This is a genomic window from Phycisphaeraceae bacterium (genome assembly GCA_019636555.1).
Classification (GTDB): Bacteria; Planctomycetota; Phycisphaerae; order Phycisphaerales; family UBA1924; genus JAFEBO01.
The window spans coordinates 749,729-807,399 of record JAHBXH010000001.1 but is presented as its reverse complement, the minus strand read 5'-3'; the positions used below and the strand labels follow the sequence as shown (position 1 = coordinate 807,399).

General features: G+C 62.3%; 50 protein-coding genes and 1 tRNA gene (2 of these 51 running past the window's edge). 16 read left to right on the top strand and 35 right to left on the bottom strand.

Translation table 11 applies throughout. The features are described from left to right. On the top strand, positions 1 to 343 hold the 3' end of the coding sequence (locus KF691_03355; protein MBX3388475.1) for a hypothetical protein. 836 nt of this gene lie to the left of the window's left edge; 343 of the gene's 1,179 nt are visible here — the last part of the coding sequence; its start codon lies beyond the left edge, outside the window; the stop codon is at positions 341 to 343. Positions 344 to 359: 16 nt separating this feature from the next. Here KF691_03355 and KF691_03350 read toward each other — a convergent pair whose 3' ends face one another. Next, on the bottom strand, positions 360 to 926 hold the full coding sequence (locus KF691_03350) for a bifunctional (p)ppGpp synthetase/guanosine-3',5'-bis(diphosphate) 3'-pyrophosphohydrolase (protein ID MBX3388474.1): 567 nt from the start codon (positions 924 to 926) through the stop codon (positions 360 to 362). Further along, a complete protein-coding gene (locus KF691_03345; GenBank protein ID MBX3388473.1) occupies positions 923 to 3,892 on the bottom strand; it encodes a beta-galactosidase in 2,970 nt (989 codons plus the stop codon). The genes KF691_03350 and KF691_03345 overlap by 4 nt, the downstream gene beginning before the upstream one ends. A gap of 457 nt (positions 3,893 to 4,349) precedes the next feature. Between KF691_03345 and KF691_03340 the strand changes: the two genes are divergently transcribed. Then, positions 4,350 to 6,161, top strand: a complete 1,812-nt coding sequence (locus KF691_03340) for a TolC family protein (GenBank protein MBX3388472.1) — start codon at positions 4,350 to 4,352, stop codon at positions 6,159 to 6,161. 4 nt (positions 6,162 to 6,165) lie between these two features. On the opposite strand, the gene KF691_03335 is transcribed toward KF691_03340, so the two are convergent. The 3 genes from KF691_03335 to KF691_03325 form a co-directional block, all read right to left on the bottom strand. Further along, the gene (locus tag KF691_03335; protein ID MBX3388471.1) at positions 6,166 to 7,008 is read right to left on the bottom strand and encodes a methyltransferase domain-containing protein; all 843 of its coding nucleotides are present in this window, start codon (positions 7,006 to 7,008) and stop codon (positions 6,166 to 6,168) included. A gap of 47 nt (positions 7,009 to 7,055) precedes the next feature. Beyond that, complete coding sequence (locus KF691_03330) at positions 7,056 to 7,607, bottom strand: polymer-forming cytoskeletal protein (protein MBX3388470.1); 552 nt, start codon at positions 7,605 to 7,607, stop codon at positions 7,056 to 7,058. 136 nt (positions 7,608 to 7,743) lie between these two features. After that, positions 7,744 to 8,205, bottom strand: coding sequence for a polymer-forming cytoskeletal protein (locus KF691_03325; protein ID MBX3388469.1), 462 nt, complete (start codon positions 8,203 to 8,205; stop codon positions 7,744 to 7,746). A 262-nt stretch (positions 8,206 to 8,467) separates the two neighbouring features. Here KF691_03325 and KF691_03320 point away from each other — a divergent pair, with 262 nt between their 5' ends. Continuing rightward, positions 8,468 to 9,421 (top strand): hypothetical protein, encoded by a 954-nt coding sequence (locus KF691_03320; protein ID MBX3388468.1) that lies wholly within the window; start codon positions 8,468 to 8,470, stop codon positions 9,419 to 9,421. On the opposite strand, the gene KF691_03315 is transcribed toward KF691_03320, so the two are convergent. The 8 genes from KF691_03315 to rnc all read right to left on the bottom strand — a co-directional run bounded on the left by KF691_03315 (position 9,393) and on the right by rnc (position 18,697). Next, positions 9,393 to 10,550, bottom strand: a complete 1,158-nt coding sequence (locus KF691_03315; protein ID MBX3388467.1) for a DUF2029 domain-containing protein — start codon at positions 10,548 to 10,550, stop codon at positions 9,393 to 9,395. The two genes, KF691_03320 and KF691_03315, sit on opposite strands and share 29 nt — an antisense overlap. A 532-nt stretch (positions 10,551 to 11,082) precedes the next feature. Beyond that, positions 11,083 to 11,886 (bottom strand): polysaccharide deacetylase family protein, encoded by an 804-nt coding sequence (locus KF691_03310; GenBank protein ID MBX3388466.1) that lies wholly within the window; start codon positions 11,884 to 11,886, stop codon positions 11,083 to 11,085. After that, positions 11,883 to 12,875, bottom strand: a complete 993-nt coding sequence (locus KF691_03305; protein MBX3388465.1) for a glycosyltransferase — start codon at positions 12,873 to 12,875, stop codon at positions 11,883 to 11,885. The genes KF691_03310 and KF691_03305 overlap by 4 nt, the downstream gene beginning before the upstream one ends. A 68-nt stretch (positions 12,876 to 12,943) precedes the next feature. Further along, a complete protein-coding gene (locus KF691_03300) occupies positions 12,944 to 13,423 on the bottom strand; it encodes a DUF3568 family protein (GenBank protein MBX3388464.1) in 480 nt (159 codons plus the stop codon). 2 nt (positions 13,424 to 13,425) lie between these two features. Then, positions 13,426 to 15,546 carry an acetate--CoA ligase gene (gene acs / locus KF691_03295; GenBank protein MBX3388463.1) on the bottom strand — a complete coding sequence of 707 codons (2,121 nt, stop codon included), beginning with the start codon at positions 15,544 to 15,546 and terminating at the stop codon, positions 13,426 to 13,428. 191 nt (positions 15,547 to 15,737) lie between these two features. Then, the gene (gene rsmG, locus KF691_03290) at positions 15,738 to 16,568 is read right to left on the bottom strand and encodes a 16S rRNA (guanine(527)-N(7))-methyltransferase RsmG (GenBank protein ID MBX3388462.1); all 831 of its coding nucleotides are present in this window, start codon (positions 16,566 to 16,568) and stop codon (positions 15,738 to 15,740) included. Continuing rightward, positions 16,565 to 17,806, bottom strand: a complete 1,242-nt coding sequence (locus KF691_03285; protein MBX3388461.1) for an FtsW/RodA/SpoVE family cell cycle protein — start codon at positions 17,804 to 17,806, stop codon at positions 16,565 to 16,567. The genes rsmG and KF691_03285 overlap by 4 nt, the downstream gene beginning before the upstream one ends. A gap of 126 nt (positions 17,807 to 17,932) precedes the next feature. After that, entirely contained in the window at positions 17,933 to 18,697 is a 765-nt protein-coding gene (gene rnc, locus KF691_03280) for a ribonuclease III (GenBank protein ID MBX3388460.1), read from the bottom strand. 399 nt (positions 18,698 to 19,096) lie between these two features. Between rnc and rpmH the strand changes: the two genes are divergently transcribed. After that, on the top strand, positions 19,097 to 19,237 hold the full coding sequence (gene rpmH / locus KF691_03275; GenBank protein MBX3388459.1) for a 50S ribosomal protein L34: 141 nt from the start codon (positions 19,097 to 19,099) through the stop codon (positions 19,235 to 19,237). Between the two features lie 21 nt (positions 19,238 to 19,258). Here rpmH and KF691_03270 read toward each other — a convergent pair whose 3' ends face one another. From KF691_03270 to KF691_03250, 5 genes are all read right to left on the bottom strand, one after another. After that, positions 19,259 to 21,160 (bottom strand): hypothetical protein, encoded by a 1,902-nt coding sequence (locus KF691_03270; GenBank protein ID MBX3388458.1) that lies wholly within the window; start codon positions 21,158 to 21,160, stop codon positions 19,259 to 19,261. Between the two features lie 69 nt (positions 21,161 to 21,229). Then, positions 21,230 to 21,796 carry an NADH-quinone oxidoreductase subunit B gene (locus KF691_03265; protein MBX3388457.1) on the bottom strand — a complete coding sequence of 189 codons (567 nt, stop codon included), beginning with the start codon at positions 21,794 to 21,796 and terminating at the stop codon, positions 21,230 to 21,232. A 57-nt stretch (positions 21,797 to 21,853) separates the two neighbouring features. Further along, positions 21,854 to 22,084, bottom strand: coding sequence for a hypothetical protein (locus KF691_03260; GenBank protein ID MBX3388456.1), 231 nt, complete (start codon positions 22,082 to 22,084; stop codon positions 21,854 to 21,856). After that, on the bottom strand, positions 22,081 to 23,814 hold the full coding sequence (locus KF691_03255; GenBank protein ID MBX3388455.1) for a YihY family inner membrane protein: 1,734 nt from the start codon (positions 23,812 to 23,814) through the stop codon (positions 22,081 to 22,083). Before KF691_03255 ends, KF691_03260 begins: the two co-directional genes overlap by 4 nt. A gap of 29 nt (positions 23,815 to 23,843) precedes the next feature. Further along, entirely contained in the window at positions 23,844 to 24,974 is a 1,131-nt protein-coding gene (locus KF691_03250; GenBank protein MBX3388454.1) for an rRNA pseudouridine synthase, read from the bottom strand. 117 nt (positions 24,975 to 25,091) lie between these two features. Here KF691_03250 and KF691_03245 point away from each other — a divergent pair, with 117 nt between their 5' ends. Next, positions 25,092 to 26,591, top strand: coding sequence for a hypothetical protein (locus tag KF691_03245; GenBank protein MBX3388453.1), 1,500 nt, complete (start codon positions 25,092 to 25,094; stop codon positions 26,589 to 26,591). Positions 26,592 to 26,593: 2 nt separating this feature from the next. On the opposite strand, the gene KF691_03240 is transcribed toward KF691_03245, so the two are convergent. Next, on the bottom strand, positions 26,594 to 27,487 hold the full coding sequence (locus tag KF691_03240) for a hypothetical protein (GenBank protein ID MBX3388452.1): 894 nt from the start codon (positions 27,485 to 27,487) through the stop codon (positions 26,594 to 26,596). 39 nt (positions 27,488 to 27,526) lie between these two features. On the opposite strand from KF691_03240, the gene KF691_03235 reads away from it, so the two are divergent. Continuing rightward, positions 27,527 to 28,714: a hypothetical protein gene (locus KF691_03235; protein MBX3388451.1), complete on the top strand. Its 1,188-nt coding sequence runs from the start codon at positions 27,527 to 27,529 to the stop codon at positions 28,712 to 28,714. A 27-nt stretch (positions 28,715 to 28,741) separates the two neighbouring features. Here the strand turns inward: KF691_03235 and pheA are convergent, their stop codons facing one another. After that, complete coding sequence (pheA, locus tag KF691_03230) at positions 28,742 to 29,965, bottom strand: prephenate dehydratase (protein ID MBX3388450.1); 1,224 nt, start codon at positions 29,963 to 29,965, stop codon at positions 28,742 to 28,744. Between the two features lie 214 nt (positions 29,966 to 30,179). Between pheA and KF691_03225 the strand changes: the two genes are divergently transcribed. Continuing rightward, the gene (locus KF691_03225; GenBank protein ID MBX3388449.1) at positions 30,180 to 31,091 is read left to right on the top strand and encodes a hypothetical protein; all 912 of its coding nucleotides are present in this window, start codon (positions 30,180 to 30,182) and stop codon (positions 31,089 to 31,091) included. A 34-nt stretch (positions 31,092 to 31,125) separates the two neighbouring features. On the opposite strand, the gene KF691_03220 is transcribed toward KF691_03225, so the two are convergent. The 3 genes from KF691_03220 to KF691_03210 form a co-directional block, all read right to left on the bottom strand. Beyond that, positions 31,126 to 31,392 carry a ferredoxin family protein gene (locus tag KF691_03220; protein MBX3388448.1) on the bottom strand — a complete coding sequence of 89 codons (267 nt, stop codon included), beginning with the start codon at positions 31,390 to 31,392 and terminating at the stop codon, positions 31,126 to 31,128. Positions 31,393 to 31,444: 52 nt separating this feature from the next. Next, positions 31,445 to 32,515 (bottom strand): hypothetical protein, encoded by a 1,071-nt coding sequence (locus KF691_03215; protein MBX3388447.1) that lies wholly within the window; start codon positions 32,513 to 32,515, stop codon positions 31,445 to 31,447. A gap of 103 nt (positions 32,516 to 32,618) precedes the next feature. Further along, on the bottom strand, positions 32,619 to 33,464 hold the full coding sequence (locus KF691_03210; protein ID MBX3388446.1) for a DoxX family membrane protein: 846 nt from the start codon (positions 33,462 to 33,464) through the stop codon (positions 32,619 to 32,621). Between the two features lie 130 nt (positions 33,465 to 33,594). On the opposite strand from KF691_03210, the gene KF691_03205 reads away from it, so the two are divergent. Then, a tRNA-Leu gene (locus KF691_03205) sits at positions 33,595 to 33,678 on the top strand. Between the two features lie 60 nt (positions 33,679 to 33,738). Here the strand turns inward: KF691_03205 and KF691_03200 are convergent. Together KF691_03200 and KF691_03195 are read right to left on the bottom strand one after the other, a co-directional pair. Beyond that, positions 33,739 to 36,066 (bottom strand): S8 family serine peptidase, encoded by a 2,328-nt coding sequence (locus KF691_03200; GenBank protein MBX3388445.1) that lies wholly within the window; start codon positions 36,064 to 36,066, stop codon positions 33,739 to 33,741. Positions 36,067 to 36,232: 166 nt separating this feature from the next. Continuing rightward, complete coding sequence (locus KF691_03195; GenBank protein ID MBX3388444.1) at positions 36,233 to 37,174, bottom strand: hypothetical protein; 942 nt, start codon at positions 37,172 to 37,174, stop codon at positions 36,233 to 36,235. 171 nt (positions 37,175 to 37,345) lie between these two features. Here KF691_03195 and KF691_03190 point away from each other — a divergent pair, with 171 nt between their 5' ends. Beyond that, a complete protein-coding gene (locus tag KF691_03190; protein ID MBX3388443.1) occupies positions 37,346 to 38,689 on the top strand; it encodes a serine hydroxymethyltransferase in 1,344 nt (447 codons plus the stop codon). Positions 38,690 to 38,761: 72 nt separating this feature from the next. Then, positions 38,762 to 38,935, top strand: a complete 174-nt coding sequence (locus KF691_03185) for a PLDc N-terminal domain-containing protein (protein MBX3388442.1) — start codon at positions 38,762 to 38,764, stop codon at positions 38,933 to 38,935. A 1-nt stretch (position 38,936) separates the two neighbouring features. On the opposite strand, the gene KF691_03180 is transcribed toward KF691_03185, so the two are convergent. The 7 genes from KF691_03180 to KF691_03150 form a co-directional block, all read right to left on the bottom strand. Further along, the gene (locus KF691_03180) at positions 38,937 to 39,866 is read right to left on the bottom strand and encodes a hypothetical protein (protein ID MBX3388441.1); all 930 of its coding nucleotides are present in this window, start codon (positions 39,864 to 39,866) and stop codon (positions 38,937 to 38,939) included. 91 nt (positions 39,867 to 39,957) lie between these two features. Then, on the bottom strand, positions 39,958 to 40,608 hold the full coding sequence (locus tag KF691_03175) for a hypothetical protein (GenBank protein ID MBX3388440.1): 651 nt from the start codon (positions 40,606 to 40,608) through the stop codon (positions 39,958 to 39,960). 91 nt (positions 40,609 to 40,699) lie between these two features. Next, a complete protein-coding gene (locus tag KF691_03170; protein MBX3388439.1) occupies positions 40,700 to 41,344 on the bottom strand; it encodes a hypothetical protein in 645 nt (214 codons plus the stop codon). Positions 41,345 to 41,684: 340 nt separating this feature from the next. After that, entirely contained in the window at positions 41,685 to 42,326 is a 642-nt protein-coding gene (locus KF691_03165; GenBank protein ID MBX3388438.1) for a hypothetical protein, read from the bottom strand. Between the two features lie 315 nt (positions 42,327 to 42,641). Then, positions 42,642 to 43,310 carry a transcription termination/antitermination factor NusG gene (gene nusG, locus KF691_03160; GenBank protein ID MBX3388437.1) on the bottom strand — a complete coding sequence of 223 codons (669 nt, stop codon included), beginning with the start codon at positions 43,308 to 43,310 and terminating at the stop codon, positions 42,642 to 42,644. Positions 43,311 to 43,466: 156 nt separating this feature from the next. Next, complete coding sequence (locus KF691_03155; protein ID MBX3388436.1) at positions 43,467 to 43,940, bottom strand: nucleoside deaminase; 474 nt, start codon at positions 43,938 to 43,940, stop codon at positions 43,467 to 43,469. A 31-nt stretch (positions 43,941 to 43,971) separates the two neighbouring features. Next, on the bottom strand, positions 43,972 to 44,958 hold the full coding sequence (locus KF691_03150; protein MBX3388435.1) for a hypothetical protein: 987 nt from the start codon (positions 44,956 to 44,958) through the stop codon (positions 43,972 to 43,974). Between the two features lie 517 nt (positions 44,959 to 45,475). Here KF691_03150 and KF691_03145 point away from each other — a divergent pair. The 4 genes from KF691_03145 (at position 45,476) to KF691_03130 (ending at position 51,578) form a co-directional block, all read left to right on the top strand. Beyond that, positions 45,476 to 46,732 (top strand): glycosyltransferase family 2 protein, encoded by a 1,257-nt coding sequence (locus KF691_03145; GenBank protein ID MBX3388434.1) that lies wholly within the window; start codon positions 45,476 to 45,478, stop codon positions 46,730 to 46,732. Positions 46,733 to 46,794: 62 nt separating this feature from the next. After that, positions 46,795 to 47,175: a hypothetical protein gene (locus tag KF691_03140; GenBank protein ID MBX3388433.1), complete on the top strand. Its 381-nt coding sequence runs from the start codon at positions 46,795 to 46,797 to the stop codon at positions 47,173 to 47,175. A 359-nt stretch (positions 47,176 to 47,534) separates the two neighbouring features. After that, on the top strand, positions 47,535 to 48,632 hold the full coding sequence (locus KF691_03135) for a type II secretion system protein (protein MBX3388432.1): 1,098 nt from the start codon (positions 47,535 to 47,537) through the stop codon (positions 48,630 to 48,632). 156 nt (positions 48,633 to 48,788) lie between these two features. Continuing rightward, complete coding sequence (locus KF691_03130) at positions 48,789 to 51,578, top strand: hypothetical protein (protein ID MBX3388431.1); 2,790 nt, start codon at positions 48,789 to 48,791, stop codon at positions 51,576 to 51,578. A 94-nt stretch (positions 51,579 to 51,672) separates the two neighbouring features. Here the strand turns inward: KF691_03130 and KF691_03125 are convergent, their stop codons facing one another. Continuing rightward, on the bottom strand, positions 51,673 to 52,539 hold the full coding sequence (locus KF691_03125; protein ID MBX3388430.1) for a methyltransferase domain-containing protein: 867 nt from the start codon (positions 52,537 to 52,539) through the stop codon (positions 51,673 to 51,675). A 127-nt stretch (positions 52,540 to 52,666) separates the two neighbouring features. Between KF691_03125 and KF691_03120 the strand changes: the two genes are divergently transcribed. Beyond that, entirely contained in the window at positions 52,667 to 54,034 is a 1,368-nt protein-coding gene (locus KF691_03120; protein ID MBX3388429.1) for an MFS transporter, read from the top strand. A gap of 78 nt (positions 54,035 to 54,112) precedes the next feature. Here the strand turns inward: KF691_03120 and KF691_03115 are convergent, their stop codons facing one another. Continuing rightward, on the bottom strand, positions 54,113 to 54,580 hold the full coding sequence (locus tag KF691_03115) for an Hsp20/alpha crystallin family protein (protein MBX3388428.1): 468 nt from the start codon (positions 54,578 to 54,580) through the stop codon (positions 54,113 to 54,115). 216 nt (positions 54,581 to 54,796) lie between these two features. Between KF691_03115 and KF691_03110 the strand changes: the two genes are divergently transcribed. Then, the gene (locus tag KF691_03110; GenBank protein MBX3388427.1) at positions 54,797 to 55,870 is read left to right on the top strand and encodes an aminotransferase class I/II-fold pyridoxal phosphate-dependent enzyme; all 1,074 of its coding nucleotides are present in this window, start codon (positions 54,797 to 54,799) and stop codon (positions 55,868 to 55,870) included. Between the two features lie 78 nt (positions 55,871 to 55,948). Here the strand turns inward: KF691_03110 and KF691_03105 are convergent, their stop codons facing one another. Then, a protein-coding gene (locus KF691_03105) for a hypothetical protein (GenBank protein ID MBX3388426.1) crosses the window boundary here: on the bottom strand, positions 55,949 to 57,671 show its 3' portion. The gene runs 176 nt beyond the window's last position; only the last 1,723 of its 1,899 coding nucleotides appear in the window; the start codon falls outside the window, past its right edge; the stop codon is at positions 55,949 to 55,951.

Genomic DNA, 57,671 nt, shown 5'->3' with positions numbered 1-57,671 from the left:
TGAAGGAACGCCCACAGCCGATCTCGTCGCCTCGGGCAATCCTCGCGAAAAAGTTTCTTCGGGTACGCCGCAGTCGAGCATGATCTCCATGCGTCCGCAGCAGTTCGTCAACGCCGTTGGCGGCGAGAATCGCAACGCGCTCCTGAAGCGCCAGCAGCGCCTGCTGGAAGAACGCACCCTTATCCGGGGCAGGATCGATACCGCGAACAGACTGGCGAACGATCCCAATCTTCCGCGTGAGCAGCGTCAGATCATGAAGCAGACCACGGACGAATTGGAAGCGGATCTTGCGATCGTCCAGGCCCAGATGGATCAGATCCGTCAGATCCTTCGCGATCGCTGAGAACCCACCGGCACGCTCACTTTTTCCGACGCGAATGGCTCCGGAGGAGTTCTTTCGTCTTCGCGATCGCATTGCGGCAAATCGGCCGCACCTTCGCATCGGGCTGCGCGAGGGCGATTGCGCGCCGGCACGCGTCAATCCGCTTTGAGATATCCCTGTCACCGCGCGGGTCGTTGACACTATCGAGCAGATTGTCGTAGGTATCCGCGAGCTTGACAAGGCGCACGCGCCAGTCGGCCTTGGCGATCCGCGCGTCGTATTCCCTTTCCCGCGCCGCTTCAGGGAGCATCATGTTCTTGGTGAGCGCCGCCACTATATCCGCGACCTTTTTTCCGAAGCGCTCGAGGATGTCCTCGTAGTCGGTCGTCGTGTCCTCGATGACATCGTGCAAGAGCGCCGCCGCGAGCGCCTCCTCGTCGTGGCAACCGAAGACTTCCGCAACCGTCATCGCGACCCGGACGACGTGCGCAAAGTAAGGTGTGCGCCCGTCGCGACGCAACTGATTTGCGTGCTTGCGCGCCGCAAACGAGGCCGCATTGCGCCAGAGTTCGCCGGCTTCCCGCTTCGGCACCCCGCGCTTCACGCGGGCTCCTGGCTGACCCCTGTCGTGATCGGCATGACGGTGTCGTCGAATACCACCTTGAGCTTCGTCGGCTTCGCGCCGTGCTCGTCGAAGATCATGATCTCGTTCATCGCCGGGTGCTTCGGGTCGTTGTCCTTCTTGAGCCAGCACGCGGGAAGCCAGTATCGGGTTTGCGTCGGCACTTCCTTGCCGGCCTTCGTTGCGACGAAATAGCGCCCGACGTGACGGCCGTTCAGGTAAATCTGCCCTTTGGTCAATCCATCGAGTTCGATGAACATCGGCACCGAAGTGTGCGGAGCCTGAAACGATGTCTTCCACCACACCGGCCCTTCTTCGTGCTTGTTGCCCGCCTTGAACATCGCGGCGGTCGGCAGATCGAACTTCGCGAACGCCCATTCCGCCTTGGCGGATATGTTGTTCTCGACCGAGTAGAACTCGAGCGTCGATGCCGCGGCATCGACAAGCCCGCTCACGCTGTCCTCGCCGTCGCCGCCACCGTCGCCGCCGCCTTCGATCGGGAAGAGCGCGAGCTGGATGGTGACGTTTCCGCGTCCCAAGCGATCTTGCTCGATCAGAAAAGTCGCGGGCCCGGCTTCATCGATCACGGTCACCGGCTTGTCGTTCACGATCAAGAGCGCCGCGCACGGAAGCCCCTTGTTCACGACAAGAATCGGAGAGGATGACTTCTTCCCGAGATTCCAGCTGATGCGTTCCGGCAGCGTCGAGTCGGACGACCGAACGTCGTAGATCGGGCTGCTGAAGCGAAGGATGTCGAGAGGTTCCCCGATCTCGACTTTGGGCGCCGCCGACTTGATCGGCTCGACTTCCAAGAGGTGTGAGACGAGGCCCTTGGGCTCTCCCATGTGGCGCCCGTCGCTGTAGCGACCGAGCGCTTCCCCGAGAACCACGAGAGTCTGTTCCGGCTTATGCAGCGGCAAGCCGAGCGTGGAATGAGCGCCGGACCCGACGCCCAGCACCCCCACCTCGCGCGAACGATCGAAGAAGTGCAGCCGATCACCCGACGAAGGCGATGCGATCGTTACGCGCTCCGCCTTCGACGGCTTCAGCTTGATCCGGTACCAGCCGTAGCTGGTCGTCGAACCGAGCGTTGAGAGGTCCGCAGGCCCGTCCACCGCGGCAAACCGCGCGCTCTCGCCCGAGATGTAATCGTCCAGCGGCGCGCAGGTCCAGTTGTGGAGCGCGATCTTTTCCGGCGCCTTTTCGGCCTTCTTGCTGAGCGACAGCTTCGCGGTATCGACCGTTCGAACATCCCCCTCGCCGTCGATCCGCGTGATCTGGCGCTGGCCCTCGATCGGCATCGGACGACCGTCGGTGGTAAGTCCAGACGCATTGACGTAAACCGCGTCTTCCGCGAAATAGGTCGCGTCCGCGAGTTCCTCGCTGACGACGACGATGTACACGTTTTCGTGCTCGATCACTTCGGGATTACGAGCGCCCGCGCCGGGAACTTCGACCTCGAGCGGCGAGCCGTTGATCGAAATCGTGCCGCGCGTTCCGACCGGACCGAACACGACGAGCGTGCGTCCCACGGCGCCGAGCGCGCACAGCGTGCAGTAATCGACATTGGCACGACCGCCCACGCTCGCGTTGATCAGGCACCATGCAACCGACTGGTTGGTCAGATGCACCGGCAACGGCGTGCCGTCGTGCATCATCAGTTCGACCGTGCGCACTTCTCCCTTGTCCGCGGGTCCGGGCGTGAAGACAAACGCGACGCCGCCCTGGCTGCCGGAAGCGTGCACCACGGTCGCCGGTGGCTCGTGCGGGTCGTGCTTGCCCTTCTTGGTGTGCGCGAGCGCGAGGCGCGGCGCAACCATCACAGGGTGGAACGTCGGGTCGAATCCGCTCAGGACGCGCCCGAAGCGCGAGGCGAACGTGTTCAGCCTTCGGAGGAAGGCATGAGTTTCGCCCGCTGCACCGGTTTGCGTCAGCGGCGCTCGGCTCGAAACGTTGGTGGCACTGAACACATCGGGCCCGTCGGAAAGCCGGCCGCCCGAGATGCCCCAGTTCGTTCCCGCGTGGAAAGGTGAGAGGTTGTATTGGCCGGCGCCCGCGAGAATCTCCGCGAGTTGGCGCTGAAGGAGCCACGCCGGACGTGCCTGCGCCGGCTCCGCGCCCCATACATCGCGCGGCGCCGTGTCGAAGTCCACCACGAAGCGCGGCTGCAGCGAACGGACCATCGCGAACTGGCGCATCGCGCTGAGCATCTCATCGCCACCGGTCCACCCGTCGATTTCGCCTTCGACTCCGGCCCACAGGTTGTTGCTGTTCGCGATCGGCACGTCGAAGCCCGACTCGCGGATGTAACGGAGCAATTCGCCAAGGTAGTGATCGGCGATCACTTGATCGCCGCAGGTCCATCCCGCCTCGTTGTGGATCATCACCAGCGGGCCGCCCTTGGCGGTCGCTGTGACCTGCAGCATCCGGATCTGGTTCGACACCGCGTTGATGAAGCGCGAAGCCGCTTCCAGGAAAGGCTGGCTCGGCGCGCGCAGCCGCATGACTTTGGCCTTGATCGCGCGGGTTTCGGCGTTATCGTCGCCATCGGGCTTGGTCGGGAGTTTTCCCTCGGCGACTTTCGCCTCGGCCGCCTTCGCTTCGGCGCTCTTGTTCGAAACAAGCCAGACCGGCATTCCGCCCATGTCGAATCCGTTGCCAACGTGGGGTCCGAGCCGGACCGTGCAATACATGCCGGCCTTTCCGACCAAATCGACAAAGTGCTTGAGATCGTTGTCGCCTTTGAAGTCAAAGTGGCCGGGGCGCGGCTCGTGCCTCGCCCAGACAATGCTGGTGTCGATCGTGTTCAGGCCCGCCAATTTCGCGGCGTGGATTCGGTCAGCCCAATATTCGCGAGGCACGCGCGTGTACTGAACCGTTCCGGATACCAGCCAGATGCGCTTGCCGTCAATAAGCAGACTGCGCCCGTCGTAGGTGATCGAAGCCATCGAGGCCCTTCCCCGGTTTCTCCGGAGCGAAGACCAACCGCGAAGCACACAGCACAGCGCACAACGCTGCGCGGCCCGCGGAACCAATTTGAGCGTCCAAGCTCACAGGCCTCGACGGCTGGCAGGTCGCCATTGCGCTGCCCGCCACGTTTCCTCGATCTTGGCTGCAAACCCAGCGACCGCAAGACCTTGGAAACGCTGACGACCCGGAGGCCACGGAGAGGTCCACCCTCACATCCGTCCAAATCCCTAACGAGATGGGTCGTCCGATCGACGATGGCGAACTGTATGCGCGCTGGTCGGTATTCGCAACAACCACAGACCCGGCGAGGTACACTTCGGCTTCGGCCAAGGCCGCGTGATCTTAACAAAGTCCGAATAACAGCGCGTGAAATGCCACTCGATTCAATCTCCGGACCACGCGCCAATGTCCGCCAAGGCGCAAATCGTACGAACTATGTTGGGCATCGCCGGAGTCGCCGGTGCGCTTGCGGGCGGCTGTAACTCCGGCATGGATTCGATCGATCGGCGGATCGACGCCATGCTTCAGAATCGTTCTGCGGAGCTTCGATCCAACGCCGTACCCGCAAACGACTATCGGAAAGAAGCGGCCCAGACGAGCGACCAGAAGATCCGCGACCATTCGCTGGCGACCGATCCAAAGACCAACAACCCCACTGCGGGCGATCTGACGTACCCGCCTGAGCAGGAAGCCCGCGACGTCACGGCGCGTCTGACCAAGTACGCGGACGAGGCGTACGGGACAAACACGGAAGGCGCCGGGCTGCGCGACGCACGGGACCTCGACCTTGCCTCGTCGTGGCGCATCGCGCAGAGGAGCTCGCGCGAGTACCTCACCGCCGAAGAGGATTACCTGCTCGCCGTCATCTCTCTGCTCGCCGAGCAGCATCGCTGGGAACCACGCCTCTTCAACGACACGACCTTCGCGGGCAGCAACACGTGGAACGACGGCACGCCCCAGAGCGCGCTGAGCGTGATCAACACGCTGCGAGTGCAGAAGAAACTGCCGTACGGCGGCCAGGTCGAAGCCGCGTGGGTCGCCAACGCCGGTCAGCAGCTGGTTGGAACTGTCTCGAGCTCGTACGTTCAGGCGTCGTCGGTGCGGCTCGCCGCGAGCGTTCCTCTGCTCAGAGGCGCCGGCATGGTGGCCCGGGAACCGCTGATCCAGGCCGAGCGCGATGTCATCTACCGCGCCAGAACATTCGAGCGATTCCGGCGTCAGTTGCTGGTAAGCGTGGCCGGCGATTACTTCCAGCTTGTCCAGGTTCAATCGCAAATCGCCAACCAGATGCGCTCACTCGAGAGTCTGCGGACGTTCCAGCAGGCGACGCAGGCGCGCGTGGACGCCGGGCGCATCCGCGCGTTCGAGGTCAACATTGCCGCGAACGACGTGCTCAACGCCGAAGCGGCGCTCGCGAACCTGCGAGAGCAGTACATCCTTCAGCTCGATCGATTCAAAGTCCGACTCGGGCTCGAGGTTTCCGAGCGCGTGATCATCCGGCCGCTGGCGCTCGAAATCCCGATGCCGGACTCTACCCTCGACACCGCGACCCGCGCTGCGCTCGAATACCGCTTGGACCTTCAGAATACGCGCGACCGCGTCGACGATGCGCGGCGTGCCGTCGCCAATGCGCAGAATGAAACCCTTCCGTCGCTGAATGTCGGCGCCACCGCGCTCATCATCACCGATCCCAACAAGGACATCGGCGGAATCAACTTCAGCCCGGAGGACTCGACGATCACCGGAAGTGCGACGCTCTCGCTGCCACTGGATAACGAGATCGAGCGATTGAACGTGCGATCCGCCACCATCGCCCTCCAGCAGCGAGAGCGCGGCCTGGACCAGGCTCGTGACAACGTCGTGGTGAGCGTACGAAGCGCGCTGCGCAACATCGATCTCGCCGCGTTCCAGCTCAAGCTCGCGGAACAACAGGTGCAGATCAACAAGCGCCGGCTCGAGGAGCAGCTTCTCAAGATCGACGAAGTCGATGCGAAGCAAGTCGTTGATTCCCAGAACGCGCTGCTCCTCGCGGAGAACCGGCGCGACCAGGCCAAGACCGATCTGCGCAACTCGATCCTGAACTACCTCCTCGAATCCGATCAACTGCGCGTCGCGCCCGACGGAACGTTTCAGCCCTTGCCGGGGATGAACCTCACGTCGGCGACGCAGACCGCCCCCGGAGCGGGCGATCCGCCCGTCATGGGAGACTCGCAGGAAGCAGCAAACGCCGCCAAACAGGCCCCCTGATTGCTCACTCCGGACGCGTGCCTTCAGCCAGCGACATCGCGAACCACACCGCGGAATCCGGCTGCGCGGCGAATTCTCGTAATTCCACGTCGCAGCAGCCACGCACAACATCCGGGCCGATGAGCCCCTCCGCGACCATGCGAGGTTCCGCGCCGCGCAGTACTCCGATCAGATTTGTCACGGTCGCATCAAAGATCGGATCGCCGCTGCACGCGCCGAACCAGACCCACGAATTTCTGCGGGGGGATGCGCCCGCCTGATGAAGCAGTTGTACGAGCCGCCGTCCGACGATCGGATCGTTCCTCAGTTTCGTGTAGAGCTGCATGTAACCGCTCCAAACCGCGCGCAGGCTCGGCGGCTCGGGATGCAATCGAAGGATCTCGTGATCGTCATCGGCGAGAACAATCCGTCCGCCCGGGCGCACCGCGCTCACCATCTGCCGCACCACCGCGAGCGGATCCGGAACGTGTTCGAGCAGGAATCGGGTAAGCGCGAGATCGAATTGCCCTCTTTCGCCATCGCCGAGCGCGAGCTTCAGCGCATCGCCCTGACGAAACTCGACTCGCGCCGGCGACAGTCCCGCGGCGTTCCTGCTCTCAATCGCCTTTGCAATCTGCTCGTCGCTCCGCTCGATTCCGAGCACGCGCGAGCCGGCCCCGCCTGCCTCCGCCATCGCGATCGACATCTGCCCCAGGCCCGAACCGACATCGAGAATCCGATCGCCCGGTTGTACTCGAACTTCCGCGAGCGTTCGCGCGTTGAGAATCCGGTTCATCAGCGCGAGCCGATCCTGCTCGGATCGGTGCGTGCCGTGAACATACTCGCCTTCGGAATCGAGCTTCGCCATGACTCAGCCTACGTCGTCGTCCGTAGCGAGTTCTTGAAGCCGATTGATCAGATCGCGGCGCCCGCCCACGTGGGCGGATCGCCGAGCGGGGGAATAGATTCCTCCGATTTTGGCTCGATTGCGCTCTTCACTTCTTCTTCGACGGGCCGCGATTCCGCTTCGGGCTCATGATCCTGCAATTCGCCGAGCGGGTCGATACAGAAAAAGCCGCCATCGATGCGCGCGCCGTCTTCAACGATCAGAATCTTCGCCTTGCAGTCTCCACGCCAGCGCGCTGTCTCGCCGATCACGACGTGCCCGTGTGTGACAACGTCGGCTTTCAGTTCGCCGAGCACTTCGACGGCATCTCCCGCGCGAACGCCCGGCGCCCACACCCGGCCTTTGCGCTTGATGAAAAGAATCCCCGTAGTCTCGACGCGTCCGCCCGTGCGATCACTCTCAACGACAACATCGCGCACAGTCTGGCGCTTGTAGCATGCCGGGCACGTCGCCGTTTCGGCCTTCTGCGGCACGTGCATCTGCACGCGGCAGTGGATGCACTGAACAGCACGCGTCGGTCCGGTCGCGATCGCTCCAGCATCTCCTCGATTGCCGATCATGCTGCACGACACCTCTCACGCCGATCTCGCTCCGCGAGAACGCCGCATGGTGGGCCGACGCACGGTCTCCGCCGCGCCCGCCGCTGGTTGTCGTGCGACCCGAAGATTCCATCTCCGGGTGCGTTACCGTCCGGTGCTACTCCGCACGCGTCCCGGCAAGCCACGACGCGCCGTTATTCGCATTTGCCGTGCCATTCGCGGCAGCGGCGCGAGCGGCCCGCGCGGACTTGATCTCGAGTTCGGTGCTCGGCTCTTCGGAAAGGCGGACCGCATCGGGGCCGACTTTGCAATGACCGACAAAGCTGGCGCCCTCTCCCACGCTCAGGCTTGCGGCGATGATGTCGCCCTTTACCTTGGCCTTCGGGGTCAGTTGAATGCGGTCACGCGCGATGATGTCGCCCTCGATCGGGCCATCGACCACCACCGTGCCCGCTTCCACCGTCGCGCGGCAGTTGGCGGATTCGCCGATGATCACTTCGCCCTTCGCCGAAATCTTGCCCTCAAATCCGCCCAGGATTTTGGCCGAGTTCTCGAACGAGAGCTCGCCCTTGATCTTGGCGTCCTTGCCGATAATCGTGATTTGACCTTCGTCTGCCATGGGTCGTGCTCCGCCGTCCCGGTTTCCGAGTCATGCCGGCCCGCCTTTCCCCGAACCGTCGGGGCATTTGGGCCGTCTGGATTCTGCCGGCCTGTTCGGCCGCGTCGGAGAGGTATCGGCCCCATTGACCCAACTTCAGCAAAAATGCGCGATCCTTGCGCAGGTTCCGCCCGCTCAAATAGTTCCAGCGCCCTTTTTGACCCGCCTTCGGCCCATACAAATTCACTCCAGCCGAGATAGAAAGAAACCCGGAGCGATTGCAATGCCTTACTGGATTCCTCTGCTTGTCGCGCTTGTTGCGGCCGAACCGACCGAATTACCCGAGAGCGCACCGGAGCCGGTGACCGAGAAATCTTCCGCGCCGTCCACGAACACTTCCCCCGCGACCGATGCCGCGCCATCCAAGGAATCGGTCGATTTGCGACCCGTGTACAAGGCGGGTGACACGATGAAGATCCGCTGGACGACCGACAACGTCGACGTCCGCGAGGGCGAGCGGATCGGCAAGAATCAGAAGCGCAGCACAAGCCATTGCGAGTTGACGTTCACGCTCAAAATCGAAGAGGTCTTCCCTGATCGTGTCTATCGCTGCTCGGCAAAAATGGATCGGGTGGTGATCGAAGCGCCGACGATGGGCGGCGTCGAGCGGTATGACAGCGCCGACCCAAAAACGGCCGAGTCGGTTTTCTCCAGTCCGGCGCGCATCCTGCTGATGAAGCCGCTCGAGTTTGCGATCTCGGGAGAGACCATGTCGTTCTACCGCAAAGAGCACCCGCGTCTGCGAGCGTGGTATGCGGACGGCGCCAATCTGCTCGACAACACCTTCGGTGACAACGCTTTCCCGGCCCGGTTCGGAGTTCTCTTTGGCTGGCGGGCCGACTCGGCGACGGTCGGCCAGAAGTGGAAGGACACCGTACCGGTTCAGATCAATTCCGGATATCCGATCATCACCGAGCGCGAGTTCACCTTGCTGGACAACGACGGGATCACGATGAACATCGGCATCGATGGAAAAGGTCTTGCGGCTCCCGACTCGGGGCAACGCTCGCAGATCTTCAAAGAAAGCACGTACGAAGGCAAGTACAAGGTCAATACTGCATCTGCCAAAATTCGTGAAGGCGAGATCACGCACACGTACAGCGCCGACTACAACTGGCAGGGCTCGCCCGCGACGGTGACGAGCACGGTCAAGGAAAAGATCGAGCGGCTGGAGTGAGCTCGCGCGCCGGTGCGAGAGATGGTCCGCGGGCATCGAAGAGCGCGAGCCACGCCAGCCACGCGTAGAGAATCATCGAAATAATCGGTCGGACCAGGAGGTCCTTGCTGCCCTGCGCGACCTCTGCGTAGGCTCCGGAGCGCGGCATCAATTCGTGCACGAAGATCATGAGCACGCCCATAGCGAGCAGCGCAAGGCCTACGCAGCGCCGCCACTTGAGCGCGCGATCTGCAAAACACTCGATCGCGCCGAAGAGTGCGATCGCCGGCGCGATCACGACGTAGGTCAAGCCTTCGGTGCGGGGATTGAAAACAACGATGTACGAAGCGCCGAGCGCCCAGAGAATCAGTCCACCCTTCACTGGGCCACGGCGGCGCAGCGCGGCAAAGCCGAGCGCGAGCGTCGCGATCGCGGCGATCACGCGACAAACCTGGCGTTGAAAGTCGGAAAGATCGAGCCAGAACCACCAGAACACTGTCGAGAATTCCGCGAACCGACGCGGCAGCGGCTGCGCCGCGCGGACAACCTTGGTCCAGAACATCTCGTATTCCCCCCATGCGTATGCGGGACCGTGCGCGGTCGCGACAAACGGCAACGCGAACGCGACGAGCGCGACGATGGGGAATCGCCACCAGAGCGCGGGATAGAGGGCAAGTGCCAGGAGCGCCGGCGCGAGCGCCAGCGGCTTCAGCATGATGGAGATCACAAGCCAGATCGCCCCCCACCACCAGCGCTTTTCGATCAGGGCACACGCCGCGAGAATGATCGACGCCGCCATCGGAAGGTTGTATTGCCCGTTGATCGCATTGCCGGCACCCACGCCGATCGTGATCGCGCTTGCGGCGAAGAAGTACTCGTTCCAAGGCCGACCGCTGGCGAGTCGGGTGATTCGCCATATCGCCCACGCCATCATCGAAACAATGACCAGACGATAGAGCGTTTCCCCAAACCAGAGTGGGAGCGCTTCGAACGGCGAGTAGAGAATCGCCGCGTGGGGAAGATAAACAAAGCCGTTAAAAAGATCGTTGAATTTGTCTTCGTAGACGTTTTCGTACATGTCGCGACCGCTCCACCAGCATTCGCACGCGACGCGGTAGCAGGCGGAAACGGAGTTCTTCTCTGGGTGCATTCCTGTGCGGATTGAGGCCACAATCGCCAAGACACCCCACAATGCCCAAGCCGCGTTCGCGAGGAACCGGCCCAATGAGAACGATCCGGTGGGCGCATCGGCCGGATCGACGAGAGTCTCCGGGGTTGGATTTGAGGTCATCGGCATCGACGAAAACCCGGCGAGCTGGGGCTACGTTGAAACAATCTCCTGCTCGCTCGCGAGGCTTTCGGGAGAATCACTTCACGAGAGCCAATACACACAGGAATAGGAGGTAGGTGAGCGACGGGCGGATGATCAGGTCCTCTCTTCCCACCGCCCACAATTCATAGGCGCTGCCGCGCGGCACAATCGCGTGCGGGGAGCTCAAGGCAATCGCACCGACAATTCGCAGCCAACGCAGCAGGCTGCGCCTGATGGAACGATGCCATCGGTTGCTGCAAAAGCGTCGCAGAAGCCGAAGCCAACACAGGCGATGCCATACGGAACTGATTCGATCTCCCGTTTGACAATCATGAGAGTTGGGGCGCCCAGCAACCGGACCCGCAGACTTCTAGATTCGGCCGAATTGGCGAGCAAAGTCGCAGTATCGCACAAAGTCAGCGTGGCGCCCGATCCAGCCCAGAAATTCGCGGAGGGCGTCCGTCATTGCGACGCCGCTGCACCGGCGAATCACGCCTGGTAAACCGAATCCGGCATTGTCCATCAGCTCCCACGGATGGAAGTAGAGCGCGGCGTACCCGTCAGACTTCAACACGATCCGTGTGGACAGCCGAGTCAGCCATCGCGGCTGATTCTTGAACGCGAGCCAGAAGAGGGGCCAACGGACCAGCGGGGTGGCGCTCAAAGGGATGCGAACCAGCCCATTCACATTGTGTACTCGGCGTTTCTCAAAGAAGCGGTTGTACCTTCCCGGAAGCCAGATGGGATTCATCGAAGAGTCGTACACATAACCCGCATCGCGGACAAGCGACTGCGACACCGGAGACATGCGCGGCATGCGGAAACCCACCACCTCGCTGCCGCTCACGGATTCCAGGACTTCACGACTCTCCCGCAAGTGCCTTTCCTCGAAGCGCGAGTGAAAGAACGAATGACTGGCGATTTCATGGCCTTGGGCGACGGCCCAGCGGACCAAATCCGGGCGCCGGATCGCCAATGCCGCGGTCGTGAAAAACGTGGCCCGAACGCCGATTTCCGAGAGCAGCAGCAACGTGCGCTCGAATCCGTCGGCGCCGATGCGGAACTGCTCAGTCTCCGAAATGGAATGCCCGTATTCGAGCGGGATGTCAAACTCCTCGGCATCGAAACTGAGAAGCACGACGGGGCGGCGCGACTCCTCGGCTCGCATGCTCACGCGCCGCGCCTGTGCAGACCGCCTCGCGCTCCGGCTTTGCGCACCGTCGAATCCGCTCGCGAGCCGACATCGCCCATGTCTCGCTCGTGCAGGCGATAGAGGCCCATTATTTTGTTGAGCCGGATGCGACAGAGGCTCCAGAACATGCGGATCGGATCACGCAGGAGATTCACCGTCGACGACGTTCGCTTGTGTTCGGCGTCGACACGCGCCGGGATCTCGGCGATCGTGTATCCCAGCTTGCGCGCAACGTACAGTACTTCGACATCGAACGAAAAATCGGGGATCCGGATCCGCGAAAAAATATCGTGCGCCGGACGCGAGCGAAAGCCCTTTAGCCCGGCTTGCGTATCGCGGTAGCGGATGCTCAGCACCAGTCCCGCGAGATAATTGAAGACCCGGCCCATGATGTTGCGGAGCGGGCGGGCGCCGTACCCCTCGTCGTGCTCGAGGCGCGATCCGATCACAACATCGGCCGATTGGAGGCGTTCGAACAATCGGAGCAGATGGTCGGGCGAATAGGCCAGGTCTCCGTCGGTGAACAGAAAATACTCGGCGTCGTTCTCGAGTGCCGCGACCCGGACGGCGTGGCCTTTGCCCGCGTTGGGCGCATAGCTCAGGACGCCGAATCGGCGAGCGACCTCCGGTTCGACGATGTCGATCGCCGCGAGACGCTTGCGCAGGAGCGAGGCTGTTCCGTCCGTCGATCCATCATCGACAAACAGAAACTCCCAGGTTTGGACCTTGTGGGCGAACTCGATGAGTTCGTCGAGGACGCGAACGGCGTCCGGCGCGGCGTTGTACAGCGGCAGCGCGACGCAGACGCGAGGGGCATGAAAGAGCCCGGGAAGCGGCGCGTTCGAACCCTCCACCGACCCCGGCGCAACGCCCGAAACATCCCCATCACCGCGGATCGCCTCGATGAGTTCCGAACGCACTTCGCTCACGGCGTCGGTGGGATCAGAGTGTTTGTGGGGGAACGCCGACAAAAAGTGGGTCCTTTCGTTGGCTGCGCGGTTTCCGGCGAGCCGACCCCCATTGTAGGAATCGGCGCTCCTCACCCAGCAGGCGGCGTCGATGGCGCTGCTTCACCATGGGGTTTTTCTTCCGGCGAGATCGAGGCAAGTTCCTTCTCGATCTCCTCGAGGATCAACCGGCTCACGGCGTTGTCGCCCCACAAGCCAACCCGGATCGAGAGCCCGGTAACCGTTTCGCTGCTCTTTCGTAGCTTGACGATGATGGAACTTCCGTCCGACTGCGAACCTTGTAACTGGGCGTAGTGCGTTCCGACGTCTTCTCGAGTGATTTCGTAGCCCAGGCGGTGATACGCGCGACGCGACGCCTCGAACACCTTTTCCATTGGCTTGTCAAATGCCGCCTGGAGCGTTCCTTGGATGAAACTGCTGGTGCCGGCCTGCGCCACACCGAGCCCGGCGTTGGCGGCGAAATCGAAGGGCGTCACGCAGCCTACGAGCAGACAGATCGCCGAGGCAAGCAGCGTGAGCCCGACGAGGAATGGCCGTTTGCTTGAGCGCACCGTCACTCTTCGTCGGCCCGAAGCTTCGCGACGACTGAGAAATCTTCCAGAGTGGTTGTGTCCTGCGTGATCTTCTCGACCCCGGCGGCAACATCGCGCAGCAGGCGGCGCATGATCTTGCCGCTGCGGGTCTTGGGCAACCCCTCGGCAAAGCGGATCTGATCCGGCTTGGCGAGCGACCCCACTTCTTTCGCGACATGACTCGTGAGTTCGGCCCGGAGACCGTCGTCCGGCGTCTTCCCCGGATTGCCTTTCGACCATGAGGACTTCAGCGTGACGAAGGCGACGATGCCATTGCCCTTGATCTCGTGCGGCACGCCCACCACCGCGGCCTCGGCGACCGCCGGATGGCTGACGAGAGCGCTTTCGACTTCCATCGTTCCGAGCAGGTGCCCGCTGACCTTGATCACGTCGTCCACTCGGCCCTGCACCCAGAAGTAACCGTCTTCGTCGCGGCGCGCTCCATCGGCGCTGAAGTAATAGGGTGTGCCGGTTTTCGGATCCTTGATGCGCCCCCAGTAATTGCTGATGAAGCGTTCGCGATTGCCGTAGACGCCCCTGAGCATCCCGGGCCACGGACGGCGGATGACGAACAAGCCGCCCTTGTTCGCGCCGAGTTCTTCGCCGGCTTCGTTCACAATTGCCGCATCAATCCCGACCATCGGCAGCGTGCAGGAGCCGGGCTTGGTTGGCGTCGCGCCCGGAAGCGGAGTGACGACATGACCGCCGGTCTCCGTTTGCCAATACGTGTCCACGATCGGGCAGCGCTTTTTCCCGATAGTTTCGTGATACCAGATCCACGCTTCGGGATTGATCGGTTCGCCGACCGTCCCGAGGATGCGCAGGGACGACATGTCGTACTTGTCGGGCCACTCGGTTCCCCACTTCATGAACGTACGGATGGCGGTGGGCGCGGTGTAGAACTGGGTGACCTTGTGGCGCTGGATGATGTCCCAGAAGCGGCCGTTGTCGGGAAAATTGGGCGCGCCCTCGTAGAGCAGCGTGGGGATGCGGTTGGTCAAGAGGCCGTAGAGAACGTAGGAGTGGCCGGTGATCCATCCGATATCGGCGCTGCACCAGAAGAGTTGCCCCGCATCCGGTACGAGATTGAATGTCAAGCGCGCCGTCGTATTCACGTACGTGAGATACCCGCCCGTCGTGTGCAGGATTCCCTTGGGTTTCCCCGTGCTCCCGCTCGTGTAGAGCAGGAAGAGCATGTCCTCGCTGTCCATCGCTTCACACGGGCAGGCGCTCGAAACGCGTTCGACGATCTCGTGCCACCAATGAAATTTCGTGCGCGCCTTTGGAAACGCCGACTTGAGCGAGGCGGGAACAGTGCCCGAATCGAACCGGTGGCTGGGCGGCTCGTGCCCGGTGCGCTTGAGCACCAGCACGTGCTCGACATGATGCTCCTTTTCGAGCAGTTGCTTGACCGCTTCTTCGACATTTTTCTGAAGCGGGACGATGTCGCCCCGCCGGTAGCCGCCGTCGGCGGTGATGATGACGCGCGAATTCGCGTCGATCGCGCGCTCGCTGATCGCGTGCGGCGCGAATCCTCCGAAGATAACCGAATGTGCCGCACCGATGCGGGCGCACGCGAGCACGGCGACGGCCAGTTCGGGGACCATCGGCATGTAGATCGTGACCACATCGCCCTTTTTGATGCCGAGTTCTTTCAGCGCGTTCCCGACCCTGCTGGTCTGCTCTTCGAGATCGCGATAAGTGATGCGCCGGATCTCGGGCTCGTGCGCGTACTTGGTCCCGGGCGCCACATGGCTGGTCCGCGGTGCGGTCGGTTCGCCCTCCCAGACGATCGCGACTTCATCGCCGTGACCCGACTGCACGTGCCGGTCGGCGCAGTTGAAGCACGCGTTCAACTTGCCGCCGACAAACCACTTCGCATCGGGCGGCGCCCAGTCGAGAACGTGGTCCCAGTGCTTGAACCAGGCGAGCCGCTGCGCTTCCTCCGCCCAAAATGCGTCGGGCTGCGCGAGCGAGCGCCGGTGCATCGCGAGGTAATCGTTGTGCGACTCGGCGTGCCACTTGTGAAATCCGAGACTCTCCGCCGACGGAGGTGGAAACTTGCGTGTCTCTTTCAGCAATGTTTGAACTGTGTCGCTCATGTGAATGAAAGGTTGAGTGTCTTGCGCGGCCGGGAAAACACATGCTTCCGAAGAACGGACCCAAAAGAGAATAACCGCTCGGACATCCGAATCGAACGCGGGCGGTTTCTGACAGATTACGAACACGAGAGGAAGCACCGGAAACTGCCGCCAAGCCGCGTTGCGGGCGAGCTTGTTTCGTCCGCAGCGGACTACGGACTATCCCGCCGAAGCCCGAGCGGCGAACGGGCCGGCTCGCCGTCGGCACGCGGATAATCGCGCGGAGTGGCGCTGCGCTTCTCGAGAATGATGACTCGACCGGTGGGAGTCTCGATGGTGCCGATGTGCACGGCTTTCAGAGTGTGGAGCGCCTTCTCCGCTTCCTTCACTTCTTCATCCGCCCTTTCGCCCTTGATCAGCAGCACACGCCCGCCGATTTTGCACAGAGGGACGGTGAGTTCGGCCAGCGAAGCGAGCCTTCCGACCGCGCGCGCCACGACCACGTCGTAGGCCTCACGGTGGCCGCCCTTGTGAGAAACCGTGCCCTTCGAATCCGCGCGAATGCCGCGGTCGTGCGCCACCCGCTCGGATCTTCCCTGGAGTACGACGGAGTTTCTTAGCTCCAGTCGCGCGATAACCTGATTGAGGAAATCACATTTCTTTCCGGTCGCTTCGAGCAGCGTGAAACGGAGCGCGGGCAAGACAATCGCCAGCGGAATTCCCGGCAGGCCTCCGCCGCTGCCGACGTCGATCACGCCCGCGCTCTCCGGGAACTCGGCGAGCAGCGGGAGCAACGTCAGCGAGTCGAGAATGTGGCGGCGCCACGCATCGTCCGGATCGCGCACCGCCGTCAGATTCTGCAGTTCATTCGCCTTCAACAGGAGCGCGAGGTACAGACCCAGTTTCTCGACATCTCCGGCTTCGAACTCGATCCCCAACCTTGAGACTTCCTCCCCAAAGGACGGCGGGGGAACAAGCGGAATTGCCGCCGCACCGCTGACGTCGAGCTTCGGACGGGGAGAAATGGGCTTTTCGTGGTTCACTCGTCGTCAGAATATTCAAAGCTTTTTCGATGGGGCAGGCGCGACTGGCGCACGCTCACCGAGAAAATGAGTCCCACCATGAGCCAGCTCGCGATCAGGCTCGACCCACCGTATGAGACGAACGGAAGCGTGATGCCGACGATCGGGAGCAATCCGACATTCATGGCGATATTGACGATCGCCTGCGTCGCGACAAAGGTCGAGAGTCCCACGACGATGAGCCGGCCGAACGGTTCGCGGGCGACCGCCGCCGTGAGCAGGGCGCCCATGATCCAGAGCGCGTACAGCGCGATCACACACGCCCCGCCCAAGAGGCCGTAACGGTTGACGATCACCGAATAGATCATGTCGGTGTGGCGTTCGGGAAGCCTGCTGAAATGCACGAGCGCGCGCGATCGCTCATCCGCCGTTCCCGAGATCCCGCCGGCACCGACGAGCGACTGCGCCGTGATGGGCTGGAAATTGATGTCCTGATCGAGCTGCTTGTTGCCCTGAATCTGTGCGAGCAGTCCGTTGATTCGCTGTTTCTGGTGCGGCTTGAGCAAGGGATAGCTGAGCGGCGCCGCCATCGCCGCCGCGATCACGATCAGGATGAGGTGGCGTTTCTTTGCGCCCGCCGCGAGTAGCATCGCAAAGAGCGCGGGAACAAACATCATCGCGCTGCCAAGATCCGGCTGCAGCGTGATCAATCCGATGGGAATTCCCGCGATGATCGCCGGCGGAACGAGGCCGCCCGGCCTCCGGTGATTGCTGCGGAAGCGCAGGTAGTTCGCCAGCACGAGCACGAAGGCGATCTTTGCCAGTTCGCTCGGCTGAATGTCGAATACGCCGAGATTGATCCATGCCCGCGCGCCGTTGCGGGGTCTCACCAGCGACTCCGGGACGCCGGGCACGAGAAGAAAAACCAGGAGCGCCAGAACGAAGACGGAGATCCCCATCGCGACGTAACTGAGCCATCGGTAGTCGGGGAGCGCGATCAGGACCGCGCTCACGATGCCGACGCCCAGCAGCACAAGCTGCTTGACTGCTACCGGATCGAGCCCCGAAACCGAGAGCGGATCGGTCCGGAGCTGGCGCGCCAGGTCGATCCCGTAGACCCCCAGCAGCGAGAGTGCGAGCGCACTCAGCACCGTCAGCCATGCCGGGTTTGTGGGGCGCACGATGGCCTTGAATGCGTCCCAGGCGCCGGCCCGGGCGGGTGAACCTGCAAGCACGATCTGATTCAGGGTTCGGGGCACGCGGCGCAGCCTAAGGCATCCTTCCGTCGCGGACCTGTGCGGGAGCAAAAGAAACCGGTCTCGATTGCGATTGGTGAATCCCGAACGCCGGATCCTGACCGTCGCAGATCGGCCGTCCATCCCCTTTCACTTCAACGCCACAGGCTCCGACTTGAGGTCCACCAGGCCGGCTTGCCGCGCCGCTTCGTCCGCCGCTTCACGCGACATCGCGCCGAGTTCGACCAGGGCTGTCAGGGCGGCGAGTTGCTCCGCCCGCTTCTTGCTCTGTCCCCACGCTTCGGGGAAGCGCCTGCCGCCGATCTCCACGCAGATCTTGAAGCACTTGCTGTGATCCGGCCCTTTTTCGTCGAGTACCGGATAGGAAGGCAAGCCCGATCCGATCGCCTGGGCGTGCTGCTGAAGAAAGCTCTTGAAATTCTGCTGGTGATTGCTTGCCGCGGCACGCTGGATGAGCGGATCAACCAGGGGCGCCAGAAATCTTTCTGCGGTCTCCAGCCCGCCATCAAGAAAAACCGCGGCGATCACCGCTTCGAACGCGGCGGCCGCCAGAGACGACGGTTGCTCGCCCCCCTTCATCCCCTTGCCCAGCCGAAGGCACGCCGGAAGGCCCAAATCCTTCGCGATCGCGGCACAGCTCTGGCGGCTGACCACCATGGACTTGATCTTGGTCATCTCTCCTTCGAGCATCGACGGGAAGTGAGCAAACACCCGCTGGCATACCACCATTCCCAACACCGCATCGCCCAGAAACTCCATTCGCTCGTTCGATTCCACGCGGGCATCCACCAGCGAAGCATGCATGAGCGCGCGATCAAGCAACAACGGATCGGCGAAATGATGACCGAGGCGCTGTTCGAGTTTGTTGCGTGTATTGTCGTCCATCGGCGCCATTCGAAACGCTCCGGGCAAACATGCCCGCACGAGTGATCTTCGGGAGAACACCCGAAGCTCTCTCTCACAAATCGCGTTTCGGCAGCGATGGCTCGACGGTCGTCCCCAAACTTTCTGATCTCACTGTCGATCAGAACCGCGGACGGCCAGCGAGCCGGTCGCTCCCGATTGTCCGGATAACCCGGACGCACGACCAGCGGCCCCTCTCCTCGGGGCCGCGTTCATCGTACGGGAAGTCGCGGCCGCCGCCAAGGAAAACCTCGCGAGCTTCCGAACAAAATTCAAACCATGATCCGGGAGGGTGGAGCAGGTCCAAAGATCGCGCTATCCTCTTGGCCCTGAAAAAACGCCCGCGAGGGCGTCCCGGTCGCGGACGCATCAACGGCTTGAAGGTACGCCATGCATTACCCCCACCGCACCAGCCGAATCAAACGCAAGCGCGCGATCGGATTCCGCGCCCGTATGCAGACCAAGAACGGCCGCAAAATGATGAACCGCAAGCGCAAGGTCGGCCGAAGCCTGAACGTGGCGGACAAATAAGCAAGCGGATCCGCACTCCGGTTACGGCTTCAATCCCAGCCGGGCGCTGACTCTGCCGTAGTCATCCATCTGGCCGGCGTCCTTGAGCGCGGCACGATAGAGCTTGCCCAGCCGGTACCAATTCGATTGTCCGGCAAACTCGGGGTTCAACGAGCTGGGCGGCGTTGTGTGCGCCCACGCTTTTCCAAGAATCGAGGCGCCTTCCCCGATCGTCTTGCCGTTGTCTTTCAGGAGCACGAGCAGACGCTGCGCCGCCTCGACGGCCCGGGGGCTGGTGTCTGAGTAAAGCCTGAGGATCCACTCGTAGCACTCCCAAGCTTTGTCGGGCTTGTGCTCCTTCTCGAACATCTCGGCTTGATTGAACCGGACAACCGAAGCGATGTCGCCATTGTGCGTCACTCCCTCGAACAGCCAGTTCCACATTTTGTTTTGTTCTTCGAGATCGTCCGCGGATTTGATGACCGGAATCAGGCAATTCACCGCCGCGGCGAGATACCCATTCGCCAGGGTCTTGAGGATCGCTTCGCCCCAGCGATTTCGCTGCTCGATTGTCCATCTGCCGCTCGTGCCGATCGCCACACCGAGCCGCCATGCGCGGATCGAGCCGGGGCTGAGATTCGCGGCGGCTTCGGAGATGGCCAGAATGCGGCTCACCATTTCGGGCGTGAGCTTCTCGTGGATCACGTGACCGCTCGCGTCCATCGCGTACCCCTCTTCTCTGGGCATGAGCTTGGCTGCGAGCGCGTAGCCGGCGTCCTCGAGCGCGGTCGCACGTTGGCGCTTGTCCGACGGAGTGAGCGCGAGCGCCGCCCGCAGCGACAATTCCGATTCCACGACATTCTCACCGGTCTGCGGATCGACGATAAAACCGACGACGGCGCGATAGTCCGGGTATCGCCCCTGGCGCGAATCGAAGATTGCTTTCTGTCCGTTCCAAACAAGATACGCGACCCACGCGTGCCCGACCTCGGCGCTCTGCCCCGTCATGATCACCGCGGGAATTCCGCTGGCCTTGCCCACTTCCGAAGCGAAGTACGCCTGATCGATGCAGACGCCTCCGTACTTGGAGATGTTCTGAAGCGTCAAGCCTTCGGCCGTCACCCGCTTGGGCGCTCCGGTCCTGAAGTGGCTTTGGTCGTATTGAATCTCGAAGAATCGGGCGCCCAGGTCGCGATTGCCGCGATACTTATCGAGCGCCCACTGCAACTCCGACACCTTCGCCGTCGCATCGACGACGAGGACCAGAAGCTGCACGGGAACGTTCTTCAATCCCAGGGGCATCCGCGCCGCGTTGTCCGCGAAGAAATCGAAGAGTTTCAGTGGATCGTCCGCCACAACCCGGTTCTCGTTCGCCTGCTCGAAGACTTCGCGATCGTGAACGACGCAGATGGCGGCCCCCAGCGTGGCGAAATCGTTGAGGCGCGACCCTTCGGCCTTGAACAGTCTGGCCGCGAGCGCCGATACTTTCGCAACGTCGTCCTTCTCGCTCAGGGCCATCGCGAGTTCGTTCATGAACCTCGGCGCCTTCTGGAATGCAGCGATGAGCGCTTCACGTACCGCCGGATCGCCGGCGCGAGACAGCAGCGCCGCCGAACGGCTCGCGCTCGCGATCGCATAAAAACCCTCGACGTTGCGAACCGGGTCCGATTCCTCCGCGAGCCGAACCAATTCCGCGTCGAGCTTCTCTTCGATCGGCTTTGGGTCTTCTCCTTTGAGTAGCGCCGCCATGCTTTCGGAAGCGAGCTCCTTCGCCAGCGTGATTTCCGAAGCGTTGCGCGGGTTTGCCTTGGGGACCGGCTTCGCGGGAGCGGATTTTTTCGCCGGCGTCGTACCCTTGTCGTTCGCCGGCTGCTGCGCAGAACCCGACCATGTGAAGACGGCGCAAACAATCACCGCCATCAGACACGTACCGACGCTTCTCATGACAACGCTCCCGGAATAAGCGGGTTCTCAAACTTCATGCGTTCCACTCTTGCCTGATATTCGGGCAGCCTACGAAATCGTGAGCCCGACCGGCTGCGGACGGAGCGTCTGGTTTGGCTGCACCATGATCCCCAGCGGCACGCGCTTGCCGTTCGCATCGGTCGGGGGCATCCCCTCCTGATCGATGTGCCGCTGGATCGCCATGATCCCTTCGAGCAATTGCTCCGGCCGCGGCGGACATCCGGGCACGTACACATCAACCGGAATGAACTGATCGCACCCCTGAACTGTCGCGTACGTATCGAACACGCCGCCGGTCGAAGCGCACGCCCCCATGCTGATCACCCACTTGGGCTCGGTCATTTGCATGTAGATCCGTTGAAGGACGGGGAGCATCTTGATGCCGACGCGGCCGGCAACGATCATGAGGTCGGCCTGACGCGGGCTGAAACCCATCCGCTCCATGCCGAAGCGAGCGACGTCGTACCGGCTCGATGCCGTCGCCATCAGCTCGATGCCGCAGCACGCCGTCGCAAAGGGCATCGGCCACATGCTGTTGCGGCGCGCCCAGTTCACCACACGCTTGAACTGCGTGGTCAAAACCCAGTCGTTCGGAAGTGCGGCTTCGATTCCCATTCGTCGTTCCTTCGCGTCATCGTAGCGGTTGTGCCCGACGAATCGCAGGACGTCTTCTTACCGATTCGAGTTCGATGAAGGCTGCGAAAAACCGTCGTTGCTTGATCTGTTTTCCGGGAAGAACGCCTTGTCCAGAGCCGTTTCGCTCCGGTAGGGCTTCTGTACCGCAACCCCTTGAGCGCCGAGCCCTTCCGCCCGCACCACGCGCTCGTAGCACCCGGCCAATCCGCCCACAAGAGCCCCGCACGTGAACGCGACCATGACCCGAACCAACGTTTTCCGTTTCATGCCGGTGCCACTCCCGGAATCGCCGCGTTCGCCGGCGCGGCGGGTACAACCTGAGCCTGAGCTCCCGGCGCGAGCAAATCGGCAAGGGTCATCCCCTTTGCCGCATCTTTCTGAGCGGTGCGCAAACGCGCGAGCGCCGGCGGCAGCGATTTTTCCGCATCGGGACCGAGCGCGTTCACGCCGTCGCTGAGCGAATAGCCGAGCGTCAGCAATTGCTCGACCGGTATTTGTGACGGCGAGCGCGCAAGAGTGAAACACTCCTCGTCGTGGGAGACGGACCCGGGAAGAAGAATCGTGCCGCGTCGCTCCGGGGAAGAAACCTGCACCGGAAGCAGCAATCCGACCCGAGCCAGTTGCCGGAGCACTTCCGCCAGCACGGCCTCGTTCAGATGCACTTCGTTCTTGAGCGTCGAAGCCGAAGAAGGCTTTCCCTGATCAAAGTTTTTCGCAATGCCGATCATGATCGGCACGATCACGCCCGAATCGATGATCGCAGGCTCCTGCGGCCCGCGCGCCGCGGCGAGCGCGAACAGGTTCGGCCCGAGCGACCGCAACCTCGAGAACAACTGAATCGACCGCGCGATCTGCAAGCCGAACAGCACGATCAGCCACGTACAGTAAATCCAGAAAAGAAACAGCGGCAAGAGAGCGAGCGATCCATAGAAGCGCGAATACGTACTCGTCGGCTGCATCGCGAAGCGCACGTATTCGCGGAACGCGTACTTCAGCAGCTCCCAGCAGATCGCCGCGAAGAGCGCGCCGGCAGCCGCAGGAATCATCCGCACCCGCGCGTTGGGCACAGTGAAATACACAACCAGCAGAATGATGCCCGTGATTGAAATCTGGATCACGTTACCGAGCATCATGAGCAGGAAGCTCGCGATTTGTCCGTGCACGTTGTTCGTGATGAACGACTGCATCTTCCCATTGATCAGGTTGCCGATGTAGAAAGTGCCCAGCAGGAATACCGCGCCGAGCGTCATCAGCGTCCAGTACTGCATGATCCGACGCGCCCAGCTCTTCCCCGCCTGCGCCTCGTAGATTCGATTGAACGCGTACTCGACTTCCACCACCATCGAGACGGCGGCATACACCAGCAGCAACAGGGCCGCGATGCCGATTCCCGTAAAGCTGATTGACTTCACTCCGCTCGTAAGCGATTTGATCCAGTCGTCCAGCCATTCGCGCGGCACGGCCGACTTCGGCGGAGCCGGCTCGGCCCCCTCCGGCAGAATCCCAACCGCCGGCGGCGCTCCCGTCGCATCGGGCTTTGGAACTGGAGTTGGTGTCACCGGATTGGCGCCCGACAGCTCTCCGTTCTCCGGCGTTGAATCCGACTCATGAATCTGGAAAACTTCGCTCAAACCCGTGTACTTGAGAGCGTTGTCCACGGCCCACTGGATGTCTTTTTCCTGCGCAAACGCGCCGAGCATCGACAGCCCGATGATCAGCACCGGCACCAGACCGAAGATCGTGCGATACGCCAGCGCCGCGGCCATCAGCGGCATCTGCGCCTTGTAAAAGCCCGAGACCGACACACCCAGAAGATGAAGCGTGCTCGGCTTGGTCCCCGGCGGCAAATTCAGGGCCTGGATCGCGGTCAAATCCGGTCGATCATCCTCGTCGCTCGGCCACCCGATCGTGCTGAACACGTACTCGAGCATCCAGTGCCGCTTTGACTGTTGCGGCTTCTGCCATGAGTTCCCGTTCTTGCCGTTGGCTTGCGTCATGCGGTCCTGTCGAAAGTCGCCTCACCCAATCAATCTTCGAAGTCTTCCGGGTCCACGCCGCGCTCTTCTTCAGATTGTTGCTCGGAATCCAAGGCCGCCGCGTTCATCGCACCGGCACCTCCGGCCGACGCTCGCGCCCCACCAATGACCCGAGGCCGGCGCACACCCGGACCGCGCGAAGAACCGGCGGAACTACTGCGATTGGATTTCGCCGGTTTCATCCCGCTTGCCGCGGCAAGCTCATCCAGAAATGCTCGCAGCGCCTTCATCTCGTCGCGAGAGAGCTCCCGCCACGCGCCCGGCCCGACTTCTCTCAGCTTCAGCGGCCCGATCGCAAGTCTCTGAAGTTTCCGCACCGGATGCCCCACGAGGTGCATCGCCTGCGCGACGTATTCATCGCGCGGCTCGGTCGTCAGTATCTCGATGCTCGTATTTCCTGCCGTGGCATCTTCGGGCGCAACCGGACCTGCGCGCGTCGATGGATCGAGCGAGCGAATCTCAAGTCGAACGCGCCGCATCTTGGGCTTGCTTTCCCGTTTCTCGTTCCGATCGAATCCTTTTTCGAGCGTCTTTCGCCGCGGCTCGGTTGGACTGGCCTTGCGAGAGCCGGGCGCCTCCTTCCCTCGCTCGGGCATCAAGACCTGGACGCCCTTGCGGAGCTTGCTCCGCGCCGTTCCGGTCGGGGTTCCCTTCACCCGGGCGTTGTAAACCCGCTCCACACGCGACTTTGGGTGAGAGAGCAGGGTCGCGGCTCGGGTATTGCTCGTCAGCAGCATCAGGCCCGAAGCTTCAAACCCGAGCGTTCCCACTGGAAAGAGCCGCGCCGCGGTCGGATGGTCTACATAGTCGGCAACGGTCGGTCGCGATTCCATCTCATCGATCGGAGGGGTCGCCAGCACCCGCGCCGGCTTGTGCCACATCAGGTACACATGCCGGGTCGTCGGCTTGATCCTCTTGCCATCCACCCGGATGTCGTCCACCTGTGGATCGACAAATACCGGAAGCCGCTCGACACGTTCGCCGTTGACCTCAACGTGCCCCGTTTCGATCAGCCGCTCGCACTGCTTGCGTGCCGCCACCCCCGCATCGGCCAGCACCCGCTGGAGGCGCACCTTTCCCCCGCGACTCTCCCCGTTCTCTGGCGTACGCCCGGCTCTCATGCACCACTGTAGAGACTCGCCTCCCCGACCCGATCCCACCCACCGGCCATACCAACAAGCTTCCCACGTCCGAAAAACGCCAGAAACCGCGCATCCTTTGCCGATTTAGAACCGTTCATGCCCGCGCCCCACGCAAGCCCGTTCGCATCCGATGTCGCGGCATCCGCGCGAACGCTGCCCGGGGCGGAAAAGACCATCTCCGAAGTCTTCCTCTCGCCGCGCGTGGTCGATCGACGCACGTTCGAGGAATACTCGCTCACGCTCCAGCAACTGATCCGCGAGGCCAGCGGACACGGGCGCACGCTCGAGGTCACGAGCACCGAAGTGCGAACGCTGCGCGAGACCGTACAGGCGCTCGCCCGCGATTTGCAGATCCGGCTCGACGCGGCAGGCAAGGTGCTCCCTTCGCTCGAGCAGCGCATCGGGCGCGCGGAACAAATCGCCGACTCGGTCGCACGGCTGACGAGCGACCCCGCCCGTCTCGAAGCACTCATCCGGGACAACCTTGGCGCGCTCGTCCGCTCTCGGAGCGCCGAATTCGAGGCGACGTGCGAACGCACGATCCACAGCGCCATCGCACGGATCAAAGAGCGTGAGGAACAACTCGCCCGCGCCACCGCCGATTTCGAACGCTTCTTCGAGAGCAAGCACGCCGATCTCGAACGCTCGCACGCCGAAGCCCTCCAATCCATCGAGACCCGCGCGGCGGCGGTCGAATCCATCGTCCGCAAGCGTCTCGACGAGATGGTCGATCAGGCTTCGGAGTTCGAGCGCCGGGCCCAAGCGCGACACGCCGATGCCGCGGCACGCGAAGCGCTCATCCTCGAACGAGAAAGCGCTGTTCAGCGCCAGCTCGACGAGATGGTGCGTGGGATGGAAGACCGGCTCGCGCCGCTCCACGAGCAGGTCGAGCACGATGTCCGCGAACTCGACAAGCGAATCCGGCGCGCACGGCTCGAAGTTGAAGTCGCGAGTGGGCCGGGCATGCAACGACTTGAGCAACTCTGCCGCGCCGCGGCGAACTTGCTCGGCCCGCACATCGCGGCGGAGGTAGGGCTGCCGAGCGCGCAAACGACCGATGCGCCTGGCGCACAAGGCAAGAGTCTGGCCGACGTCGTGGACGATGCGACGCGAATTCACCAGCGCCTGACGACAAAGGCCGGCGAGTTCGGGACGCTCGAACAGCAAGTCGATATTGCCCGCCGCGGCATGGACAAGGCGATCCTCGAAGGCGCCGACAAGATCGATGCGCTCTTCAAGCAGACTGATGAACTGGTAGACACGATCGGCAAAAGCAAAGACGCGGCACGCGAGATCGAGCGCCTGGTCGAAGGCCGGATCGATCAATTGAGGGCGGATTCACAGGCCTTCCACGAGTTCACGACCCGCCTCGCCGAGCACCTGCTCCGACTCAATGAAAACGCGCAGCGCCTCGCAAAGGAACTGGGTGTGAAATTCGGCCCCGATGGCACACCTGTTGCGCTCAGCGAGCCCCTGCTGCAGCAGAGCATGAAGGCGGCGGAAGATCTGCGCGACCTGCTCGACAAGGCCGGCGCGACGATCCGAGCGCTCGATCATGTGGCGAAGTCGGCCGACAAGCCGCGCATGGCGAGCTGACCCTAATTTGATGACTCAGAGCCGCCACAAACCCCGGCCGGATCCATCGTCTGCGGCGGCACGAGAGGCCATGGACATCCGCACTCAGAGCAGCGCTCGGGGCCCAAGTTGATGCAGGAATTGCCTTCATAGGCAAACGTCCTGCCGCGCTCGACTTCATATCCGCAGTCGCAGCACAGCTGCCCCTCAAGACTCCCGAAAAGGCGTGACCGCACCCGTTTCAGGAGAAAGTGCCGCGCAGCGAGGAACGCGATCAGCACCGCGAACATGAAGAAGATGGGATACATCGACCACGCGTCGCTCCGGTACACGGGTCGCGCGCCGGAAGAGGCGGCCCGCGGCGCGAAGACCTCAGCGGCGGTCGATACAAGCGGTCCGATCAGTTGACCGAACAGCACGAGCGAGAACATGAACACCGAGAGCAGTCGCCCGAGAGCCGATGCGCTCATCATCGCCTGATGCCTGTCTCTTTGATGATAAACGAGCCTTAGCTTCCACCACCGGCGGCGATCGGCGAGTTCGGACGAAATCGACGCGTCGTCTTCGGAGGCGAGAAACTTTGCACGATCGTGCGCGGCCGCGATACACCTGCCGTCGGGAACCGGCCCCGCCTCAAAGAACATGCACATCGCGTAACCGAGGAGCGAGACAACCGCGCCGAGGACAAACGCCAACGGCCAACGCGACAGCACGGTCACCGAAGCGAGCAGGCCGCCGAGGGAAACAGCAAGGACGGCCGCCCGCATCCATAGCGTGCTCCGCCACAGAATCTCGATGCGTTCAAGAAGCGAGCGCCGACGCCCCAGCGGATGCGGCGCGCGCACTTTCCTACGCAGCAGAACCTGCTGCGTAACCCACATGTAGTCCCAAATCGCATACGGCCGCAATCCCGCCATCGAAGCATGATACCCGTGCGTTCCTGTACGATTCGCACAATGACGCTCCAACGCAGACTCCTCCGCGCGATGCTCATGCTCCTGGGTCTCGCAGCGCTCGCGGGGGTTTCGACGATCTTCGTACCGGCCCGCGACTTTCTTGGGCGCATCGCGCTAACGTTGATCGCCGCGGCAATTGCCATCGCGATCGCGCTCCCTGCCTCTTCCCGCCTCGATCGTGAGCGAACACGGCCCGGCGCGCTCGCGCTGCTCGTCGCGATCGTTCCCGCATTTGTGCTGATCCTGCTTGCCATCTGGATTGGTCTGTTTGGTGGTTACCGGCTGGAATGGAACTTTGCAGGCACCGCGGGCCACTATGTCCTCTGTGCCGCGGCTGGGCTCGGCGCGCTGGCGCTGGCACGCAAGCCCGGCAACCGCTTCGCCGGAGTGCTCGCGCTGGTGTCCAGCGCGGCCTGCTTCGCACTCGGCTTCGTCGCGATCTGGATCGACGCCGCCGGCATTGGCGACTACGAAACCCAGGCGCAGCTCTGGGCCAGCGCGTGGCTCATTTTCTGGTGCGGGATCATCACCGCTAGCTGCCTGTACGGACGCGCGACCAACACCGCCCCGTGGCGCTGGGTCGGCGTTGTCGCGGCGATTGCCGCGCTCGCGATGGGCCTCTGGGGAATCTGGGAACAACTCCATGATCCGCCGGTCTGGTTCTTGCAGGCGTTCTTCATCGCAGTCGCGGTCGGCGTCTGCAACATCCTGAACACACTCGCCTTCACTGGGTTTCAGCGATATGTGGCGCTCGGCACGATGGCGATGGTGCTCGCGTCTTTCGCGTTCGCGACGTACCTCAATATCACGACCGCGGGGTTTCGCAACACCGATTTTGAGGAAGACTTTGCCGCCCGCCTTCTCGCGGCCAGTTGCATCATCTCCGTGTGCGGTTTCCTGGCGATCGTGATCTTCATCGCGGCGAACCGGCGCGCGCTCGTCACGCATTCCGGCGCAATCAGCGAGATCAAAGATGTCCGGATCGTGTGCCCGCGCTGCGCTACGAAGTGTGATGCTCACGTCGGCTCCTCACGCTGCACCGGCTGCGGCCTGCTCTTTCTTCTCCAGCTCGCCGAGCCGCGCTGCATCAAGTGCGAGTACAACCTGCTTGATCTGAAAGCGGATCGGTGTCCGGAGTGCGGAACACCGGTGACAGAAAGTGTGCCGCACACGGAGGCGACCTCATGACTCTTTCTGATGCACTCGGGTGACCGTTTACAAAATCCGCTTCGCCCTCGGATAACTCCCCAGCACGATCAATTCCTGACAGTGTTCGCTGGCCTCTTCGATCGCGCCCGCGACGTTCGGGTCGTCGCGGTGCCCCACCGCATCGATGAAGAACGTGTAGCTCCAGTTTGTTCGGCCGCTCGGCCGCTTGTCGATGTGCGAGAGGTTCACGCCGCGATCCCTGAACACCGCGAGCACATCAACCAGCGCGCCCGGCTTGTCTTCGGTGATGAACATCATGCTCGTCTTGTCGTCGCCGCTGCGGACTGCCTTGGCGCGCGTGATGACAAAGAATCGCGTGATGTTGTTCAGCTTGTCCTCGATCTTCGAGAAGAGCGTCTTGAGGCCGTAGATCTGTCCGGCCAGATCGCTGCCGATCGCTGCCGTCCCCGGCACGGCCCCGATCTCGAGCGCCTTCTTGCATTCATCCGCGGCAATCTGCGCAGCGCGGCTCGAACTCGCCGCCGGGATCAACTCGGCCTTGGGATACTGCGTCGCCAGCCAGTTGCGGCACTGGCTGAACACCTCCGGCTTGCTGTGGATGCGTCGAACATCTTTCGGCTCGCAATTCGCCAGCAGCGCGTGGTGCACTTCGAGCTGAACTTCCGCGTACACATGACACGAGGAATGCATCTTGGTCAGCGCATCGAGCGTCTCGACAATGCCGCCGCCGGTGCTGTTCTCGATCGGTACCAATCCATAATTCACGTGCCCGCGCGCCACCTCGGTGAAGACACCGGCGATCTCGTGCAGATCCTCGAACGCGACCGACGAACCGAAGTGTCTCACCGCCGCCACGTGCGAGTAACTGCCCTGCGGCCCCAAGAAGCCGATCCGGAGCGGCTGCTGCAACTGAAAGCTGCCCGACATCAGCTCGCGATACACGCCCTCGAGCGTGCGATCCTGCAACGGACCGGTGTTCGCGTGGATCACCTTGTCCAAGACTTCCGCTTCGCGGTGCGGCGCGTAGATGGGCAGCCCGGCGGCACGCTTGAACTTTCCGACGTTCACCACCAGGTCCGCCCGCTCGTTGAGCAGCTTCACCAGTTTCTTATCGATCGCGTCGATCTTGACCCGCACCTGCGAAAGGTGCTTCTGGGCCGCCGCCGAGAGCTTGGCCTTCGCGCCGGGCGCTCCGGCCTTGGCCGAGGTCGCTTTCGCTTTGACGGTCTTTGCGTTCGCCTTGCCCGACTTCTTCCCGCGCTTTGCCATCGGTCTCTCTGCTTGTGGCGCCCTCTTGGGCGGCGATAGGCGACTGAAACCCGACCGCGCCATACGCCTTCGAACGCCGCCGGACCCGCAATTATCGGCTCATCCCACCCGCGGGTTCCGCCGATCGACGTGTCCAAGGCCCGGTTTGGAGCAAATATCCCCTTCAAGGCCAAAACTTGCCGACGCAAGGTCCTAAGAACCCTCTGTCCCATTCATGGAAACCGTCGAGCAAACAACCTCCGGCGCACAATGGCTCTCGGGCGCGCACGACTCGTTCTCACACTTCTTCGAGGGCGTGACGCCTCTCACACCGTGGGTGCTCGCCTTCGGGATGGCGATCGCATTCCTGCTCTGGATGAAGGGCTCCAAGCTTCTTCGCCCGGCGCTGACGCTGACGGGTGCGGTGCTCGGCGCTGCCGCGGGCGGGGCGCTCGCGACCCCGATCGCATCGACGGTCGTCGGTCTCTTGGGCGGCGCGCTCGTCGGTGCGCTTGCTGGCTACCTCAGCTTCCGGATCGTGACCGCGGGTGTTGCGGGCGTCGCCTGCGCCGCGATCGCGCTCGCCGGTTCGGTCGTCTATCTTGATCGGCATGATCGGGCGATCCCAATCGAAGCGCGGGCGCTCAATAACAGCGAAGAAGCGGTGTTGAACGACGCCGCGGATCTCTGGCGGCGCACGCTCAAGGGAGAAGTCGCCGCGACCGAAATGCGAGCCGAATCGCAATCGATGATCGACGGCGGGGCTGCTGCTGTGCTGCGCGACGGCGTGAAGGCACGATACGAAGCGCTGCCCGAACAGAGCAAAGTGTTCGTTTCCGCCTCGACGGCGGTCGGCGCGATGTTCGGCATTCTCATGGGGCTGATATTCCCGCGCGGCATCGCGGCGCTCTCGACCGCCGGGCTCGGTGCCGCAGGCTTGGTGGTGGGCGGTTTGACGCTCGCGATCATCGTTCAGACCCCCGGCGCTTCGCACGCGGCGGCGGAACCGGCACGGCTGCTCGGACCGTGGGCGTTCCTCACGCTCGCCGGAATCTGGCTGCAGCGCTCAAAGTCCAGCGTCAAGATCAAGCAAGTCGTTCAGACGCAGAGCCCGGCGCCGCCTCCGTGCGCTCCCGCGGCGTCCTGATTCAAAATCAATTCACCGATTCCGCGCCGGCGTTTCAACCCTTGGCTTTGTAGTAGTCCAGGTTGATCTGCACGTACTTGTTCCATTCCTGAGGCAGATCTTCCTGCGGGAAAATCGCCTTCACCGGGCACTCGTCCACGCACAGTCCGCAATCGATGCAGGTGTCCGGGTCGATGTAGAGCTGGTCCGACTTTCCGAATTCGGCCTCGGCCTTGGTCGGATGGATGCAGTCAACCGGGCACACTTCGACACAGGAAGTGTCCTTGGTTCCCAGACAGGGTTCGGCGATCACGTGTGGCATAAGGGAAACTCTAGCCGCGACTCCAGCGAAAAAAGACGTTCCGAAGATCCGATCAGCGATCCGGCCGCTCGATCTCCGACACTTTGAGCTGTACGTACGAACCCGGGCCGTCACCATGCGCCGCGGCGATCGCCTGCATCAGTCCGGTCGGATCGTCCTCGACAAACTGCAGAGTCTTGATGACGACCGGTCTGCGTCCGCTCACGCGGCTGATCGGGTTCAGGTCGTCGAGCGCGCGGAGGATCTTTGCGTCCGCCCCCGCGCCCTGGTCGCTGCGCCGGATGTTGCTCGTCAGCAGAAAAACGACATCGGGCGCGAACTCGAGCGAGCGCTTCAAGCCCGCAAGCGGCGCGGAACGACCGAGCGGACGCGCCGAACGGAGCAGCTGATCGACCCGCCGCTTGTTTTCGACTGACGCCCCGAGAAGTGAGGCCTTGCCGCCGTAATCATCGATCGCGACTGCTCTCTGCTCGCCGTTGAGCTCCTGGCGGAAAAACACGATCTGAAACCGCTGCTCGGAATCGAGCCGACCGATCGAGCGGCGCAGCTCGAGGAGCACACTGTCAAGACACGCCGCCATCGCGCCCGAAACATCGACGGCGTAAACGATCCGCGTCGCCTTCCGCACGTTCACTCCGGCAAAGCCGGCCATCGGTGCTTCGGACTTTGATGCGATCTCCGGTGGCGAAGGCGCCGGCTTGGAGACGACCACAGGCGCGGGCGCCGACTTTGGAACCGAGATGACCGGACGCTTCGGAGTGGGCGCCGGCATCGCTTCGAAGGCGCCCTCCTGTTCGACAATTTCGGCCGCCCTCACTGGTTCGACCTCGGGAGGCGTTTCTGCGACCATGGGCTCTTCGGGCGGTTGGGGCGGCTCAGCAACCGGCTCAGGAACGACCGGCGGCGCGGTCGGCGCGAGTTGAATGGAAGTGGAAACATCGTCCGTCACATGAGCCGCGACCGGACCACCTTCGCCCGGAAAGACATCCATGGCCAAGAACGTCGTGATCACGGTGACATGGATCGCCGCCGAAATCACCAGCGGGGCCGCGAGCGGCTTGAGCCACGCCGGAAACACTCCCGCCGCGGCGACCGCCTTGGTTTTTCTCTGGTGCTTCGACATCGTTCAGGTGAGTCCGGAAAGGCCGCGGAGAATGATATTTCGACCGCCGGGGCCGGCCTACTGAGCAATTTCCCCAAGTCTTTTTCCTGAGAGAACTTGCGCCTCACTTGGCGGGGGCTGCCGGCTTGGTCTTGTTCACAACCGGCCTGCCGCTGATGGCACGGTCCATGGAGAGCCCCCCAGACCCTGCAAAAACGAGATTCATCGCGGCACACAACAGGCAGAGTTGCCAGAGGAGCGTTTGCCACGCCTTGACATCGAAGGCCGGGTAGGGCGGCAAGAAACCGAGCGAGGCGTTCCCTGATTGCACCGCCGGGCCGATCTGGGTGAGCCAGATGGCGGTCAACATGACGCAGGCAATCCCGAGTGCCGCCAGGCGTGTAAACAGACCGAAGAGAAGCAGGAACCCACCGAGCAATTCCGTGAGTGCCGCGGCCCAGGCGAGCCACCACGGCCAAGAACCGGTCGCGATGAACGAGGGCGCCAGGGGAAATCGCACGGGTTTGCCCTCGCGATCCGTGGGCTGCACCGCATCGTGGAGCAAGAGCGCGATGCCGTAGAGCTGGGCAACCCGGGTTTCATTCGGAAAGTCCGCCGCGGTGAATGTCGCAGCGGTCGGGGGAGGCGTTGACTGCTGCGCGATGACCGAGATGAGAGCCGGCGGACCCGAAACGGGCGCCTTTGCAGGATCCTTCTTGGGTTCCTGCTTGGGTTCCTTGACCATTGGCGATGGAATTGGTGCCGGTGCAGTCGGGGACGGCGCGGCACCGGGCTGGGCGACGCGCTGGAGACCGCTGACTCCCATGTTGGCAAGAACGGCGGCGCGCTCGCCGCTGACGGACATGTCGGTCATCAGCTTTCCGAGCCCGGTCCAAATGAAGACAATACTGAGGGCGAGTCGCAGAAAGAGAGGCGCAACAGAAACGGCCATGTGTTCACGTGAAGTCATAAAGAAGCCCCCGGAAGGGTCGGAACGCCGACATCTTGTTCCGATTCGTCGGCGTTGGTTTCCAAACGACTGCAAGTTTCGCGTGTTCGGGGGGCACGGAGGCCCCCGACGTACCATTCCCACACCTTTCGCGGGTGTGGCGAAACTGGCAGACGCGCGGGATTTAGGTTCCCGTGGCCGCAAGGCCTTGCAGGTTCAATTCCTGTCACCCGCATTCAAAGAACCGGCCGGCCCGATGGGCCGGCCGGAACGTTCGGCGAACGAAGATGGCGATTCAGGGGCAGACGAGGTCGTCGTAGGCCGCCGCAAAGATCACAAAGTCTGAGTCGTCCGTTTTGGCGTCGAAGTTGATATCGCCGTCGAAAGACAGGTAGGCGTCGTACGCCACCGCGAAAGCGACAAAATCGGCGTCGTCCACGAAGCCATCGAGATTGAAGTCGGCGGGGCAATCCGAGTGCTTGATCGCGTTCGCGGGGATCGTGCGCTTGGAGATCGCCGCGCTGCCGAGCGCGCCATAGGACTCGTAGCTGAAGACGAGCGAAGCGGTCGAGTCGTCGCCCTGGAAGTACTCGATGCGGAAGCTGTGATAGCCGGCCTTGAGAGGAAGGAAGCCGGAGTCTTCGAACGCGGTGTGCAGGCCGTCGTTCTCAACGACAAGCTGACCGTCCACGTACATGCGCGCGCCGTCGTCGGACTTGAGATAGAAGCGGTAGATGTCGTCGGCCGTGATGTTGACATAGCCGCGATAGACGATGCCGCCCTTCGAGGCGATGCCGAGACCGCCCAGACTGCTCGAACCGGGATTGGCAACCACGACCGAGTCGAGGCGCGTGACGACCATCGGCGTCTCGCCGAACATCGGCAGCGCATTGAGCGGCGTGATCCCGGATAGATCGAAGTACGATGCGTGCACCTTGGCATTCACGCTCGACGGCGTTTTCGCCGGGTTGAGATCGGCGTTGGCGAAGAGCGTGATGGTGTTGGTCACCGTCGAGACCGCATTCACACTGTTCTTGATCGTGTAGGAATACGAATCAACCGGAGGGATGGACGAACCCGGCGGAATCGACACGGGGGGCGTGTACTTGAGAAGGTCGCGACCACTGGGACCTGCGCCGACAAGTTTCGTGACGGTGCCGCCGAGCGTGGTGGTTGTGTCGAACGAAAGAATCGAAATACCGAGCTGGCTGCCGTCGATGTCATTGAGCAGCACGTCCATGTTCTTGGTGTTCGGCATGAAGATGGCGGTGTTGTCGGCGACCGCGGTCGGTGCGCCGATGCTCGCGAGCGCCGCCTGCACGGCCTTGTAGGCGTTGACGCGGCCGTAGGAGTAGACCGTGTCCTTCGCCGGATACACGAGCGCGAGATTGCCCAGCCGATCGCAGGTGCTGTACAGAATCGTCTGAGCCTGGTCGGGGGTGAGGCCCGGATTCACCGACCAGATAAGCCCGACGATGCCGTTGGTCAGCGGCGTGGCAAAACTCGTGCCCGAGTTGTAGCCGTACCAGCCGCCGTCGAAGGTGGTCAGGATGCTGACGCCCGGCGCGAAAACGGACACTCCGTTTCCGTAACCGGAAAAGCCTGCTTTCACGTCGTTCGAGCCGGTGGCACCGACGACAATCGTGTCGGGCCAGGAGAAGCTCGTCCAGTTGTCCGCATCGTTCCCCGCCGCGAAGAGGAAGAGCGCGTTCTTGCTCTTGATGTACGTGCCCGTCGAGTTCACCGACGGGCTGCTCACGCCGGAGTAGCTGGCGCTGACAACGCGTGCGCCGTTGTTGGCCGCCCAGCGTGCGCCGTCGAGAATCGCGCTCTGCGCCGCGGTTCCGTCCGCGTTGTCCGAGCAGCGCACCGGAAGCAGCTGATAGTTCCAGCCCATGCCGGTGACACCGATACCGTTGTTACCGATGGCGCCCGCGCATCCGAGCGTGTTGGTGCCGTGCCCGTTGACGTCCTGAACATCGCCGCCCTGTGCCGCGGTCTTTCCGGTCGTCGAGACGTAGCCCGGCAAAAGCCTGGGAGCCAGATCCGGATGCGCCTTGTCCACGCCCGTATCGACCGTCGACACGATCAACGTGTTCAATCCCGTGGTGATATCCCAAGCCTGCGGCAACTGCATCTTGTTCACGTGCCACATGCTGTTGATGAACTGATCGTTGGGAGAAACAACGGGCCAGCAGAGCCAGTCGGGCTGAACGTAGTCGTAGTCTCCGGTCGAAAGCAGCGCTTCGGCATGGACGTTTTCGCTCTGACCACGAGCTTGGCCGACCAGCTGGGCGAATGCCGCCGGCGGCGTCACTTCTACGAGGTACTCGTCGGTTTCGGGGTAGTACTTGACGATGCGCATTCCATCGTCGTTCAGTCGCGCACGAGCGACGACGGAGCGAATCCCGGCAGCGCCGGGGACCGCCCCTGATGCATTGATCGCTCCCCCCGGACGAACAATCAGCCGTCCCGTGAAGGCCTGAACGCCGTCTCGTTCAACAAATAACGGCTTGGCAGAATGTGCGGCACCCGGGTTCTGGCCCGCGAGCGCGACGAGTGAAAGCGTCGACCACACCGAAGCGGCAAAGATGCCGCCGACAATGAAGCTCTTTGATTGCATCGCGACCGTCTCCAAAGAATTCTGGATCATCAATCAGTTCGGATCGTCCCATTAGAACGATCCGTCCGTGTTCTGTTTTCGTCAAAACCGGCAAATTCGCGGAGAACTTCAAAATGGACGTTGAGCCGCTCCGTACAAAGACCACACATGAATTCTCCCCCTGTTTTCAGGGACAGAGCAGTTCGTTATAGGCGCCGACAAACAGCACGAAGTCGGAATCCTCGACGACGCCATCCAGAGTCAAATCCGCCGGGCACCATTGCGGCATCGCGGGGTCGGCGCAGTCGAGAATGTTGTACGCAACGACGAAAAACACAAAATCCAGATCATCCACGAAACCGTCGTGGTTCAAGTCCGCCGGGCAAGTCGCGACCGTCACCAGCGGCGCGATCGTGACGCGATCGAAGCCGAGGATTTTCGCGCTGCCGCCGAATTCGGCGGTGAGGTTTTCTATCCGGCTCGAAAAATAGAGCAAGACCGAGTAATGCCGCCCCTGGTCAAGCGTCCCGCCGGGAATCACTTCCGTGCCGATCGATGATTCGAAATAGTCATTGAAGACCACAGCGCCGAATTCATCGTAAATGAATACAAAGATCAGAGAGGTATTGGCCGGAGCCGGCGCCGCGAACGTGTTGAACTCGAGCGTCAGATCACTCGCCGCGTCGGCGCTTTGCATCTGCCAGAAGCACGATTCGGTGAAAGCGGGGATCTCCTCGCTCCAGAAAGACCCATCCGGTCGCATGATCTCGCCGGCCTGATCTCCGAGCGTGCCATCCTGGATTCCGAAGATGTAGTCGCCGGGTCCGAACGCAAAGAGTGAATCCTCCTGAGTCGAGAAGTCCTGTTGAAAAAGGAAATAGCCCGGTCCGATTTCCGGCAGGCTCAAGTCCTGCAGATCCGGAGTGAGCACCCGCGCAAAGCCCACATCGCCCGGAGTCGCGATGATGCGCGCCGAGAAGTTGCTGTCGTCGTAGTCGGTCGGCGCCGATCCGGACGTCTGGTTGTAGAACGTCGAATAGAAGAGATCAAAGAACTGCACATCGGCAGCAGCGATTGGCGCCGCGGCGACACACGATGCAAGCAGCACGCTCGTCAGTCCCGGTTTCATGCAAGGCCCCTCGCTCGCCTCAAGAATCGCAATTATGACACAACCAGCGTGAACAACGCAAGCCCAAAGCAGGCGGAAATGGCGGCTCCGTGCCGTGCTCGGCGTGGCGACCGCCTACAAACGTAGCTTCGGCGCGGCACTTCCTACTGTTCTTTGCCAGAGGAGGTTGCCATGACGCCATCCGCCATTTCTGATGTGCCCGCTGCGAAAAGTCCCTCCGCGACGCCCCCCGTTCCCGGGATTTCGACGATCCGCGCGATTGATCCCGCGATCGCCGACCTGATTTCGAAGGAAGCCCAGCGCCAAGAATCGACTCTGGAATTGATCGCGAGCGAGAATCACACTTCCGCTGCCGTCATGGCCGCGATGGGCACCTGCCTCACCAACAAGTATGCCGAGGGCTACCCGGGCGCACGCTACTACGGCGGCTGCGAGTTTCACGATCAGGTCGAGACGCTTGCCATCGAGCGCGCCAAGCAGATGTTCGGATGCAAATTCGCGAATGTGCAGCCGCACTCCGGTGCGCAGGCGAACGCGGCGGTTTTCATGGCGTGCATGGACCCGGGCAGCACGTTCGCCAGCCTCGTGCTGAAAGACGGGGGCCATCTTTCGCACGGGATGAAGATCAACTTCAGCGGACGCTACTACAACCCCGTGCATTACCCGCTGCACTACGACGTTTCGCACAAGGACTTTGAGCGCATCGACTACGACGCGGTCGAGAGAGTCGTGCTGGAGCACAAGCCCAAGATGCTGCTCTGCGGCTACTCGGCGTACCCGCGCACGATCGACTTTGCGCGCTTCCGCGCGATCGCGGACAAGGTCGGCGCTGTTTTGATGAGCGACGTGGCGCACATCGCGGGGCTCATTGTCGGCGGCGCACACCCGAGCCCGTTCCCCCACTCGCACATCGTGACGACGACGACGCACAAGACTCTGCGCGGCCCGCGAGGCGGCCTGATCCTTACGAATGACGAAGAGCTGGCCAAGAAGATAGATAAGGCTGTCTTCCCCGGCATGCAGGGCGGTCCGCTCATGCATGTGATCGCTGCAAAGGCCGTCGCGTTCGGCGAATGCCTAAAGCCCGAGTGGAAGAACTACGCGGCGCAGGTCGTGAAGAACGCCAAAGCGCTGGCCGACGCGCTCATCAAGCTCAACTACCGCATCACGACAGGCGGCACCGACAACCACCTGATGCTTGTCGATCTCCGCAAGCGCAGCGAAGCGCTTACCGGCGCCGACGCGAGCAAGTGGCTCGAAACGTGCGGCATCATCAGCAACATGAACGGCGTCCCGAGCGATCCGCGTCCTCCCAAAGTCACCAGCGGCATCCGCCTCGGCACCCCGGCCGTGACGACGCGCGGTCTGAAGGAAACCGACATGAGCACCGTCGCGTCGTTTATCGATCGCGCGCTCAGCGCCGGCCTTGCCGGTGAATCCGATTTCATGACGGCGAGTTCGCAGATCCGTCAAGATGTTCGTACGCTGTGTGAACGCTTCCCTCTGCCCCACTAAACCTCGTGGGATTTGCGGGGCCGACGAGGAACGTCGCGAGCACGCGCTCGCGCAGTCGCGAAGGAGCTTCGCATGTATTACGGTGGCGGACTGATCGGACTCATCGTCCTGATCCTCGACATCATCGCGATTGTCGAGATTCTTCAGAGCGGGCGCGCGGCGGGCGAGAAGCTTCTGTGGATCCTCGTCATCCTGCTGCTGCCGCTGCTCGGCGTGCTGCTCTATTTCCTGCTCGGACGCAAGTAGGTTACGGGCAGATCAGTTCGTTGTATGCGACGACAAAGATGCTGAAGTCAGCATCGTCGACGAATCCGTCGCGGTTGAAATCCGCCGGGCAGCCTGCGGGCATCGCGCCGTCGGCGCAATCGAGCAGGTTGTACGCCACAACGAAAAGCGAGAAGTCCGCGTCGTCCACGAGCCCGTCGCTGTTCAGATCGCCCGCGCATCCCCTGTCTACCGCAAATGCGATCGCGTTCAGAACAAGCGTCTGATTCGCAGCGGGAAAGTACCCGTCGCCGATCATCGTGCAATCGGAGAACAACACCACGCCGCCGCTCCCCGGTCCGATCGCGCCGCGCGGAATCAAGGCAAGGGCCGATTGTCCGTTATCGTTGAGCGTGGCGAGCGAAGTCGCGCCCCCGAGACCGTTGAACCAGCCGGGCCATCCGATCGAGAAAGTCTGCGAGAGCCCGAAGGGTCCGTCGGTCACGGGCGAAGAGTGCGGATCGAGCACCGTCGCGGTTCGTTGCCACGGAAGTCCCGTGCCGGCGCACGTCAATCCGAACGGAGCGAGCAAGGAATGATTCGCCGGCTGACTGGCACCGCCGGCAAACGAGTCGTTGTCTGAAAAAATTACGGCGCCGCCGCCCGCGAGCACAAAGTCGTACAGCGCTGTCTGCTCGGAAGCGGAAAGCGGCGCGATCGCCGAAGTCCCGGCGGTCGTTGAAGCGAGGAAGACAACATCAGCGCCGGCGAGTCCCGACGGCGAGAGCGCAGAAACTCCGCCGATCGTTGCGCTCGGGTAGGCGCCGAGAATGACGCCGCGAAGCGTCGTCAGCGCGCCGCCTTGGCTGATCGAAAACGCTCCGCCGCGGCCCAGATCAAATCCGACAATTGCGGGAGCGCCGAACGCAGAAGCCCCGGTCAGCGCCAGCGCGGCATACGCGAAGTTCTTCATGGGAAATCCCTCTTCCCGGCGCACCCAATCAACCAATACCACGACCCGCGGCGCGAAACAAGCGAAATCCAGAGATGCGCCCGTGCAAAATCTAGCGCAGCCCCACGATCCGGCTCGCATCAAACGATGCGCCTGTGATGGCATCGGAGAAGCGCACTCTCAGCAGAATCTGCCCCGGCGGTTGCAAATCCGACGCCGGCACAGGCAGGTCGACGGCGTAGTACGTCCCTGTGAAGCCCGCGCGGTACGCATCACGCACTTGGAGCGGATCGAGCGATTTCGTCGCGAGCAGCCGCGCGGGCGCTTCGCCCGCATTCTGAACCGACGCGCTCAGCGAAACGAGCCGCGAGACTTCAATCGTCAGAGTTCCCGTCGCCTGGATGAATCTTCCTCGCCCGTCGAGCGGCTTGACATAAATCGCGACTTCGCGGTTGCGATCGCTTCGGGGCGGCGCAGAGGAATCCTGTGTCGGGCCCGACAGGAAGTCGATCTCGATGCTCGCGACCCGCGGCGTCGCCTCGGTCACTTCCGCGCTCTTCGAACCCGATGGGCCGGTCAGCTCCGCGATCTTGGCGCGCAATTCGTTCGCGTCTGTTTGAAGCTGGGCGACCTGCGCCTGCAATTCAAGATTCTGCCTTCGCAGCATGTCACCGGTCGATTCGCCGCCCGTGCGACACCCCGCCAAGGCAAAGAGCATCGCCGCCGGCAACACGCTTGCTTTCATGGATTGCGAAACGCCCATGCACAAGCGTACGACAATGAAGCGACACGAAAAAACCCCGGCACGAAGGCCGGGGCTCAAGAAGTACGCGTCGTTTCCAAGGCTCTACAAGTCAGCGGCGGCGACGGCCCGCGACGACGAGCCCAGCGAGGGCGAGCATGCCCGTCGCCGGAGCCGGAACAATACAGATCGTGTCGATCACGACCTGATCAATGTACAGCGGCGCCCCGGTCGGGTTGGTATTGCCCAGGAAGACGATCTCGAAATCGGGGCATTCTTTGACCGAGAACAACCAAGTGGTGTGGAACCAGCCATCCGGGAGCTGGATCGTCTGAGGATCGGCGATCAATCCGAGCGGAGTGTCGTTGCTGGTCATGCCTTCCACGCCGGGCAGACCCGCACCGAACCAGGTCACCTGAACCCAGATCAGCTTGTAGAGCGCATCGGGATTGTCATCGTTGGGAATTTCGAACTTCAGGTGATTGCCACCCGGGAACCCCCACACGCCGGTCCGACCCTCGAACTCCGGAAAATACTGGCTGTTGTCGCTCGCCGACATGTTCGGCGTGCCGTTGGGGTTGTTCCACTCGGTGGGCGACCCCGAAGGGTTGGTGGGCGGGAAGGTCCAATGCTGGAACGTCGAGTGCGGCTGGCCTCGCCACGGTGGAGGATTCAAATCATCCGCAAGCGCCCAGGAAGCAGAAACGCCGGCGACCGCCACCAGCACTGCGGGCATCGACCGAAGCAGTTTGGACATATTCGTACCCTTGCTCAATAGCCCCGGATTTCGGAGCAAGCCTTCCTACGACCCTCGTCACACCCACGACAGGGAGTACGCGCCCGGGCTTCTTTGCAACTTCCTTGCCGCGGCGACCCGAGCTTGTGACCAATTCAACAGGTATCCCCAAACCACGCAGATGCCACCAAAGAGACAACATCCCCTGTGAATTAGGGGGTTGGTTCAAGCATCGCCGAAGCAACTGCGTCGATACTTGCGCAGAATTCGCGCTGACAAACTCCGAATTCAAAAGAGCCCCGGGTCCACTCCCGGGGCTCCTGTTCTACCTGTACGTTTCACTCGGCGAAGCTTTCGCACGCTAGCGCCGTCGGCGACCGGCAACCACCAGCCCTGCGAGCGCGAGAAGGCTCGTCGCGGGCGCGGGAACGATGCAAATCGTATCGATCACGACCTGATCGATATACAGCGGAGAAGTCGACGCCAAGTTGCGCAGGAATGCAATCTCAAAGTCCGGGCATTCGGGGATGATGAATTCCCACGTCGTGTGATTCCAACCATCGGCCAAAGTAACCGTCTGGGGATCGTTGACCAACTCGAACGCTTTCCCGGTGCTCGACTCACCGTTGACCGCGGGCAACCCCTCTCCGAACCACGTCACCTGGATCCAGATGATTTTGTAGAGCGCGTCCGGATTGTCATCATTCGGAATCACAAACCGCATGTCCCCTTCGAACGGGAGGCACCACACGCCGGTTCGGTTGTTGAATTCCGGAAAATACTGAGCGTTGTCGCTCGGCGTCCCGAACGGCGTGCCATTCGGATTGTTCCACTCGTCTGGCATCCCCTGCGGATTGTTCGGCGGGAACGTCCAGTGCTGGAAGGTGGAGTGAGGCTGGCCGCGCCACGGCGGCGGATTCAGATCGTCTGCGACCGCCCACGACGCCGACACGCCGGCAACCGCAACCAGCACGGCAGGTAATGACCGAAGCGTTCTGGACATGATTTTAACCCTTCCCAGGCCCCGCGAACGCGGGGCAGTTTCTCCCATTTCCCTCGTCACACCCGCGAAAGGGCGAACGCACCCGGAGCAACAGCTCGACGTCCTTGCCGCCGCGGCCCGAGCGTGTGACAACTCAACCAATAGCACAGGAGCGGTGCGCGGCCACCGAAACTCAAACTCAAACCCGAGAATGAGGGAATTGCCCTCACGGGAATTGCGCAACGAAAAACCGACCGCAGAATTCCGTCGCCATGCATCGATCCGTTCAGCAAATTGCCGAGACGGTTCCACTCGGCAAATTGCCGAATGTGTCGATCAAGCGCCTTCCGCCTTGCCGATCTGCCACTCTTCCAATTCGATCGGCGCCTGGCGCCCGAAGATCGTCACGAGAACACGGACAAGGCCCTTGTCGGGCAGAAGCTCGTCGACCGTTCCTTCGTAGGAAGTGAACGGGCCTTCCTTGATGATGACGTGCTCGCCCTTTTCGAAGACCATGCGGACATTCGGCGTGTCCTCGGGCTTCTTCGAGTCCTTGAGCATTTTCTCAATTTCGTGGTCCTTCATCGGAGTCGGACGGCCCGCGGTGCCGACGAAGTCGCCGACCCCGGTCGTCTCCTTGATCAGGAAGAACACATCCTGCGGGATACGGCCGTCGGGCTCGAGGCGCATTTCGACAAACACATATCCGGGGTAGAGCTTGGTTTCGGTGATCTTCTGCTTGCCGCCTTTGACGGTTTTGGTTTTTTCGGTTGGCACGAGGATGCGGTTGACCAGGTGCGTCATCCGCTCGATCTGCACCTTGCGGAGCAGCGTGTCGCGCACCGAACTTTCTTTGTTGCTGGCGACGCGTAGGACGAACCAATTCATACCTTCCTGGCGAATGGGTTCGTCGGCGTTGATGAGGCCGACCTTTTCGTCGGGGCGTCCGTCGAGCGCGGGGACTGCAGAAACCGGTGCCTGATTGGTGGTGTCGTTTTCGCTCATAGAGGGCTCTTTTCTGCCGCGGGAGACCGTTGCGTGAACGGCGGGTCGCGGCCGAAGGCATTTGGTCTGGAAGAGACAAGCGGCGGCCCGATGGGGTCCGCCGCTTCTGAGAAAGTATAGACCGCAAGGGGGCCGGATTGTTCGGATGGAATTGTGCTATTTCGGCGGGATTCCGATGTCTTCGTTCCAGAGGTCGGGCCGGGCGGTGATGAACTCCTCCATGAGGGCGATGCAGCGGAGGTCGTTCATCAACACGACTTCGATCTTTTCCGCCGCCAGCCAATCTTCGCGCCCTTGAAACGTGTGATGCTCGCCGATGACGATGCGAGGGATTCGATGCAGAACCGCCGTGCCGCTGCACATCGCGCACGGGCTGAGCGTCGTCGCCATGGTGAGGTGGTGCCAGTCGCGCCGGCGCCCGGCGTTTCGGATGCACACCGTCTCCGCGTGCGCCGTCGGATCACCCGATTGCACGCGCAGGTTGTGGCCGAGCGCGATGATTGTGCCCGCCGGGTTGACGAGCGCCGCGCCGATAGGAATTCCGCCCTCGGAGAGGCTTTTGCGCGCCTGTTCGTACGCCGCGTCGAGCGCGTGGCGGTCGATCGATGCCTGCGTGTCCGGATCGTTCATGTCGCGAGCGTACCACGAACCGAGCCCGCGATCACAGCGGATCGCAGAGCAACTGGTTATACGCCGGAACGAACTCGACAAAGTCGTCGTCCACAACATACCCGTCGTTGGTCAGATCGGCCGGACATTTCTCGGGCATGAACTCGTCCGAACAGTAAAGCAGGTTGTACGCCTGCACAAAGATGACGAAGTCGGCATCGTCAACGTAACCGTCGCCGTTCAGATCCGCCGGACACGGGCCGCGCGTATTAAAGAACCAGTTGGTGTACCTGGTGAACCCTTCGGAGTATGAGCCGCCCGCGACGCCGCCTGAGTCGTCGGAGTACGAGACGGAGTAATAAAGAATGCCGAAGTACGCGTATCCCGGGAGAATCGAGTCACCGGGAATCGTGAAACTGGTTTCGCTCGGGTCGAACGTCTGCGCGTAGTAGAGTGAGCTATGGCTGAGATCGTAGATGACGATGGCGGCGCCGCTGACATTCGCCGCCGGATGATCGGTGAATCCGTTCATCCAACCGGTGAAATCGGAGGAAAGATCGTCTTTGTACGCTTGGAAGCGCGAGTACGTATCGCCGAGAAGCTCCGGGACTTCGGGACAGAAGGTGGTCGGTCGCAGCGTGACCGGGTGATTGCCGCTGGGAACGGAGATCCCGGTGTAGTCAAACGTGTACTCGGTCGCCGGGACTTCGGCATCGAGATCTTCTTGCGTGGCGTGGATATTGGAGTAGGAATACCACGTCGTGCCGCCGAGCACGTTGTTGCCGACCTCGAAGAGCGCGATCGGAGAGAGCGGGCCGGCGTAAGTCACCGTGCCCGCCGCGAACGCGTCTGTCACCGGCGAGTTCAACGAGAACAGTGCGGAGTAGTCGGTGCCGCCCGTAACGACGCCGTCCGCCGACTGGATGTAGGTCACCCCCTTGCTGATACCAAAGTTGACGGGCGGCTCGACTCCTGCCGGAGCGGATGCCACCGAAAAAAGACAGGTGGCTGAGATCGCGCACGCGTGGCGGTATTGCATAGGTTTCTCCGGATTTTCCCCCAGATGGAACGTGAGCCTACCACTGGCTCGCCTCCGGACCAAGAGTTGTCGGACCAAATTGAGGCGACACATCCATAACTCTCTATCTCGCAGAGACTTTCGATCAATTTTCGACGAGCTCGGAGGGCACCCCCCGATCGACCACGGAACTTCGGTCGATGGATTGCGTAGTATTCCTTCGCAGGCCCGAAACGTGACGGTCGGGCCGCCGGTCCTGGCGGGAAGCGATTTCTGAGCATTCCGAGTCAACGGGTGTTCGGCAGAATTGCGATCCGCTGTCGGCGGGCTGCTGAGTGACGCAGCCAGAGCCGAGCAGGCAACCGCCCGCATGCCGTCTTGTGAGGCTTCCGCCCCGCAAGTCAGCCTCAAGGCCACCGCTCGAGCGCCGATTGCCCGAGCAAGCACGTCGCACATTCCATAACCGGGGACCGATTCACGCGCGGTCGTGCGCGTCGGAGATGGTCATGGAAACGGGGCACTTCCGCGTGTTCTCCCTATGAAAACAGATTCCAACACAGATTCCAGCGAACCCCCACAATCGACCCGCCGCGCGCATGCGCCCAAGCGCGGCGCGCGGCGCTCCGGCCAGCTCGTCGAGAGCCTGACCGAGCCGGCGGTGCGCGTCGGCAAGGAGCTCAAGAGCATGCTCCTCGACCCGGCGCCGATCAAGGTCGCCGGCAACCCGATCGTCACCCCGAGCATCCGCCCCGGCGACAAGCCCCGGCTTCTCGGCGGGCTCACGGTGCTCATCCCGGCGTACAACGAGAGCAAGTTCGTCGCCGACACCATCCGCTCCGTGCAGCGCCAGACCGTGCACGTCGATCACATCGTCGTCATCGACGACTGCTCGACCGACAACACCGGCGACGTCGCACGCGCCTGCGGCAAAGAGATCGTCGTCGTGCGCCCGCCGAAGAACTGCGGCAGCAAGGCCACCGCGCTCAACTACGCGCTTGACTATGTCAGCACGGAGTACACGCTCGCCATCGACGCCGATACCACGCTCGCGAACGACGCGATCGAAAAGCTCATGCCCCACTTCGATCAGCCCAAGACGGCGGCCGTCTGCGGCATGGTGCTCCCGCGGTTTGTAAACACCATGTGGGAGCGCGGGCGCTATATCGAATATCTCTATGCGTTCCTCTTTTACAAACCGATCCAGGACTACTACGAGCGTCCGCTTATTGCCAGCGGATGCTTCAGCGCGTACAAGACCGATGTTCTGCGGCAACTCGGTGGGTGGAACACGCGCACCGTCGGCGAAGACATGGACCTGACCTGGTGCGTCTACCGGCTGGGAATGTCGGTGCGGTTCAGTCCGGAAGCGATGTGCTACCCGGTGGAGCCGCACAACTTTCACTTCATGAGCAAACAGCTCGAGCGCTGGTGCGCCGGCTTTGCTCAGTGCATCAAGGTCCACTGGAAGGACATCGTCGGGACATCGGTCCTGCGTTCGATGGTTGCGACGGCGTTGTGGGACGCGACGGTGAGTGTCTTTGCGCTCTTCATTCTGCTCCCCTTGCTCGCACTCTTCGTGCACCCGGCTTTCCTGCTCGGCTATTTCCTCGACCTTCCGACCATCGTCGTCCCGGTGCTGATTTATGCCGCGAAGCGTGGCGAATTCCTGAAGGCGCTTTCAAGCGTCCCGGCGTTCTGGGTGCTCCGGTTCGTGAACACCTGGTTTGTGACCCGGGCCTTCTGGAACGAATTTGTCGGGAAGCGATCGATCAAAGTCTTTGAGAAGGGCCACTGATTCGGCGTTCGGTTGATCGGTGTTTCACGCAGGCGGGCAACCCCGCCGGGAGTTGAGCGAACATGTTTGCGGGTCTTCCAGCAACAGGTATCGGCGGCATCTTCTACATGGGGCTTGTGTTCTTCATGCCGTTCAGAGAACTCTGGCGCGCGATGAAGGGTGAAAGCAGCATCGAGCGCTGGATCTTCATCGCTTCGCGTTGGGGTCTCTTCGCCATCGTCATCGCGATGATGTGGGTGCAGGCCTCGATCATGAAGTGGGCTCTGGGCGCGGACATGTCCAAATTCATGGCGGCGGGCGCGAGTGCCGCGACAGGCCATAAGACCTCGTCCCTCGCCGGCGCAACCCTTTATCTCGCCCTGCTCAGCCTTGTCGGCGTGATGGCCACTGTCTATCTCGTCCGCGCGATCATTCTGGTTCGCAAGGCCTTCGGCAGCCGGTGAGCCGCGGCGTTGAGTTTTCGCCGGGTCAAGATAGCGTGAGGATTTGGCGAAGTCGGCCGACGCGGGCGCGCGAACTGTTCACTCAAATTAAATCGAATCTGATCAATGAAGAATCAGGCAGATTCTGGCGACACTCCGTCGCTCTTCGCGGTCAATACACGACTTGCGAGCTCTCTCTTCGCGAACACGGGCTCTGCGTCACGTCGCATCTTTGCACAAACTGAATATTCTCCTTCACATAGTCTTGTCACAGACTTGTGCCATCGGTCGAACACACTCTCTCCTGCGATCACTACGCTGCGGTTCACTCACCACGCGCGGCTGTTCGAGCGCGAAACTTTCTTCAAAGGGGAAGCAGGATGTCGGACCGGAACGCGCGACGGCAGGAAATCGCAGAAAACTCGTCTTCTCCGCGTGCGTTTACGCTGATCGAACTCCTGGTGGTGATCGCGGTCATCGCGCTCTTGATCGGGATTCTGCTTCCGTCGCTTGGGGCAGCCCGGAATGCCGCCCGGTCGACGGTCTGCCTCAACAACACTCGGCAAATCGCGATCGCGGTCACGTCCTACACAGTGGACAATAAGTGGTATCCGGCTTCGTACGTCTACCCGGACACGGAGACCGGGCAGTCGTGGAAGATCGCGGATCAGAAAGGGACCGACCCGCAGTTCGGCTATTTGCACTGGTCGTTCGCGCTCTTCAACAGCGGACAGGTGCCGCAGAACGCGTTCGAGTGCCCGTCGGCGTTCGGAAGAGGCGCTCCGCGCACGAACCCCGGCCCGCTGACCGAAGACCGCGATCCGAATCAGTTCGTCGATCCCGCCACGGCGAATATCACCGACCGTCAGGCGCGACGGATGGCGTATGGCGCGAACGGCGCCGTGATTCCTCGCAACAAGTTTTACGAAGAGAAAGGGTCGCGAAACAACGTGCTCGTCGGCCCTTCCGCAGTCGATGGAGACCGTGGCGGCCCGGGCAGGGTCATTCTCGCTGCGGACTACGCGTACAGCATCAACAACGGATGGGCGACCATCGGCGACGAAAAGGGCTACGAGGGCGGCTCGGACGGCTTCAAGTCCAAGTCACACCGACCTTTCACGCCGTTCCGAGTGCGCTTCGGAACCGGTGATCCGAACGAGGACTACACAGTTCCCGCGGCAAAGTCGAAGCGATACGAGTATCCCGACGTTTCCGACAAAGCGACTACCGACATCAAACTGAAGAAAGACCTCGGCGCCGGCGACATGACCAATTCCAAGACGACACTCAACGTCGTCGGGCGCCATCATCCGGGCGGAGACGCGTCCATCGGCTCTGCAAACTTCGTGTTCTTTGATGGACACGCCGACCGAATGACCGTGATCGACACGATCTCGAAGCGCCTCTGGGGCAATCGCTACTACAGCCTCTCGGGCGACAACACCGTCTACGACCCTGCGGACGACGAAAAGCACTGATAAACCCTCGCGCCCGGAACACACGTTTCTGGCGCGGATTCACGGTACTCAAGCCCAGGGATCGGGCGCTCGAAGCCGTCGAACACACGATCGGCCGCGTGGCCGTTCGCTCAATGGGAGCCGCCGCTCCCAATCCAGCAAGAGAGAGGTTGAATCATGAAGAAGAATCTGTTGCTCGTATCGGCGTGCGGCCTCGCCACGACTGTGCAAGCCGTCGCGCTCGCGCAGCCGAAGATCGTCACCATCAGCGGTGCGACCCTGCTCGAGAACTTCGTGAAGTCGCGCGGCTCGACTAACGACTACATCGACGTGGACAAGAACGGCACCGCCGGAAAGTTCGCGAACGGCATTCAGCAGCTCGCCCCGACCGCGGCTGGCAGCAACGTCACTCCCTTCCCGGCCAGCCAGATCTGGGCGGTCCAGTATTCGGGCGTCGGATCGATCCGCGGCATCAACGAACTGGTCAACGCCGGTTTCCCGACGATGTCGGTCTTCTCACAAACGGGCGCATCGCTCCTCCCCTCGACCGGTTCTCCGTACACCGGCCTGAGCGCCGCCAACGCATCTTTCCAGTATTACAACAGCTTCCGCTATTGGAACGGAACGGCGTTCACCGGTGGCCAGTACGGCAACGCCGGCAACCCGCGCGGCTTCCCTGTCGTTTCTGATCCGAACAACTTTATTGCGGTGTGGGCAGCGCCCGACACGGTCTCCTCGGGACTGGGCGTCCGCATCGACATCGCCCCGAGCGACGTTCATGGTCGGTGGGCTCAGCAGATTCCAGGCACGCCGAGCCCCTACGCACTTCCCGGAACTGCCGGCTACGGCGCGAACATGCGACCCTCGGTCAACCCGCAGGGCACCTCGGTCGGTGCCGCCTTCGCCAGCAATCTCACCACACTCGCCGGCGCGGTCTTTTATGACCCGAACAACCCGCCGCCGGTGAACGCGACGAACGTGCTCTTCGATCAGCCTCTGGCATTCGCCCCGATTTCGCCCGTGACCAACATCGGCACCGGCTATCAGCAGATGAAGATGAGCCAGGTTCAGCATCTTTTCGTGACAGGCCGCATGCCCAACGGCGAGAATCTCATCGCTATTACCCGCGACATCGGATCGGGAACCCGCAACGGCTTCTCGAACACGATCGGTATCGATCCCTCACAAACCGTTGGTGACAACGTTGGCGGCAACGGCGGCACACAGTCCAACGCCGCGGACGAGCAGATCCTCGGCACGCTCTACCGCTCCAACAACAAGGGTGGCAATGGCCAAGTTGAATCAACGGTGACGAACACCCGTCTCGGCGTCGGCTATGTCGGTCCCGAGCGCGGCGCAGCCTCGCAGCAGGGGTGGCTGGCCAACGGCATCTTCGAACTGCTCGCGGTTCAGAACGATGTCTACGGCGGCACCGCGTACAGCCGCGCCAACATCGACGCCATCCTCGACAACTCTGCCGATGGATTCGTGATCGGCGGGCCCGCCCAGTTCATCAGCCGCGGCACTCCGCTCGCCGAGTCGATCGCCGACGGCGGCACGGGCGCGATTCTGCCCAAGATGACCAACCCCAACGCTGCGGCATATCTCAACAACATCCGCCAGAGCGTCGCTGAATTTGTTGCTGTCCCGGGCGGTCCGGATTCGGACTTCATGCCCGGCGAAGTGCTCGCGTTCAACTTCGTTCTCAACGAGGGCCTCGACAATGCGCACGACCCGCAGGCGCCGACCAGCTTGGCTCCGACGCCGGCGTTCAGCCAGCCGCTGCAGAATTACCTCCGCGACACCAACGTCCTCGGCGCTTCGGTCTACTACTCGTTCAACACCACCACCAACGGCCGCGTCCCGACCCGCAAGACGGGCGTCGTGTACAGCGACGGCGTCGCCAACGGCAACAACTACATCAGCCAGGGCGGCGCAATCGTGAACTACAACTCGAACCTGACCACCCGCAACAAAATCGCCGGCGACTTCAGCGGCAACGGCATCCGCGACCTGGCGGACATCGGAGAAATGATCAAGGCCTACAACCAACGCGCCGGCGGACCCGCGTGGTCCGCTCCCGCCGGCTCCGGCCCCCTCGCCGGCGCACCGGCCACCGACGCGGTGATCGAAATCCTCGGCGATTTCGACTGTGACGGCAGCTTCACCAAGGCCGACGTCCGCTACTTTGCAGACGGCTTGCTCATCCAGGGCGGCGTGCTCAACCGCAAGGTCGCCTTTGAAGAAGTTGACATGCAGGCGAATGCGAACTGCCCGACCTGCGCCGGGATCAACTTCTTCAATACCACGCTCGCGACCGCTTCGGGCGGCGCGGCATACACGGGCGGCGCCTCCCGCGCGGACGTTGCCGGATCGGGCGGCATCGCCCGCGGATGGGCCCCGGTCGGCGCCGACGGCGTGATCGACGCCAAGGACATCGATTACGTCTACCAGCAGTTCAACAACCCGGCGTTCAGCGGCACAGCAAACTGGACCGATCTGGTCAAGGCCGCAAACTTTGACCTGTCGGCCGACATGAACGGCGACCTTATCGTCAATCAGTCCGATGTGGACTACGTCGTGCTCAGCGCGCTCCAGACCAGCTACGGCGATGTGAACCTCGATCGCCGCACCGATATCAACGACTTCAATACCTGGGCCGCCAACTACAACACCGGCTCGCTCGCTTCTCCCGCCGGATGGGCCAAGGGCGATGTCAGCGGCAACGGCAAGGTCTTCGACGAGGACTACCACATCCTCATGGCCAACCGCTCCTGCGCTTCGGACCTCAACAACGACGGTTTGGTCGACGACAGCGACTTCGTGATCTTCGCGAACGCTTACAACGCCCTCGAGTGCCCGGCGCTGCCCGGCCTGTGCATGGCCGATCTCAATGATGACGGCATCGTTGAAGACTCGGACTTCGTGATCTTCGCCGGCGCGTACAACGAGCTGCTCTGCCCCTGAGCCTGAGACGTCTCCCCGGGGCCGGGGAGAGAGAACCACAATTCGAAAATACGTTCTTTGTGCATCCCCGGCCCGCACAGCCGGGGGTGTTTTTTTATGCCTTGACCGCGATCAACTCGAAGACCGGCGGCAGCAGCATGAACGCGCCGTCGTCGTTCACCGCTGCGGCCATCTCTTTCAGAGCCGCGTCGCAATCCGCCTGCGAAAGGAAACCCGATTCGACGAGTTTGGGCAGGAACGAATTGAAGAATGTCCACGGCCAGTGCCACATGCTCGTATTCGGACGCGCGATGCGTTGCTTCACGTCCATGTGCTCGATCTCAAAGCCGTGGCGCTTCAAAAGCCGCGGCAGTTCTCCCATGATGTCCGGGTTGCCGCCCCGTGCACGCCACGATTGCCCCACAGCCTTGATCGCCCGTGAGAACGCCTCGCGCCGCGGCGCCAGCGTGATGCCGAATTCGTAGTTGAAGTAATCCTGCACCAGAAGTTTGCCGCCGGTCCGCAGCACACGCCTGACGCCCTTCACCATCTCGTCGGGACTGGCGACGAAGCAGAAGACCCAGCGCGTGTAGGCCATGTCGAAGTAGTCGTCGGTCGCGGGCGAAGGCAGACAATGATCGAGCTTCTGCGCATCTCCCAGCACGCGATCGATGTTGTGGAGCCGACGCGCCTCGGATTCCTGTCCGAGCTGCTTGAGGAATGCCGCGGATTCATCGACGCCGACAACTCTCCCCTGCGCGCCCACGATCTGCGCGATGTCGAGCGAGGCGTGGCCGGGGCCGCAACCAAGGTCAAGAACCCGCATCCCCGGCTGCAGGCCGGCGCGGAGCCAAAGGTCGAATGCCGAGTTGCTCCACAGCCGGTGCTGAAGACCGAGCCGGAACGCCTCGTCGTTCCCCGTGCCCAGGACGTACGGCTGCTCGCGGGACGAAGGCGGCTGGGATGGAGTGGCGGTGGGCATGGTCAAGAATAGGTCGTTTTCGACCGAACTCGGCCCCGAAATGAGCGCCGCTGCCGAACGGTCCGATTCAACAGCCGGCTAGCATCACCGCTCACGGACGACCTGTTTCTTCGGCCGCACGGAACGCATGGCCTGGCTGCTCTCCTACTTCCGCTCGTTTCTTCCGGTCGCGTTTCCGCGCTTTGCACGCCGGTCGTATTCGCTCGAACTCATCACCGTCATCTGCTTCTCGACCACGCTCGGCATCGTCGAAGGCGGCGTCATCTCCAACATCGCCAAGCGCCGCTTCGAGGACGTCGTCGAAGCCGAAGCGCTCAACTTTTACGTCGCTCTGCTCTTTGCTGCGCCCGATCTCGCCAACATTCTCAGTTTCTTCTGGTCGGGCTTGAGCCACGGACGCCCGAAGATCCCGCTCATCAATCTGCTCCAGCTCTGCGTGATCCTGCTGATCGCGCTCATGGCGCTGACACCGGTTTCGAGCACCGGGCTCTTTGCCATGGTTGCGGTCGCGATTCTGGCACGAGTCTGCTGGTCGGGGATCATCACACTCCGCCCAACCGTCTGGCGATCGAACTACCCGGCGATCATGCGCGCCACCGCCGTCGGCAATTTCCAGACCATGCAGTACGTGATGGCGGGCGTCGTGGGCGTCGTCGTCGGATCCGTTCTCAACGTCCACCCGGGCTGGTTCCCGCCGCTGGTCATCTCGGTTGCATCTGTCGGTCTCATCGCGTTCTTCGCGACCCGCAAGCAGCGTGTTCGCCGCGAGAAGCAAATGCGCCGCGCCGAACTCGACTCGGCGCCGATCATGAAACCGTGGCACGGGCCGCTTGTCGTCTGGCGCGTGCTCCACAAAGACCCGATGTGGGCGCGCTTCATGCTCTGGATGTTCGTGCTCGGCCTCGGCAACATGCTGCTCGGCCCCATTCTCACAATCGTACTGCGCGATCAATTTGACCTCGGCTACCTTCGCAGCATCCTGATCACCAGCTCGATCATGGCGCTCGTCATGCCGCTCTCGATCCCCATCTGGGCGCGCTATCTCGATCGCTCCCATGTCGTTCGCTTCCGCGCAAGACAAACGTGGATGTTCGTCGGCTCCGCGACGATCGCCTGTCTCGGCGTCCTCTTCCACCGCGTCGAACTCCTTTATCTCACCGCAGTCTTGCAGGGAGTCGCTTACGGCGGCGGCACGCTCGCGTGGAACCTGGGCCACGTTGATTTCGCGCCGCCCACGCACACCAGCCAGTACATGGCCTCGCACGTCACGCTCAACGGGATCCGCGGGCTCATCGCACCCTTCTTCGCGGTCGGCCTCTACAACGGCGGCGTGAGCGCGGGACTCTCGATTCTCGGCCTCGGCGTAACGACGACTTCCGCCGCCGCCGTCCTCGCCGTCAGCGCGATCATGAGCGCGATCGGCGCGACCGGCTTCGGCCGTTTGCTCACACATATGGGAGATCGCGCGACACTCGCCAAGGCTCGCTCCGCGTGAAAAGCAGCGTCCCGGCGAGTGCCCGCCGGGACGCTTGGTTGCGCAAATTGGAGAACCGCTTGGACCGGAACGGCTTTCCTACTTGATCGCGATCTTGCGCGCCTGGGCCTGCGGCGCCTTCGGCAGCGTGATCGTCAGCACACCGTCCGAAAGATCCGCGGCAATGTCGTTTTCCGAGACGCCTTCCGGCAGCGCGATGCGGCGCGTCACGCTCTGCGAGCGACGCTCCCTGCGGTGGTAGCGTTCGGTGTTTTCGTCTTTCTCCTCCGCCGCTTCGGCGCGAACGGTCAACACGCCCTTCTCGACGTCGAGCGCGATCTGATCCTTCTTGAAACCGGGGACGTCGGCGCGCACGACGAAAGCGCTCTCGGATTCGGTGACATCGAGCGGCATCGGCGCCGGCGCCGTGCTCCACGCGCCGCCCAGCACCTCACCGATAAACGGATCGGCAAAGATCTGCGCGAGCGGGCTCAACGAAGCGTTCGACGACGGGCCGCAGCAATTGGCGGCGAGTTCACTGGGACGACGACGGAATGCAATATTCATAGTCTGAGTCTCCTTTCAGCACCCCGGCCCCACGCCGATGGCGCTCTGGAAAGCAAATGGCAACCGGCGTGCCAGTGTCCGGGCTCGGCGGAAATGCCGCGCGGCGGGTTCCTCCAGCCACCCGGCTCGTTCAATCTTGCAGGAGGCCCGACATCGATTGCCACTTTGGCAGAAATCCAAAAACTGCCTGATTGGCAGCGTGTTTACCATCAGCCCATGGCACAGCAGCTCATCGATCTCCGGTCCGACACGGTTACACGCCCCACCCCCGAGATGCGCAAGGTCATCGCGAACGCCGAAGTGGGCGACGAGGTGCTCGGCGACGATCCGACCGTGCGAAAGCTCGAAGAGAAATTCGCGGCACACCTGGGCAAGTCCGCCGCGTGCTTCGTCCCCACCGGCACGATGGCGAATCAGACCGCCATCCGCGCCCACACCGAACCGGGCGACGAGATCATCTGCTCCGAAGGTTCGCACATCATCCACTACGAAACCGGCGCCCCCGCGGCACTCTCGGGCTGCATGATCCGCACGATCGTCAATCCGCGCGGGCTCTTCGATGTCGCGGATGTCACGCCCCTGGTGCGCCAGGATGCGTATCACTTCCCCCACTCGCGTCTGCTCACCGTCGAGAACACCCACAACCGAGGCGGCGGCACGGTCTGGCCCCTCGAGCAGATCCAGCGCGTCACCGCCGAGGCACGCAAGCACAAGCTGCGGCTGCACCTCGATGGCGCTCGACTCTGGAACGCGAGCGTCGCCAGCGGCGTCGCGATGAAGGAATACGCGAAGCATTTCGACACGATCTCGTGCTGTTTTTCCAAGGGCCTCGGCGCGCCGGTCGGCTCGGCGGTCGCGGGTGATGCGGAAACCATCCTGCGCGTGCAGCGCTTCAAGAAGATGTTCGGCGGCATGACAAGGCAGGTCGGAATCCTTGCCGCGGCGGCGCTCTACGCGATGGACAATCACGTGCAGCGGCTCGCCGAAGACCATGCCAACGCGAAGAAACTGGCGGAACTGATCGCGAGCATCCCCGGGCTCTCGATCGCGCTCGCGCCGGTCGAAACGAACATCCTGTACTTCGACATCGCCCAGGATGTGCCGCTGACGGCGCAGCAGCTCTCGGACAAACTGAAAGCCCAGAACGTGCTGATGCTCGCGACCGGCCCGCGCCGCATCCGTTGCGTGACGCACCTGGATGTCAAGGCGCCGATGATCGAGCAGGCGGCGCAGGCGATCGAGCAATGCGTGACGGGACGAACGGCGGCGCGCGCAACGGTGGGCGTCTGAAACACATCTGCAAGAAAGGGCCCGCGCCGTCGCGCGGGCCCCTCGGTTCAGATTCACTCCTTCACGGACGATCGGCGATTAGGTCTCGAGATCGCCGGCGCGGATTTCCGCCTGTACTTCCTTCCAGGCTTCAAAAGTCAGGTCGATATCGCCGGAATAGACGACGTACTTGTAGATGCCCCGCTTCCAAAGGGTCTTGACCAGACGCTTGAAAAACGACTTGTCGCCGCCCCATTGGTTGTCGTCAGTAGGTCTGGGATCAACATCACGATCCCTGATGCCGGGAGGATCGGCGACCTTCGATCGCAATTGCTCCGGCAGATAGACGCCGTAGATGTACGCATCGGTCGGCATCGTGGGATGGATGTTCTTTAGAATTTGGTCGACAATGAGCCTGTGCGACTCGTTATTCCAATCCTCAACCGCCGCATCCAGTGCCTCCTGGCCGACGGCATTGCGAATCGACGTGACGTACGGATCGCTCGCGCCGCACATGCCATAGCAACTCGGGGCCTGGTAGTCCTGCCGGATGAATTCCTGGATGGAAGCCACGCCGCTAGAGGACGGACGCTGGTATGGATGTAACGGATCCGGCACCACTACAAATTCGTAGTTGGAGAAGCCGGCTTGCGGGAATTCCTCCTTCCACGGCTCGATCATCGCCTTGAAAAGGCAGTAGTCGGCGGCCTGATAAATGATCTTGTTGAAGCGCAGGTTGACGTCCGAGTTGGCTTCGCGCGAATCGCCCATCGTCGGCGCGTACTTGTAGTAGAGATTACGCAAGACTGTGTCGGCGTAGATGGTCGACTGATACGACTCCGGAATATCAAAGTTTGATCCCGAGTAGTAGATCGGCATTGTCCACGTGTTGTTGGGAGCTCCAAAGTCACCCATGACGTGGTAGAGGCAGCCCAATAAGTAGTAGCCAGGACCACCCGGACTCGGAGGTTCGCCTCCGTGAGCCGGGTCGTTAATGTACCCGTTCGAATGCATCGCGACCCGCGTCGACATGTCTTCGCTATCGAGCAGCACGTATGCCGGATAGCAGAGTTCGATCGGATCGGTTTCGCCCGGCGGGAGGTACGAATCGCAGAGATCCTTGACTGCGGCCCGCAGCGCAACCACATAGCGCTTTGCTGCCGCGATCCCGTACTCGCAGAAGAGGTGGTGGTAGTTGCCCGGTCGCGCACCAATCGTATTGGCTTCGATCGCTGTGCGACCGCTCGCCGTCTGAAAGCTGCCTCCGATCAAAGCGCCCTGCGGGTCCACTTTGAAGAGAGTTGTGGGAGAGTCAGCGCGATAGACCCCGGCGCTTGTCGGCAGATACTGCGTTCTCGGGACCGTCGGCGCATCGTCGGGATGGCGGAAGAGCGCAGTAAATGTGAAGTGCGCTGTATTGTCCTGCCATCTCCCGTCGGTGAATAGCTCGTGGTGCGAGAAAGCGCCTCCGTAGTTTCCCCCGCCGATCGGGCCGCGTCCGCGAATCAGACCTTGTTTGTGGATGCAGTCGCAGATCTGCCGCGCGTCGTGTGCGGCGTGAGCATTGATCTTGAGTTGCAGGTTGGCATCGGAACAGTCGATCTTGTCCGTCGATGGATCTAGCTGCGCGTAGTTTTCGTCGCAACCGTGATTCTGCTGCCAATGCAGAATATCCATCAGCGGATATCCGGGAATGGGATAGTACTGATGCTGGAACGAGGCAAAGTTGCAAGCCCAGGTGGCTTTGTCTCGCCAGATTGGGCTGGTGGAGCTGATATTGCTCGCGTGGCCCCAATAGATCAAGATCGGCGTCCCCCTCGAC

Excerpts from the sequence above, each read along its gene's own strand:
- KF691_03345 (MBX3388473.1), bottom strand. The coding sequence starts at position 3,892 with ATGGCTTCGATCACCTACGACGGGCGCAGTCTGCTTATTGACGGCAAG.
- KF691_03340 (MBX3388472.1), top strand. The coding sequence starts at position 4,350 with ATGTTGGGCATCGCCGGAGTCGCCGGTGCGCTTGCGGGCGGCTGTAAC.
- KF691_03335 (MBX3388471.1), bottom strand. The coding sequence starts at position 7,008 with ATGGCGAAGCTCGATTCCGAAGGCGAGTATGTTCACGGCACGCACCGA.
- KF691_03330 (MBX3388470.1), bottom strand. The coding sequence starts at position 7,607 with ATGATCGGCAATCGAGGAGATGCTGGAGCGATCGCGACCGGACCGACG.
- KF691_03325 (MBX3388469.1), bottom strand. The coding sequence starts at position 8,205 with ATGGCAGACGAAGGTCAAATCACGATTATCGGCAAGGACGCCAAGATC.
- KF691_03320 (MBX3388468.1), top strand. The coding sequence starts at position 8,468 with ATGCCTTACTGGATTCCTCTGCTTGTCGCGCTTGTTGCGGCCGAACCG.
- KF691_03315 (MBX3388467.1), bottom strand. The coding sequence starts at position 10,550 with ATGCACCCAGAGAAGAACTCCGTTTCCGCCTGCTACCGCGTCGCGTGC.
- acs (MBX3388463.1), bottom strand. The coding sequence starts at position 15,546 with ATGAGCGACACAGTTCAAACATTGCTGAAAGAGACACGCAAGTTTCCA.
- rnc (MBX3388460.1), bottom strand. The coding sequence starts at position 18,697 with ATGGCGCCGATGGACGACAATACACGCAACAAACTCGAACAGCGCCTC.
- rpmH (MBX3388459.1), top strand. The coding sequence starts at position 19,097 with ATGCATTACCCCCACCGCACCAGCCGAATCAAACGCAAGCGCGCGATC.
- KF691_03270 (MBX3388458.1), bottom strand. The coding sequence starts at position 21,160 with ATGAGAAGCGTCGGTACGTGTCTGATGGCGGTGATTGTTTGCGCCGTC.
- KF691_03265 (MBX3388457.1), bottom strand. The coding sequence starts at position 21,796 with ATGGGAATCGAAGCCGCACTTCCGAACGACTGGGTTTTGACCACGCAG.
- KF691_03260 (MBX3388456.1), bottom strand. The coding sequence starts at position 22,084 with ATGAAACGGAAAACGTTGGTTCGGGTCATGGTCGCGTTCACGTGCGGG.
- KF691_03255 (MBX3388455.1), bottom strand. The coding sequence starts at position 23,814 with ATGACGCAAGCCAACGGCAAGAACGGGAACTCATGGCAGAAGCCGCAA.
- KF691_03250 (MBX3388454.1), bottom strand. The coding sequence starts at position 24,974 with ATGAGAGCCGGGCGTACGCCAGAGAACGGGGAGAGTCGCGGGGGAAAG.
- KF691_03245 (MBX3388453.1), top strand. The coding sequence starts at position 25,092 with ATGCCCGCGCCCCACGCAAGCCCGTTCGCATCCGATGTCGCGGCATCC.
- KF691_03240 (MBX3388452.1), bottom strand. The coding sequence starts at position 27,487 with ATGGCGGGATTGCGGCCGTATGCGATTTGGGACTACATGTGGGTTACG.
- KF691_03235 (MBX3388451.1), top strand. The coding sequence starts at position 27,527 with ATGACGCTCCAACGCAGACTCCTCCGCGCGATGCTCATGCTCCTGGGT.
- pheA (MBX3388450.1), bottom strand. The coding sequence starts at position 29,965 with ATGGCAAAGCGCGGGAAGAAGTCGGGCAAGGCGAACGCAAAGACCGTC.
- KF691_03225 (MBX3388449.1), top strand. The coding sequence starts at position 30,180 with ATGGAAACCGTCGAGCAAACAACCTCCGGCGCACAATGGCTCTCGGGC.
- KF691_03220 (MBX3388448.1), bottom strand. The coding sequence starts at position 31,392 with ATGCCACACGTGATCGCCGAACCCTGTCTGGGAACCAAGGACACTTCC.
- KF691_03215 (MBX3388447.1), bottom strand. The coding sequence starts at position 32,515 with ATGTCGAAGCACCAGAGAAAAACCAAGGCGGTCGCCGCGGCGGGAGTG.
- KF691_03210 (MBX3388446.1), bottom strand. The coding sequence starts at position 33,464 with ATGACTTCACGTGAACACATGGCCGTTTCTGTTGCGCCTCTCTTTCTG.
- KF691_03200 (MBX3388445.1), bottom strand. The coding sequence starts at position 36,066 with ATGCAATCAAAGAGCTTCATTGTCGGCGGCATCTTTGCCGCTTCGGTG.
- KF691_03195 (MBX3388444.1), bottom strand. The coding sequence starts at position 37,174 with ATGAAACCGGGACTGACGAGCGTGCTGCTTGCATCGTGTGTCGCCGCG.
- KF691_03190 (MBX3388443.1), top strand. The coding sequence starts at position 37,346 with ATGACGCCATCCGCCATTTCTGATGTGCCCGCTGCGAAAAGTCCCTCC.
- KF691_03185 (MBX3388442.1), top strand. The coding sequence starts at position 38,762 with ATGTATTACGGTGGCGGACTGATCGGACTCATCGTCCTGATCCTCGAC.
- KF691_03180 (MBX3388441.1), bottom strand. The coding sequence starts at position 39,866 with ATGAAGAACTTCGCGTATGCCGCGCTGGCGCTGACCGGGGCTTCTGCG.
- KF691_03175 (MBX3388440.1), bottom strand. The coding sequence starts at position 40,608 with ATGGGCGTTTCGCAATCCATGAAAGCAAGCGTGTTGCCGGCGGCGATG.
- KF691_03170 (MBX3388439.1), bottom strand. The coding sequence starts at position 41,344 with ATGTCCAAACTGCTTCGGTCGATGCCCGCAGTGCTGGTGGCGGTCGCC.
- KF691_03165 (MBX3388438.1), bottom strand. The coding sequence starts at position 42,326 with ATGTCCAGAACGCTTCGGTCATTACCTGCCGTGCTGGTTGCGGTTGCC.
- nusG (MBX3388437.1), bottom strand. The coding sequence starts at position 43,310 with ATGAGCGAAAACGACACCACCAATCAGGCACCGGTTTCTGCAGTCCCC.
- KF691_03155 (MBX3388436.1), bottom strand. The coding sequence starts at position 43,940 with ATGAACGATCCGGACACGCAGGCATCGATCGACCGCCACGCGCTCGAC.
- KF691_03150 (MBX3388435.1), bottom strand. The coding sequence starts at position 44,958 with ATGCAATACCGCCACGCGTGCGCGATCTCAGCCACCTGTCTTTTTTCG.
- KF691_03145 (MBX3388434.1), top strand. The coding sequence starts at position 45,476 with ATGAAAACAGATTCCAACACAGATTCCAGCGAACCCCCACAATCGACC.
- KF691_03140 (MBX3388433.1), top strand. The coding sequence starts at position 46,795 with ATGTTTGCGGGTCTTCCAGCAACAGGTATCGGCGGCATCTTCTACATG.
- KF691_03135 (MBX3388432.1), top strand. The coding sequence starts at position 47,535 with ATGTCGGACCGGAACGCGCGACGGCAGGAAATCGCAGAAAACTCGTCT.
- KF691_03130 (MBX3388431.1), top strand. The coding sequence starts at position 48,789 with ATGAAGAAGAATCTGTTGCTCGTATCGGCGTGCGGCCTCGCCACGACT.
- KF691_03125 (MBX3388430.1), bottom strand. The coding sequence starts at position 52,539 with ATGCCCACCGCCACTCCATCCCAGCCGCCTTCGTCCCGCGAGCAGCCG.
- KF691_03120 (MBX3388429.1), top strand. The coding sequence starts at position 52,667 with ATGGCCTGGCTGCTCTCCTACTTCCGCTCGTTTCTTCCGGTCGCGTTT.
- KF691_03115 (MBX3388428.1), bottom strand. The coding sequence starts at position 54,580 with ATGAATATTGCATTCCGTCGTCGTCCCAGTGAACTCGCCGCCAATTGC.
- KF691_03110 (MBX3388427.1), top strand. The coding sequence starts at position 54,797 with ATGGCACAGCAGCTCATCGATCTCCGGTCCGACACGGTTACACGCCCC.